Origin of the sequence: Blautia sp. An249 (genome assembly GCF_002159835.1) — a bacterium.
Lineage (GTDB): Bacteria > Bacillota > Clostridia > Lachnospirales > Lachnospiraceae > Blautia_A > Blautia_A avistercoris.
Genome location: NZ_NFJL01000007.1, coordinates 115,344 through 173,014, shown reverse-complemented (window position 1 = coordinate 173,014; position 57,671 = coordinate 115,344). Strand labels below are relative to the sequence as shown.

The window sequence follows — 57,671 nt, the reverse complement described above, 5'->3', positions numbered from 1 at the left end:
TCATAAATCTGATACACTTCCTTTGCCGTACGCATCCGTTATCCCTCTTTTCTTTCGCTTTTTTCTGTTTTCACGCTATCATAAATTTTACCGGGAAGCAAGAGCCTATCTTTTGTGCAGGAACTGTGAACTTTTATGTTGGGGGTTTATTTCGGTTTTTTTATTTGGTATAATGGAAAGGATTAAAAGGAGGAATGTCATGAATTATGGAAAAAAGTCCACTTCAAAAAAGCGGAAAGCTCTGATTTCACGCTCTACCATGATTGGGCAAAGAGCACATGTTTCTGCCATACGAGTTTTATTTATAGCGCTGATTACAATTTTCATCATATTGCTGTGCGGAGGAATAGGCGCATTTAAAGGGATTATAGATAATGCCCCCGATGTGGATGACATTGATATTACCCCACTTGGCTATGCCTCTTACCTCTATGATGATCAGGGGAATCAGATGCGAAAGCTGGCAGCCCCCACGGCCAACCGCCAGCCGGTCTCCCTGGAACAGATTCCGGAAGATTTACAGAATGCAGTTGTGGCCATTGAGGACGAACGTTTCTATGAACATAACGGCATTGACGCGCGGGGAATTCTCCGTGCCTTTGTAACCGGCGTATCTGACGGCCATTTTTCTGAAGGAGCCAGTACCATTACCCAGCAGTTGTTAAAGAATAATGTTTTTACCGACTGGACCAGTGAATCTACCTGGGCGGAGAAATTCGTCCGTAAATTCCAGGAACAGTACCTGGCTATACAGGTGGAGAAAAAGATTAATGATAAAGGGATTATTCTGGAGAACTATCTCAACACCATTAACCTGGGGGCAGGCTCTTACGGCGTACAGGCAGCCGCCAGAAAATACTTCAACAAAGATGTCTGGGATCTGAATTTATCGGAATGTGCCACCATTGCGGGAATCACACAGAATCCTACCAAATACAATCCCATAGAGAATCCCGAGGCCAACGCACAGAGACGGAAAAAAGTCCTGGGAGATATGCTGGATCAGGGATACATCACTCAGACCCAGTACAACGAAGTCATAAACGACGATATTTACAGTGAAATACAGGCGGCTCAGTCTGAAATAGAGACAAAAGAGACCGTTTATTCCTATTTTGAAGACGAGCTGACCGATCAGGTCATTGAAGTTTTAATGAATGTAAAAGGGTATACAGAAACTCAGGCCAGAAACGCTTTATACAGCGGCGGTCTTCAGGTCTATACCACACAGGATCCCACCATTCAGGCCATCCTGGATGAGGAATATCAGAATCCGGAAAACTTCCCTGATTATGTACAGTATGCCCTTGATTACGCTTTAACCGTAGAGAATCCGGAAGGAGAGGAAGTCAATTACAGCAAGGAAATGCTGACCCTGTATTTTAAAAATCAGGATCCCGATTTCGATTTGCTGTTCGATTCTCCTGAAGAAGGACAGACTTATGTGGATCAGTACAAGGCTTCTATTTTATCAGACGGAAGTACGCTGATTGCTGAAAACGTGAATTTCACACCTCAGCCCCAGTCTTCCATGAGTGTTATTGATCAGCGCACCGGATACGTGAAGGCATTAATCGGCGGACGCGGCGAGAAGACAGCCAGCCTGACTTTAAACAGAGCTACTGACACCACCCGTCAGCCAGGTTCTACTTTTAAGATTGTATCTACTTATGCGCCTGCTTTAAATGAAAAGGGCATGTCCCTGGCTACTACTTTTGTGGATGAACCTTACGATTATCCGGACGGTTCTCCCGTGCGAAACGCCAGCAATACCTACGGAGGGGAGACCACCATCCGCAAGGCCATCCAGAATTCTGTCAATGTAGTAGCTGTTAAATGTCTGGAGGAGGTCACTCCTGAGCTCGGCCTGGATTACCTGGATCGGTTCGGTTTTACCACCCTGGCCCACGGAGGAGAGCAGGATACGGATGAAAATGGAAATGTCTATTCCGATGCCAATCTCCCGCTGGCACTCGGAGGTATCACTTACGGTGTTACCAATGTGGAGCTCTGTGCTTCCTATGCAGCCATTGCCAACCAGGGAAATTACATTAAACCCATTTACTTTACAAAGATTTATGACCGGGACGGAAATCTTCTGGTTGACAACACGCCGGAAGAGACCTCTGTGATTAAAGAAAGTACCGCTTATCTGCTTACCAGCGCCATGGAAGACGTGGTAAAATACGGTACAGGTACCATGTGTCGGTTAGATAATATGGCGGTAGCAGGAAAGACCGGTACCACAGATACCTATAACGATTTATGGTTTGTAGGATATACTCCTTATTATACCTGTGCTGTCTGGTCCGGATTTGACAACAATGAGAAGATTCCGGACGACTATATGTCCAGAAATTTCCACAAGCTGCTCTGGCAGAAAGTAATGGAGCGTATCCATGAAAACCTGACCGAGCAGGAGTTTGAAAAACCGGCCAGCGTAGAACGGACCTCTGTCTGCAGTATCAGCGGTTTGCTTCCCCGTTCGGGATGCCCCACAGTTACCGAATATTTCGACATCGGCTCCCTTCCCACAGAACGGTGTGAAAGTCACTATTACGGATATTCAGATTATGATTACAATGATTCCGGCAGTTCCTACGGTTCCTATTCCGGTTCTTCAGACAGTTCGGATTCCGGAAATTCCAATACCGGAGGAGAGGGAAATAACTCAGATGGAAATAATTCCGGTGACAACGATTCCGATTCCGGAAACAACGGTTCCGGCGGCAGCAGTTCCGGCGGCAGCAATTCCGGATCCGGCGATGACGGTACCGGCAGCTCCGGGGACGACGATTCCGGCGGCTCCGGAGATGATGGCTCCGGCGGTTCCGGAGATGATGGTTCCGGCGGTTCCGACGATGATGGTTCCGGCGGCTCCGGGGACGATGGCTCCGGCGGCTCCGGAGACGATGGTTCCGGCGGCTCCGGGGACGATGGCTCCGGGGATGGAGTAGAAGGCGCTTAAAGACCTTCCTAATGCCTATGATGCAAAAAACAGAGCCGCTGCAAACAGATGAATGAACATCTTTTTGCAGCGGCTCTTCTATACTCTTTTTTAAGTATTCTGGATAACTAAGCGGGCGGCTCCGTAAATTCCTGCGTCATTTCCCAGGGATGCCAGAATAATCGGCGTATCCTTGGCACTTGGGAAGGCGTATTGTCTGTAATATTTTTCTACACAGTCAATTAAAACCTGTCCTGCCCTGGAAACTCCTCCTCCGATAAGAATCACGTCTGGATCCAGAACGGATACGAAAGAAGAAAGACCCATAGATAAATATCTGGCAAAGGTATCCACAACTTTTGCCGCCGTCTTATCTCCCTGTTTATAGGCATCAAATACATCCTTGGCCGTCACATCCTCCAGCCCTCTTAATACACTTTCATCCTGGCCGGCCGCCAGCTCCTGTCTGGCCAGACGGGCGATACCGGTGGCAGAAGCCACCTGTTCTAAACATCCTTTATTTCCACAGTTGCAGCTTTCTGTTTCATGAGGATTCACATTGGCATGTCCGATTTCCCCTGCTGCTCCGTGAACGCCTGTGTGAATTCTTCCGTTTAAAATAATTCCGCCGCCAACGCCGGTTCCCAGGGTAACCATCAGCACGTTCTCATGACCCTCTGCCGCACCTTTCCAGACTTCTCCCAGGGCGGCCACATTGGCATCATTTCCGGCTTTAGAAGGAAGTCCTGTCAGTCTTGTCAGCTCTTCTTCCACATTCTTTCTGCCCCAGTAGAGGTTTACAGCACAGAGGATTTCTCCCTGATCCGTTACCGGCCCGGGAAGTCCGATTCCCACGCCTTTGATCTCTTCTTTTTTCAGATTTTTTTCCTGCATTTTTTTCTGAATGGCTTCCGCAATATCCGGTAAAATATGTTCCCCTTTTTCTTCGGTTCTGGTAGGGATTTCCCATTTATCCTCCAAGGCGCCATTTTCCGAAAACAGGCCGCATTTAATGCTTGTTCCTCCTACGTCAATCCCAAAACAATACATACAACTATCTCCTATCTCTAACGATTCTTGGCAATGTTCGCCTGTACACGTTTGTACAATTCTTCTGCAGCGTTATATCCCATCTTTTTCTGTCTGTGGTTTACTGCCGCTGTTTCCACAATAATCGCCAGGTTCCGTCCCGGGCGGATAGGCAGCGAGTGACAAACCACTTTATTTCCCAGATATTCAATATATTCCTGCTGAAGTCCCAGGCGGTCATATTCTTTATCTTTGTCCCATTCTTCCAGTTTAATGACCAGATCAATCTGTTGGGTATCCTTTACGCATTCTACACCGTATAAAGTTTTTACATCTACAATTCCGATTCCCCGAAGTTCGATAAAATGTCTGGTAATATCCGGCGCCGATCCCACCAGTGTAGCGTCGCTGACTTTCCTCAGTTCCACCACATCGTCACTGACCAGACGGTGGCCCCTCTTAATTAATTCCAGAGCGGCTTCGCTCTTTCCGATACCGCTTTCTCCTGTAATCAGAACCCCTTCACCGTATACATCCACCAGTACTCCGTGAATGGAAATACAGGGAGCAAGCTGTACGCCCAGCCAGCGGATCACTTCCGCCATCAGACTGCTGGTTGTTTTATCTGTGCCGAAAGTGGGCACTCCGTATTTCACGGCCAGCTCCAGCATATCCTCTGTGGGCTGAGTCATGGTACTGAAAATTACGCAGGGAATTTTGCTGGAAATGAAACGTTCGTAAGCAACCAGCCGTTCTTCCTTAGATAACTGTTCCAGATACGTAAACTCCACGTAACCGATAATCTGCACTCTCTCATAGGCAAAATGCTTTAAATACCCTACCAGCTGTAAGGCCGGACGGTTAATTTCCGGTACTGTCACAGCCTTATCTGTCAGATCTACTTCCGGTGTCAGATTCCGTAATCCCAGTTCCTGAACCATTTTACTTAAATATACTTTATTATTCCGATTGTTCATTTTTTCGTCTCCTTTGCCTTCCCCAATCTCATCTTTCTTTATTTTATCATAACCATCCTGGGTCTGCAACGGAACTACCTGGGATTCCCGTGAAAAAATTCATAGACCTGGCGGGCGCTTTTCTCATTCATGGAATCGGCTTCTTTCAGTTCTTCCACAGAGGCGTCCCGGATGGCCTCCAGAGATTTAAAATAACGCATCAGGGCTTTTCTTCTGGCCGGGCCAATCCCCGGAATATCATCCAGAATGGAACGAACCTGCTCCCTGCTTCTTAAAGAGCGGTGGAATTCTATAGCGAAACGATGGGCCTCATCCTGAATTCTGGTTATGAGTTTAAATCCTTCTGTGTTTGTATCAATGGGAATCTCTTCGTTTTGATAATACAGCCCCCTTGTCCGGTGTTTGTCGTCTTTTACCATGCCGCAGACAGGAATCTCAAGTCCCAGTTTTTCCAGTACCTTTAACGCAATATTCACCTGTCCTCTTCCGCCGTCCATGAGAATCAAATCCGGCAGTTTGGAAAAACTGTCGTGTTCTCCCTTTGTCTCGTGGCTAAAACGGCGGGTAAGCACCTCTTCCATACTGGCATAATCGTTAGGCCCCTGCACCCATTTGATTTTAAATTTTCTGTAGTCGCTGCGTTTCGGTCTGCCTCTTTCGTAGACCACCATGGAGCCCACAGACTCAAACCCGCTGATATTGGATATGTCGTAGGCTTCCATCCTCTGAATCCCCTTCAGACCTGTCCAGTCTTCAATCTCATGAACAGCCCCTATGGTTCTTCCCTCTTCTCTTTTCAGCCTTTCCTTATCTTTGCTTAAGACCATCCTGGCATTTTCTGCCGCCAGCTCTACCAGCTTCTCTTTGCTTCCTTTTTTGGGCACCCGAATCTGCACCTTCTGGCCTCTCCGGCTGCTTAACCACTCCTCAATAATGGCCCTGTCGTCGATTTCTTCCTGAAGCATGACTTCTTTGGGGATGAAAGGGGTTCCGGAATAGAACTGTTTTAAGAAACTGGATAAAATCTGTCCTCTGGAATCTCCTCTGGCAGTTTTCAGGTAAAAATGATCCCGTCCGATGAGCTTCCCTTCCCGTATGAAAAATACCTGGACAACCGCATCCTGCTCCCGAAGCTGTTCTTCCGGCTTCTCTTCTTTTCCGTTTTCTTCCAGATCCTGCTGCATGGCCATGGCCACCACGTCCTTGTCTTCCCCTCCGTAACTGGTGACTTTCTGCCGTTCGCCCACTTTCTGAATGCTCTGAATCAAATCCCGGTATTCCCCGGCTTCTTCGAAGCGCAGATCCTCAGCCGCATTTTTCATTTTTTCCTCCAGTTCAGAAATGGTATCCTTCACATTTCCATTCAGAAATTCCAGAACCTTCCGAATCCCTTCCCGGTAATCCTCCCGGCTGATATACCCCTGGCAGGGGGCGGCGCACTGTTTCATATGATAATACAGACAGGGACGCTCTTTCCCTGTGTCTCTTGGCAGCACCCGGCTGCAGGAACGGACCCGGTAAAGCTTGCGGACCAGCTCAATAACGTCTTTGACAGCTCCTGCGCTGGTGTAGGGGCCGTAGTATCTGGCCTTATCCTTTTTCATCCTTCTGGCAAACAGCACCCTGGGAAACGGCTCCTGAACGGTAACTTTAATAAAGGGATAACTTTTGTCATCCTTTAGCATCGTATTGTATTTGGGACGATATTCTTTAATCAGATTGCACTCTAATACCAGGGCTTCCAGTTCAGAATCTGTCACAATGTATTCAAATCTGGCAATCTGGGTAACCATCTGTTCAATCTTCACGCCTTTGTTTCTGCTGCTCTGGAAATACTGCCGCACCCGGTTTTTCAGACTGACCGCTTTCCCCACGTAAATAATCTCATCCCGGGCATCGTGCATCAGGTATACGCCCGGACTTCCCGGCAGCTTTTTTAACTCTTCCTGAATATCAAACATTCCCTGATCCTCCATCTCTTTCACCTTGGGTATTAGTGTACCATATTCCGCTCCATTCGTCTAATGGAGAGCCGTCACCACTCTTTTTCCCAGGACTCCTGAGCTGCCCCTATATCTTTCCCATAATACAGGGAGAAGCGTATCCGGATGATTTGTCCCTGTAAAGCCTCTTCCTTTAATTCTTCTCCCTTTCTGTATTCTCCGTTTACAGAAATCCCCCATCCGGATCCCCTGCAGAAATCGTCGCTCCCCAGGGAATTCTCTCTGTGCTCCCGTTTCTCATACTGTTCTTCCTTCAGGTGTTGATACAAATCAGGCGGAATCCGGTACCCCTCTGTGATCCCTTCCTTTTCTATACGTTCCAGCGCTCCCTGCCATTTCTCATTTTCTGCATTTTCTTCCTTTCGGAAAACACTGTGGTAACCCTGTTCTTCCAAAGCCCTTTCGATTACCTGGCTTACGCTCTCTCCTTCCTCCAGGGGGATCAGCCTGATAAAGTATGTGCCAAGTCCCAGAGTCCCCGCCTCCAGGCTGCACAAAACCGTTTCTTTTTGTTTTCCATAATAAAAGATACTCTCCATTGTGGTTTCTCTGCCCTCCGGATCGGTTACAGTAATCGTAACCACATTCTCCCCTTCCGTCAGTTCCATTTCATAGTATACCCGTCCGCCCGAAATTTCTGTCCCCTCCAGTATTTTTCCGTTTCCGTCTACCTTCTGATAGTCTGCTCCCAGAGGGTTTCCCTGATAATCTTTTCCTTCTACATAAAACCGTTTTACTTTTTCTTGGACCAGCTCTTCCGACTGCAAGTCCGTCTCAATTTGGGGATATTTCCCTTCGTTGATGTCGCCCTGTTCTGTCCCTTCAGAATCCGGTTCTTCCTCATTTTGTTCCTGAATTCCGGAAGGAAGGGGTGTGATAACCGGATTGTTCCTTTCCCGCAGGATCGTTGTTTCTGATTCTGGTTCCTTCTCAGGATCTGCCTCTTCTTTGTCCGACTCTGTTTCCTGTTCCCCGGACAGGGCCCACGGGAACCTCTCCGGCCGTTCTTCCTGTTCCCCTATATGGTCGGGAAGGGAATCTTCCGTCTCTTCTTCCTTCCCTTCCTCCTCCGTTTCCCCTTCTGTTTCTTCCTCTTTTTCTGTTTCATAAGGAACTTCTTTTTCTCCCGGAACCGTCCACGGTTCCCGATTCAGACTTCTCCCTGTACATAAAAGTATGCAAAAACACAGGAGAAGGCCGATGATCCATTTCCTGTGTCCTTTCTTTTCCATGGCTATCCTCTCCCTTATGAACCGTCCGCCGTCAGATGTCTGGTTCATTGTATAAAAGGATCAACGATTCTACAATTCTTATTTTCTTTCTCCCACGCTTCCCTTTGTTGCTTCTCGTAAAGCAGTTACAGCCTGAGACACAGTTCCCACGGATCTGGAAAACCCCGGCCCGGCATTTAGCCAGACCAGGGTCTGTAAACTTGACCTGTCATTACACAGGGCTGATAATTATTTTTTTGCGCCTTTTACGCCTGCAGCATTATAAGTTCCCCACAGATTCGTTCCGTCGCTCTGTTTTACATAAGCTCTTACCGTATACACATAAGTGGTTCCCTTTGCTCCTGTGGTGTCTGTGAAGCTTCGCGTATTTGCTCCTACCGTTCCCACAGTCTTCCAGCTTCCGCCTTCCGTCTTTCTGAAGACACGGTAGCCGTCTGCAAACTTGTTATCTCCTGCCTTGGATCCGGTCCAGGTGATGGTTACTCCTTTGCTGCTGCCTGCTGCCTTCAGAGTCGGAGAGGATGGTACCGCCATTCCGGTTACCGTCTTCTGATAATCGCTGTAGATGCTTCCTGCGAAAGCTTTTACCGTATAGTAGTAGTTCACGCCCATCTTCGCGCTTCCATCCCGGTAGCTTAGAGTACCTCCACCTACGGTTCCGATGGATTTGAAAGCGGTTCCCGGTTTTGCTTCTTTTCTGTAAATCACGTACTTGTCGGCCCCTGTGATTTTGTTCCAGGTTACTTCCACAGTACAGTAGTTCACGGAACGGGTCTTAACCGAAGGCGTCGCCAGTTCCTTCACCGGAATCTTCACACTTACATCTGTGGGATATTTAGTGCAGATACCTTTTGCATCTTCCTCCCAGAAGCCTTTTACGGTGTAATAATAGGTTTTTCCCGCTTCTGCCGCCTTATCCACATAAGTGGTTGCTCCGGCATCCACATTGGCAATTCCTCTGAAGCTTCCCCCGGCTTCTTTCCGGTAAATCCGGTAGCTGGCTGCATGTTCAATTTCTTTCCATTCTACCGTGACACTGGAATCGGCGCCGACTTCTGCCGTTACTTCCGGCATTACTTTCTGGAAATCTGCCTGCGCGGTTTTATTTCCTTCCACTGTGATCGTCGCCGTCACTGTCTTGAACCGGGGATCCAGTTCTTCTTCCGGAGTCATGTTAAATACCAGCGTTCCGTCATAGGCTACATTGATACTCTTCACCATGGTATTTCTGCACGGATCGAATAAACCGCCTGCCCCTCCTTTTCCTTCGTGAGGATCCGGATTGGGTCTTGCATGGTAAATCAGAGCCAGGTTGCCGTATTCGTCCACAACCACCGAGTTATGGCCGCCTCCCATGTGAGAGGCTCCTCCGATCTGGCCGTCCTCCGTATCGTATGAGCTTAACAGCGGATAATTGACATTGGTCCAGCTGTCCGGATCCATGATGTCGTTTCCCTTATCTGCCACCATCAGTCCCAGGCAGTAGTATTTATCCACTGTGGCTCCGGAATAAGAAATATACACCTTATCTCCGTAGGAGAATAAGTAAGGTCCTTCCACAACTCCCTGATCCGTACCTTCCGGATTGGAGGCAGAGACAGAGCCTTCATAGATCCCGTATTCCCACGGGAATTCAATGGTTTTTACCATCACTTTTTCCCCATCGAACTGAGGAACGCCCTCACTTTTGGCTTTTACAATGGAAATCTGGGCTCCTCCGGGGGTATTGGGCAGAACGTAGTATCCCTGTCCGTTTTCATCTTCATAGTAAGAAACGTCGAAGGACGGCGCGCCTTCCAGAACGATGGGATCGCCCCACTGATTCTTATCCAGCATGCCCCCTGCCTGAATGTCTTCTTCCAGGGAAGTGCTGTCGTCTCCGTCGCCGATGTATGGGATCAGAACGGAATTACTGCACCACCCGTACTGTCCCGGCGCTTTCTTTCCTCTGCTGGCTCCTACCAGACAGTACCAGGTTCCGTTGATTTTATGGAATTCCGGCGCCCACAGGAAAGTTCCCCACTGTGCGTCTGGATCATTATCCGGGTCAAACATCAGATGTTCTTCTGCGCTCTGCAGTCCTCCCAGTGTCTTTGCCCGGCGGATTCCGATAGCCCGGTAGCAGTCTCCTGCATAAAAGCCCCAGGTCTGCGGATCACTTACCGGATAATAAGAACCGGTGGAATAATAATAGCCGTCGTCTTCATTGTAGAAAACATGGGGATCGGCACGCTCTGCAATAAAGGGATAGCTGAACGCATCCTGCTGCACTTCTCCTTCGATGGTATAAGTGCCGCTTTCGGAAGTATCAATCTCCTTTAATGCTTCTTCGTCCCATTTCACTCCCAGATTCTTCTCTGTTCCGTCACTGTAATGTGCCGTCACAGTATCCGGCAGATTCAGCTCTTCTCCTTCCTCCACAGAGACTTCCACGGAGTCTACGCCTGTGTTATGAAGGGTTCCGTATTTCTTCTGGAAAAGTTCGTATTCCGCTGCGGACATGGAAAATCCGCCGGCTTCTTCTGCTACGGCTTCTTCGGGAAGCTCTCCATCCGGCTTCTCTTCGGTAATATAAGCCGTATAGGTTACTTCTGGTTTGGATCCGTTTTCCAGACTCTCGAAAACAGAGACATAAGCTCCGCCGTTCTGATCCTGCCAGAAAATCTTATAGTTCTGGGTTGCCGCATCATAGACCAGAGAAGGATCCTGTACCTGTGTGCCTGTCTCTGCCAGAGTCAGGTATCTCTGATTTTCAAAGTTTACCGTATCTTTGGAATTCCAGATGTAAACTCCGTTTTCTCCATTGTTTGCAGAGGCGATCACACCCAGGCTTCCGTCCTCAAACCGGAAGAATTCCGGGGAACCCATCTGCCAGTTCTCTTCTACTTTCTGATCTCCCTGCCATTTCACATAGAGGATGGCTTTTCCTTTGTTTAATTCTTCATAATTTCCTTCTGCATTCTTCGCTGCCACAAACAGGGCGTCGGATCTCCGGCTGTCTGCATAAGCCAGCAGGTCGCCGCCTTTAGTCACATAGGTAACCACGTCCCCGCCTTTTTCCAGCACTTCTGCTTCGCCTTTTATCTCTACTGTTCCCACTGTAGCTGTTATGGCAACGGTCTTACTTCCTTCTCCCGCTTCAGGGAAGGTCACGGTTCCGTCTTTTCCAATCACTTTCGGATCATCGGACTCATACGTTACTTCCATTCCGTTGATTTCAGAAGGAAGATTTTCGGAAATATATTTTGGAATTACAAGGCTCTGGGCGATTTCCTCCTCACTGAGAGCTTTCACCGTCAGATGATAAATGACTTCTTTCTTCAGCGTTCCTGTGGTAAAGTTTACCCGAAGATCCACGGACGCATCTTTTTCTCCCAGTTCAGGACGGGTAACCGTACCGTCGTTGGCCAGGACCTCAGGATTACCGGAACTCCAGACTGCATCCACTTTTCCGATTAAAGTTTCCGGCAGTTTCAGGCTGGAATATACAGAATCTCCATCCCGGAAGGAAAGGGTATCCATAGCCACATCAAATACCGCATCTTCGTATAACTGTTCCACATCCTGATCGGTATATACACCATCCCAGACTTTCACATCCCGGACGCCCCCTTTGTAGAACATATCCGGATAAGTGGATTTTCCGATATAGGCCACCAGATCAGAACCGAAATTGGATACCGGATTCTGGATGGCTGCCGTCCCCACTTTTTCTCCATTGTAATAAGCAGTAATGCTGTCTTCTGTCAGTACCGTGGTATAAAGTCCCCATTCACTGTCTGTTTCCGGTCCCTTAATTCCCTGGGCGCTGTTGGTCGGTGAAATTCCATACTCGGTATTGTAAGGATACTTCTCATCTGCGCTGTTGGTAATAACGGATTTTAAAGTTCCGGACGGGTTTTTAGGATTTAACAGCCAGTACTGAGAAGACACATTATTCTGATTTTTCGGCGTTCCGAAGAACATGGCAGAATAGTTGCCGCTTCCCGTCTCATTTTTCAGCCATGCAGAGATGGTAAGTTCCTTCTTTCCCGCAAACAGGCTTCCCGGAAGTTCCACATAGGCTGCATTGCTGCCGTTGGCGCCGCCGGGAAGGGTCAGGTTCTTTCCGTCAACAATATAATTGCTGCCCCTGATTTCTCCGTCGTTGCCCTTTCCGGACTGATCTTTCACTGTAGTTCCTTCTGTCTTACTGAAGTCATAGGAAGCCAGAAGGGGAACTTCCTCCTGGGCCCCTGTAATTTCCTCTTCTGTCAGAGCCCGGTTGTAAATCTGAATGTTGTCAAATCCGCCTTTGAAATAGCCGTCTGCGCTGTAGAAAGATTTACCCAGATAAGCCTTCAGGTCTTCTCCCAGCTCAGATACTTTCACATAGGTTTTCTGATTTTCTCCAACCAGAACATCGTTTACATAGACTCTCATCTGATCCTGATCCAGTACAATCTTCACATTGTTCCAGGTTCCGGATCCATAACTGATATTCTCTGCGGTTACAGAAGCTTCTCCGGAATAGGTATTCTGAGTAATGGCGCTGTACAGCTCGTCTCCTCTCTGGCGCAGGAAGTAGTACTCATTGGTATCCCGGCCAAAGGCAAAGGTAAAGAAATTTCCATTTGTGCTCTCTGTCATCAGATCCATGGAGATGGTCATCTGATTTCTTCCATCCAGGAATCCCTCCGGAAATTCCGCAAAGGTTCCCGAACTGCCGTCCAGATAGAGGTAATGGTTTCCGCCTTCTTCTTTAATTGCTGCCTTTCCGTTTAGAGTCAGATCTCCCTCGCCTTCTTCAAAGGTATACTCTGCAATGGGATCTTCCTGCGCAGGATCGGTATTTTCCGGTGCGTCCTTGCTGTAGGCTTCCAGGATTGCCTCATATTCCTCTGCGGTAACGGGCAGAATCGTTCCGTGACGTTTCTTCAGAGAGCCGAAGTTTACTTCATCCGCCGTTCTCCAGGAATCTGTGGTGGTATCCGCGATATTCGTGGTTCTGAAAGGCAGGTACCCCTTGCTTTCCGAATACTGGTCGCACATCAGACCCCAGGTTTCCACTGGATTTCCTTCTTCATCCACTTCCCAGTCTGCTTCGTTATACAGGAAGAGTTCCGGCCCCTCCAGCTTGGCGCCGCTGTACCGGTCGGTGTTGAAGATGTCTTTTAAGGTACTGATGGTTTTCCACTCCCCGAAGATGGAATCACTTTCGTCAATCGTAATCTGTCCGTCTCCGGAAGCCCGGTAGTATTTCCCGTTGGCCTGAATCATAGTAGTATCAATAATGGAATTCTGCCGGTCAATCCACTTCACCGGCTCCGTAAAGGTACGGAAATCTCTGGTCTTTGCGTAATACACATTCATCCGGTCGCCCAGATCGTTGCTCTCATCGGATCCGGTTGCCCAGTACACCACATATTCTCCCGTATTTTCATCATAAAAGGCTTCCGGCGCCCAGGCGCAGCCCGCTCCCGGAATCCGGGACGCCACGTCCGCCAGCCAGGGTTCAGACCAGTTTACCAGGTCGGTGGATTCCCACACCACTAAATCCGTACTGCCTGTGGTGGTTGCCTGTGCATTTCCCCAGCCGCCCCTGTGGTAAATACTTAAGTCGGTGGCAATCAGATAGAACTTGTCCCCTTCTGCCGAACGAACCAGGAACGGATCCCGGACACCTTTATCTCCGATCTCAGAAGTGAGAACAGGCTGACGATCGTTTAAGTCTTTCCAGTGATTGCCGTCTTCACTGCCTGCAAAGTATATCTGCTCCACAGATGCATTGTTTTCCGTTCCGGTAAAATGGGCGAACAAATAAGCTTCACAGGGATCCAGTTCTTCCGGCGCCGCCTTTACCGTAAAAGTGAAATCCTTCTGTACGCTGGCCTCTCCCATAGTTACTGTCGCAGTCATGGTTACCTCTGTATCTTTATCCGGTCTGGTAACTACGCCGGCCGGAGTGGGAATATCTGCGTAAGCGCCATCATTTTCATGGCTTTCTACATCCACAATCTCCGGATGATCCGTCTCCCAGGTCACACTTCCTTTGCCATTTACTGTCTCGGGCAAAGTGATATTTCCATATACTTCACTGCCTTCTTCTGTGGAATAGGGCAGGGTCAGTTCCTTTGCAAGTTCTTCCACTTCTTCCTGATTCACTGGTTTTACTGTAATCCGGAATGTTTCTGTCACTTCTTCTTCATCTACCTGGAAAGACGCGGTTACTTCCACTGTAGTATCCTGTTGAGGACGGGTAATGGTTCCGTCCGAAGCCACTACATTCTGGCCTTCCTGAACGCTCCAGGTAATTTCTGAACCATCCACCTGAGACGGGAAAGAAAGATTTCCTGTAACTGCATCCGCAGATGCATTTTCTCCCAGCATTGCTGAATAAATGTCGGTTTTTACATAAGCGGATTTGTCCACGCCTTCTGCCATTTCCCCGATTTCTTCATCCGTTAATGCGCCGCTGTACACATCCACTCTTGCCACTTTTCCCTTAAACAGGGGATCTTCATTGTAGAGGGATTTTCCTATGTATCCGGATCTGCTGCTTTCCGGCATCACATTCATCAGTCCGTGGGTCTGCTCTGTCTCTCCTACTTTTACTCCTTCCACATAGAGAGCCAGGCTGTCTTCTTTCCAGACCAGGGTATAGGTCTGATAGGAACCGTCCAGGGCAGCCGCATCCACAGCCACGCTCTGCTCTGTCTGCCAGGCTCCGGTTCCGTTATACGGCGTCTGTTTTGAAATCGTGAATTTGGTATCCTGTGCTCCATTCGAGGGCGTAAAGAAGGTATAACTCCAGTTATCCTCTCCCAGGGTCCACAGCCACTGGGCATTTGCAACCGTCGTGGCCGCCGTAATATCCACGGTCAGCTCCTCTCCGTTTACAATGCCTTCCGGCAGTTCCACATAGCCGCTTCCATCCAGATCCAGAACGGAGACACCGTTATAAGTGTTTACATCCCCCTCGTCCAGATCTACCAGGGTACCGTCCATCAGGTTTCCGGAAGCATCTTTCAGCTTTCCGTCCTCAACCTCCATATCGTATGCAAGGACAGATTCTGCCGTGCCGGCTCTTGACGTCCCGTTCAGTGGCTCTGCCGGGCCCTGCAGAGCATTTTGGCCGTCTCCCCCGTCGTCTGTTGTGAGTTCTGCTTCCAGTTCTTCCGGCTCTTCTTCCTCTGAGAATTGAGAATCCTCTTCCAGAGAAGAATCCAGAGACTCTTCTTCCAGTAGTTCTTCCTGGGACTTCTCTTCTTCCAGATCGCCCGAAAGACTGGCAGCCTGCACCGGCGCTCCATTGGAAACCACTAAAGTTCCCACCAGAAGCCATGCCAATATCCGGCTTCGCTTTTTCATTTTACCTCCTCCTTTTCCTTTTTATACTCAACATGCCATTTGCATGATAAGTCCCCATTTTTTAAACTAATTTTATATATATTTACTAATTTTATTATATAAATTTACACTTCCCCCATTTTATTTCCTATATTATCACGTTATCACGCAAAAATATTTAGATAAAATTACTATATTTGTTTATTTTTTTCAACTGACTTTTCCTATCTTCCAATGAAAGTTGTTTTTTTTAGATACAAGTTTGTTTTTTTACGATCCGGGTAAAAGAAACCGGAAACGACCATGAGCCCACAACAAAACAGCGAAAGAGTGTCTCTCCCGCTGTTTTTCCTCTGTCTCTTTATTTTTTCTCCGCCTGTATCTGCTGCGCGCCTTCTTCCTTTCTCAAATACCAGGCAATTTTTGCGCTTTCCTCCAGCTCTTCCAGAGCGGCAAAAGCCGTCATCATATCCTTTCCTGCCACCACAGGCCCATGGTTTTTCAGAAGATACCCGTCGCTGTCATTTATCTTTTCCCCGAAGGCCTGAAACAGCTCCCGGCTGCCGGGCGGGGCATAGGGAATTAACCCGATGGTTCCCACCTTCATTTTCAGATAAGGCGTGTATTGGGGTATCACATCCTGAGGATTTTCATGTTCCAGGCAGGACCACAGAGCACAATAGAAACTGTGGGTGTGTATTACCGCCCCGGCATTCTTTTCCTGATACAGTTTCAGATGCAGGGGGAATTCTTTGCTGGGTTTCGGCCCTGCCACATGATTTCCCTCCAGATCGATCACTGAAAATTCTTCTTTTTTTAATGTGCTGAAACAAGTGCCGCTGGCGCTGATATAGACAAAATCCCCGTGACGAAAACTGATGTTGGCTGTGGAGCCTGCCGTCTTCCCCCGTCCGAAAAGGCTGTGGGCCGCCCATAAGGCTTCCTCTGTTTTTCTTTCCAGTTCCGGATTCTTTTCTTCTGTCTGTGCCAACGCCCGCAGGAAGAAATCCGGCTGTCCGAAATTCCCGGATTTTAGTACCAGCCTCAGATGGGAATTTCTCTGGGGTACCATTACCGGGACGCCCGGCGCAATGCTTTCCCCTATCAGACAGGCCTCGTATCCCAGCCTCTTCGTTACCGCCCCGGAAGTTTCTCCGCCGGCCACGATGATTCTGGTAAATCCGGCTTCTCTGGCTAGCCATGCCAAATCTGAAAGAACAGTTTCAATGACCTTTGCCACCTTTTCTTTCCCGTAACTTTGCATCTGTTTCACCTTCTGAGGGGTATCGGAACTGTAAATCAGTATGTCCCTTCCCCGGCTTTCTTTCAGAACTCTGTCCCATATCTCTTCTGTGGTATCCTTCTTGTCAAGCAGGCTCAGGGGATCCAGCTTATAGTCATATTTTCCTGACTGCCGGTAGACCTGAATCTGCTCCAAAGTCGCGCTGGAACAGCTTCCTGCCAGGATAATCCCTCTTCCCTTTGTGAAAGAAGGGGGAATGTCCCTTTTTCCCTGGCCGCCCAGGTATTTTTTTCCCAATTCTGTCAGAATCCCGGAACCGCCGCTTAAGACTTTCATATCCCCGAACAGCCGGGCCAGTTTCTCTGCGTCCGAATCCTTCTCATAATCGGGAACCAGATAATATTTCTCATATCCTCTGCTTTTTTCTTCTATATAATCCTGAATCTCTTTTTCTGATTTCTGTAAAATTTCTTTTGGCAGTTCGATACAGGGGTATTTGCTCTGCCCTTCCATCAGCTTACAGATTCTGGCGTCCCACATGGGGGTCAGGGGGTGATTCTTCATGGGACTTTCATCCAGGGGAACTCCGTTTACATAAAGCTTCCCCTTCCTTACCGTCCTGCCGTTTACAGGCAGCGCCGGACATAAAATACTGGCTTTCTCCTGGCATCTGTCTAAAATGGCGTCCAGTATGGGGCCGATATTTCCCTGGGGCGTACAGTCGAACGTGGAGCAGTATTTACTGTAAATGTGTTCCGTATCCTGTTTCAAAAACCACTCCACTGCCTCCAGAGAATCCTGAACCGCCTTTTGTGTCTCGTCGGTTCTGGTCTTTAAGGCAATTACTGCCGCGTCCGCATTCAGATTCTCCATGTCACGGGGCACACCATTAAACAGCATGGTTTTCATTCCTGCTTTCACCAGGAAGGAGGCTGCATCACTGGCTCCGGTGAAATCATCCGCCACACATCCTAAAATTAATTTACCATTCATACGCGTATCCTTTCCTTCTTCATTTCTAGTTCAGCAGATTCGGCAAAAGCAGGGAAATCTGCGGAATATAAGTTACCAGAAGCAGCACCACTATCAGGGATACAATAATCGGGACTACGTCTTTAAAGGTATCCTTAATAGTAAGTTTTGAAATGCTGCAGGCGGTAAATAAATTCACCCCCACCGGCGGCGTTACCAGGCCAATGGCCAGGTTTACGCACATGAGAATACCAAAGGCTACCGTATCGTATCCCATGTCCGTGGCTACCGGCAGTAAAATGGGGATAAAAATATAGAGGGCGGAAGTTGCATCCATCACGCAGCCGGCGATCAGCAGAATAATGTTGGTAATCAAAAGGAAGGCCCACAGATTTCCATGGGTTACATTCATCAGCCAGTCTCCGATGTCCGAGGCAATTCCGTCTACGGAAATCACCCATGCAAACAGGGAGGCTGCAATAATCACATACATAACAACCCCTGTCTGACTTCCGGACGTTACTATCATCTTTCCCAGTTCCCTGATTTTCAGTTTCTTATAAACGAAGATTCCCACTATCAGTCCGTATACAGCGGATACGGCCGCCGCCTCCGTAGGCGTAAAGATTCCGGAGTAAATACCGCCCAGGATAATCACCGGCATTAAAAGACCCCAGATCGCATCTTTAAAGGCCGCCCAGCGTTGAGCTCCACTGGCTTTCTCGGTTTTCTTTAACTCAAATTTTCTTGCACAGAATAAGGTCGCGCCAATCAGGGCCGCTCCCATCATAAGTCCCGGAATAACTCCTGCCATAAAGATCTCTGCAATGGAGGCTCCGGAACTGGATCCGTACACAATAAAGGTAACCGAGGGCGGAATGATGACGCCGATAGCTCCTCCGGCCGCCATCAGAGCCGTAGCAAAACTGACCGGGTACCCCTCTTTCACCATGGAAGGAATCAAAATAACTCCCAGAGCAGCAACAGTCGCCGGACCGGAACCGGAAATCGCCGCAAAGAAACAGGAAACAATCACGCAGACCAGGGCAACCCCGTTCTTTCTGTGTCCCACACAGGCCTTTGCCAGGGTAATCAGTTTTTCCGAGATTCCGGCTTTCTCCATAATATTTCCGGCCAGAATAAAAAACGGAATGGCCAGCAGCGCGAACTTACTGGATGCCGAATATACATTAATCGGAAACATCTCAATGGGCAGTCCCGTCACCAGAATGGTAACTACACTGGCAATCCCCAGAGAAACGGCTATGGGAATGTTGCAGATTAACAGAATCACAAAGATTCCGAATAAAAGCAGAGACGTATTTATCATTTACCCTACCTCCTTCCATCTGGAAATCTGGCTGACCAGACTAATCGCATACCGCAGCACCAGTACGCCTGCTCCAACCGGAACGGTCAGACCGTAAATCCACTCCGGCCACTGCATAGTAGCTGTCACCTGTTCCAGAAACATTTCCTGACGCACCATCTGTACGCCGTAATAAAACATGATCCCACACAGAATCACTGCCAGTATGGTGGCTGCCACCTCCAGTATCTTCTGTACCTTTTTTGGCATAAAACCAATGACAAAGTCCAGTCCCAGATGAGCCTGGCTGCGGACCGCCACCGACGTGCCCGCCAGAGAAGCCAGCACAAACAGCCCCGTCACAATCTCCTCCGTAAAGGACAGAGCCATATGCAGCGCAAATCTGGAGACTACATTGGCAAATGTTAAAAGAAGCATAATAATAAATGTCCCAATACACAGATAGTTTTCAATTTTGATAACAATTTTGTCCAATACCTTCACCCCAAAACCTCCTCTTCTTTTGATAAAAAAGGGATACCTCCGGGCCAAACGTCCTGGTATCCCTTTCCTTTCTGACCTCTTAGCCTAATATTCAACACCAAATGCTTCGCAGGCCTCTTTCCCGTATCGGGCTGTCATCTCTTCATAATAGTCATCCAACTGTTCCTGAAACGCCTGAATTTCTTCTTCCTGCAAACTCACCAGCTCACAGCCATACGCTTCAATTATTTCTTTCTGGGTCTCTTCGTTATTGACCACGTTCTCGCACCCTATCTTACAGACTTTCTCTGCCGTTTCCTGAAAAAGCTTTTGTGTATCCTCATTCAGAGTGTCCCAGGTATCACTGCTGAATACCATGGCAAAGGCGCCGTAACTGTAATTCCAGTTAGTAATATAATCCTGCACCTCATAGAATTTATTGGTGGTAATTAAGTCAAATCCATTTTCCTGGCCGTCCACCGTCCCCTGCTGCAGAGCGGTAAACAATTCGCTGAAACTCATGGAAACAGGATCTGCACCCAGTTCTGAGAAGAACTTCATAAAAACATCCCCGCCCGGAACCCGAAGTTTCAGGTTTTTCATGTCTTCCGGGGAAGTCACAGGATGCTTGCTGTTGGTTAACTGCCGGAATCCATTATGAATAAATCCTAAGGTTTTCAGATCTTTCTTTTCCAGACATTTGCTGATAAATTCTCCGCCCGACCCATTGAGACAGGCTTCCGCCTCTTCATAAGAGTCAAAGATCCACGGAAGGCTCAGGGCATACATCCGGTTATCCAGCACCGCCATTACATCCACCGGTTCAAAGGCACAGTCAATGGCGCCCTGAGTCAGCATTTCCACACCCTTCGACATATTGCCGCCTGATAACTGGTCACTGGAATAAACAGCCACTTCAATATTGCCGTCAGTTGCCTTTTCAATTTCTTCTGCAAACAGTTTTCCCACCACTGTGGCGTTTGACTGTTCACTGACGGTCGTAGACAGCAGTATCTTTCTTTTGGGATATTTTTCTCCGTCTGCTTCCGCTGTTTTGGCTGTACAGCCGTTCAGGGCAACCGCCAGAATCATCAGGCACGCAGCAGCGCTTCTTACTTTTTTTCTCAAAACCCTTCTCCTTTTTCTTCTGCGCCTTATTTTCTCACTTCCACACCGCCCAGTTCTTCATAAAGTTTAATAATTGCACAGTTATCCTTTCTGCCATATCCTTTTACCTGAGCGGTCTTAAACAGCTCTGCCGTCAGATTTGTCGCATACAGAGGAAGATTCATATTCTTGGCCATATCCACTGCCAGCTTCACGTCTTTGGTGTGCAGATCGATGGTAAAGCCCGGTTCAAAGTCTCCCTCCAGTATATGAGGCATTCTGTCTTCCACTGCCCAGCATCTTCCGGAACCGCCTTTTATTACGTTCATCATGATTTCCGGGCTGACTCCTGCTTTCGTTCCAAGAGTAAAGGCTTCTGACAGACTGATCAGATTAATGGCTGACATCAGCTGGTTCACCACTTTGACCACCTGTCCGGCTCCGCACTGGCCGCAGTGTATGATGTTTTTCCCAACCGCTTCAAAGAGCGGCATGGCATCCTGAAGATCCTCTTCTTTTCCCCCGACCATAATGGTAAGGGTTCCGTTCATAGCTCCCGACTGTCCTCCGCTTACAGGGCCGTCCAGGAATTTAATGCCTTTTTCTTCCAGCTTTCTGCCGATTTCTCTGGTCACATCCGGAGAAATACTGCTCATATCAATGAGAAACAGATCCTCCGGGATTTCCCCGGTTAAAAGGCCGTTTTCCCCTTCTAACACTTCTAACACATGAGGAGAATTGGGGAGCATGGTAATCACCGTATTGGTATATTCCAGTACCTGGGCCGGATTCTCTGCGGCAATGACTTTCTCCTGCTGAGGAAGCATTTTAATTCGTTCCTGATTCACGTCACAGGCCACCAGGGTGTATCCTGCTTTTAACAGATTCAGAGCCATTCCGTACCCCATAACCCCAAGTCCGATTAATCCCACTTTTTCATATGTTCTCATACCCGTTTTCCTCCCCTGCATTTTACTTTTCTGCTACGAATACCTGGGTTAAATCCGTTTCTTCATCGTATTTTCGGATCATTTCCACCCCTTTGGCTTCCTGAATCACAACATCCACGGTAGTTAATACGGGGCACTGGCCTTTCACAATATGGCCGCCGAAAACGGTTCCTTCTTTGTCACACATGGTTCCGTGGAAATGCAGTTCCGTAACTCCTTTATCTGTCTGTGTAATAATACCGGTTCCCGACAAAAACTCAATGGGGCCTTCCTGTTTAATTACGTCTCCGTATCCGGCTCCCACTTTCGCGTCCATAGGAACCAGATACATGTATCCTGCCGCCGAAAAGCTGCCGAAGCAGTTGACCGCTCCATATTTTACTCCGTTCTGATCACAAATCTGCTCCAGACCCGTTAATAAATCTGTTCCCGGCAGGATTCTGGCTGCAATCATTTTTCCCGGTGTCCCACATGCATAATTTACTCTTACTTCTGACATAACTGTTCCTCCTTGTTTTCGTCCTTGTTCTGTTTTCTTTCTAGGCTTATTATATGTTTCATTTTTTAACCATTCAACAAATTTACCGTTCTGTTTTCATACGGTTTTTCCTATTTTTTCCGCCGTTTCTTTATGTTATAATATTAAAAATCGCAATATCGTTTGCTTTTTAAACAGTAAGGAGGTTTTTAAATGGAACAGGAGAAATACCGGATTCTGGCTGTGGCGCCTTTTAAAGGTTTTCAGAATTTTTTCCTTCAGGAAATCCAGAAGAGAACGGATATAGAAGCAGATATTTATTCTGCAACCCTATACGAAACAGAAGCGCTGATGAGCACCTTAGATCTTTCCCGATACGAAGTGATTATCTGCCGGGGCCGCTCCGGACGGCTGATTAAGGAATTGTCCCCCATTCCGGTGATTAATGTGGATTTTTCCAGTTTTGACATTCTGCGCGCCCTGCAGCTTGCCATGCTGTCTCCCCAGAAGAAAATCGCTTTTGTCAGCTATTTCGACTTAAACGACGACATTCAGTTTTTATGTAAACTTCTGAATTATGAAACAGAAATTATTGTACCCAATCCTCCAAAAAACCAGGAAGAGATGGAAGAACTGATAAATACTCTTTATTACAATGAACATATTCAGCTTTTCATCGGCGACGGCGCCTGCGTGCACTGCGCCAAAATTTTAGATGTGGATTCTGTTCTTGTGACAACAGGACCGGAAAGTATGCAGAAAGCCATATCCGACGCGGTGGACTTGTGCAAAATGCGTCGGAAGATTATTTCAGAGAATAACTTTTATAAAGAGATCATTGAGCAGTCTTCCCTTCCTCTGGCCATTTTTAACGAAAACAGCAATCTGGTCTATTCCTCTTTGTTTACCTCAGGCCATAAAGACCGGATTCACGAAGATCTGAAAAGCCGGATTCCCAAGCTGCATCTGCACAGTCACATTAAGTTTCTGATCACGGAAGGACAGACCTCCTGGAAAGCTGCCGGTGAAATTCTCTACCACAATGATTCCCCCTATTACCTCTTCCAGGTATCGGATTCCATCCCCTTAGTTCTGGCTCAGTCTCAGTTCTGGAAATCCATTGATTACGAAGACGCTAAATCCTCCCTTCCGCTGATTAAAGGAAACCCCATCCACCGGGAATACTGGGAGAAAAATCAGGGGATTATGATTGGCAAGACTCCTGTGGTCATCTGCGGAAGTCCGGGAAGCGGACGTACCGTATTTTCCTATGCCCTTTACGCGTCCAGCCCCTATAAAGCCAATCCCCTCATCGAAATTGACTGCTCTCACCTGAACGAAAAGCAGTGTGAGAAGCTTTTCAAAGATGAACGTTCCCCTTTGTTCGAGAACAACTATACCATCCTGTTTAAGAACTTAAACGCCCTGTCCCCCACCATCCAGAATGCCTTCTGCTATTATTTTGAGAACCTGGAGATCGTCTCCCGGCATAAGATCATCTGCACCTTTACCGGGAATATGGGAGATCTGATTGCTTCCAGTCAGTTTTCTCAGAATCTGAGCTATATTATTTCCGGTTTTACCATCCAGCTTCCCTCTCTGAATTCCAGACCGGAACTGATTGTCTCTATTGCCCGTTCTTATTTAAACAGTCTGAATCAGGAGCTGCCCATTCAGATCGCAGGCTTTGAGCCGGAGGCCCTCACACTTTTAAAGGAACATCACTGGGAATTCGGCATCGCCCAGTTTCAGGCTGTGCTGAAACAATTGGTCATCCGTTCCAACGGCCAGTTTATCACTGCCGAAAATGTCCGCTCTCTCTTATCCCATCTGGTTCCCTCAGAAACAGCTCCTCCCGGGGATACCGCTATCAATCTGTATCAGCCTCTGGATGATATTATCAGGGACATTATTAATCTTGTTCTCAGGGAAGAAAGTATGAATCAGACAAAGGCTGCCAAACGGCTTGGAATCAGCCGCAGCACCTTATGGAAGAAACTGAAAATATAAGAATTCCCTCAAAAATGGGAAAGGGGCGATGTGACATAAATCACATCGCCCCCTGTCTGACTGGATTATTTCTTAACTCCGGCCACACCTGTGGTATTATAAGTTCCCCACAGATTACTTCCGTCGCTCTGTTTTACATATGCGCGTACGGTGTAGTAATAAGTTGTTCCCTTTGTTCCTGTAGTATCGGTGAAGCTTCTGGTGTTGGCTCCTACGGTTCCAACGGTCTTCCAGCTTCCGCCTGCAGTCTTTCTGAATACGCGGTAGCCGTCTGCGAATGCATTGGCGCCTGCCTTAGAACCTGTCCAGGTAATGGTTACACCCTTGCTGCTGCCGGATGCACTCAGAGTCGGTGCGGACGGCACTGCCATTCCAACCACTTCTCTCTGATAATCGCTGTAAATGCTTCCTGCATAAGCTTTTACGGTATAATAGTATTCCACTCCCATCTTCGCATTGCCGTCACGGAATTTCAGAACGGATGCGCTGACTGTTCCAATGGATTTAAAGGAAGTTCCCGGTTTCGCTTCTTTCCTGTAAATCACGTATTTATCGGCTCCTGTTACTTTCTCCCAGCTAATCTCTACGGTGCAGTAGTTGACCGATCTGGTATTAACTGCCGGAGTACCCAGCTTATCAACCGGTACTTTTACTGTTACGTCTTTCGGATAGTTGGTGAAAGCGCCCTGTGCATCTGCTTCCCAGAATGCTTTCACAGTGTAATAGTAAGTTACTCCTGCTTCGGCAGTTGTATCTGTGTAAGAAGTTTCTCCGGCTGCCACATTGGCAATGCCTTTAAATGCTCCTCCGGCTTCTTTCCGGTAAATCCGGTAGCTTCCGGCTTCCTGGATTTCTTTCCAGCTTACCGTTACACTCTTATCTGCGTTTGCTTTTGCTGTTACTTCAGGAACGAGATTCTGGAATTCTTCCACACTTCTCGGTACGTAAACCTGAACATCGGAAGGATATTTTGTATTTACGCCCTGTGCGTCTGCTTCCCAGAAGCCTTTCACGGTATAATAGTAAGTCTTGCCTGCTTCGGCTGTGGTATCCACATAAGAAGTCACATCTGCGCCCACGTTGGTAATACCTGCGAAAGCGCCGCCTGCTTCTTTCCGGTAGATACGATAGCTTCCTGCATGTTCAATGGCTTCCCATTTTACCAGTACCTGATTGTTATCCTGAACTTCAGCGGTTACTTCCGGCATTACCTGCTGGAAGGCTGCCTGCTGCTCTTCTGTAGTATCCGGAATCGTTACTTTTACAGTAATCGGATACTGGGTGCTGATACCTTCTGCATTTTCTTCCCAGAAGCCTTTGACTGTATAGTAATAAGTCGTTCCAGGCACTACATCTGCATCTACATAAGAAGTTTCTTCTGCGGATGCATTTGCGATTCCCACGAAGGAGTCTCCGTCGGCTGCTCTGCGGTAAATCCGGTAACTCTTGGCGTTGTCCACTGGTTTCCAGCTTACAACCGCCTGGTTGTCTTCATTTACCTCTGCAGTTACTTCGGTTACTACGTTCTGGAATGCCTCTTTTGCAGCTTCGTCAGCCGCTTTCAGTGCATTGATTGCCTCTGTCAGGCTGCTAATCTGTGCTTCTACAGTTTCCTGTGTCAGATCAGCGTCGTCCAGAACTCCTTCTGCCCCGGCAATTGCTTCCTGCAAATCTGCATAAACATCTGCCACATGGCTGTAATCTGCCTCTTTATAACCTTTGGCTTCTTCAATCAGAGCTTTTAATTCGCTGGTATCCACATCCTGGATTTCCCCTGCAATTTCCTCAGCAGAAAGAGCCCGGTTGTAAATTGCCACGTTGTCGTAGCAGCCCTTGAAGTAAGGATCTGCGCTGTAGAAGGATCTTCCCAGATAAGTCAGCAGGTCGCTGCCCAGTTCCGGAATACTTCTTACATGCTCGTTCACATCCACTAATTCTTTGTTTACATACAGAGACATCTTATGGTCTTCCATAACTACGGTTACGTTTACCCATTTATTCAGTCTGCCTGTAGTATTATCCACGACATCCCGCTCTGTATTATTATTTCTTGCTGTAATGGCATTGCGGATGCCATCGTTTCTGACTCTCAGGAACATGTACCTGCTGTTGTCCTGTCCAGTAGCAAAGTCGAAGTGGAAGGTATCTGTGGTCTGTGCCTTAATATCCATGGATACGGTCATGTCTTCCAGGCCATCCAGAAGTCCTTTGGGCAGTTCCACATAGGTTCCGCTGCTTCCGTTCAGATACAGAACATTGCTGTCCAGTTCACTGTCTTTCTGGTACGCTGCTTTGCCGTAAGCAACTGCATCATTTCCGTTTCCGGAGGTGTCTTTTACAACACCGTCTGTAAGAGCTTCTTCAAAGTCATAGCTTGCGATCGGCTCTTCTTTTTCTACTTCGTTGCCTTCCTGTACCGGAGTTCCCCATTTATCCATCAGAGCATCATACTCATCCTGGGTAATTGGAATAACTGCGCCGTGTTTTGCAGCTTCCTGCATAATGTAGGAGCCGTCTTCCATGGCTTTTACACTGTTTGGTTCATCCAGATCGGTGGTGGTAAACGGAATATAGCCTCTGGCCTGATTCAGATATTCATCCACCATGATGCACCATTCATCCCGGTCGTTGAACTTGAACATGGTCGGTCCTTCGTAGCCGTTCTTGTAGCTTTCCAGGCATCCGGACGCGCTGTTGTCAATTCTGGTAAACAGAGATCCTCTGTTTGCCCAGGTCTCATCGCCAATCTGTACTTCCTCTGCTTCATCTCCGTAAGCCAGCAGATGATCTGCGGACTGGAGGATAATGAATAACTGGTTCTCATTCTTAATCAGACGGTAGTACTTGTCGCCTTCTTTCAGGATGGAAGCGTCAATGTTGCTTGCATTTGCCGGGATTCCGCCGTTATCATTGATGTTCTGCGGGTTGGAGTACAGTTCCGGCTCAGTAAAGGTATAGAAATCTCTGGTCTTAGACACATAGATTCTATGGGTTGCATAGTTGTCTGCTGCCACGCCGCTGGACCAGAATACCAGGTATTCTCCTGTCTCTTCGTCATAAACAGCTTCCGGCGCCCAAACCATACCTGCATCCAGTTCGCTTGCCACATCAATTCTTCTGTGGTTGGTCCAGTTTACAAGGTCGGTGGACTCCCAGATAATCAGAGACTGGCTTCCCTGGGTTGCCATTAATCCCCAGTTATCGTTGTACTTATCCGCATAAATATCCAGGTCTGTGGCAATCAGGAAGAACTTATCTCCTTCTGCAGAACGGATAATATACGGGTCACGTACTTTCTTATCTCCCAGAGTGGATTTCAGAACGGCATTGTTATCATTTAATGCGGTCCAGTCCACACCGTTTTTACTTACGCCGAAGAAGATGTCCTGCTTGCCCTGCTCTCCGCTGTATTCATTGAAATGTACATACAGATAAGCGGCGTATGGATCCTGCTCTTCTGTGGCTTTTACAGTTACTTCAATGTCTTTCTCCGCTTTCTTTCCGTTTAATTCGGCCGTTACGGTAAGAACCACTTTGGTATCTTTATCCTGACGGGTTACAACACCTGCCGGAGTATCGAAATAATCCTGGTTCTCAAGAACGGAGGTATTTACTACATCCTCATTGTCAGAAGTCCAGGTCAGCTTCGCATCTCCCATAGAAACAGGGAGTGTGATGTTTCCGCGGATGTCGTCTGCATTGGGAATGGTTACGCTGTTAAGAAGCGCCTGTAAAGCCTCGTCCTCGGTTCCGGTAACTTTTACTTTAACAGAAACCGTTCTGTTTTCCGGAAGGATTTCCCTATCGGTTGTCATATTCAGTACCGGGGTTCCGTCTGTAGACCAGTAAACCCGGCGGATACCTGTATGACGGGTAGAAGAAGAAGCGTTCTTTGCATGATATACAAATAATAACTCTCCGTCTTCATCTGTGATATAGGAGTTATGGCCCGGGCCGTATTCTCCCGGCACGGATTCTGAGGTCAGAATCGGATAGTTGCTCTTTTCCCAGTTGTCACGGTCTAACAGATCCTCTCCTGTCAGTTTCAGGTAGCCTACACAGTAAGTATTATCTACCATTGCTCCGGAGAAGGTCATATAGAGCTGACCGTCTGCATTGCGAAGCACGTACGGGCCTTCGTCTACAGTTGTATTTCTTCTGTCCCAGCCATAATCAGGTTCACAGATGAGAACCGGATCGCTGGTTAATTTTCCTGGATCGGAAGGATCTACTGTCGCAATCATGATGTTGGATCCCAGGGTGGGGTTAATACTTCTCTGAGCCCATGCCACATATGACTGACCATTTTCTTCAAAATAGGTCATATCCAGGGTGATGCCGTCCTCGTACAATGGGCTGCCGTCTTTCTTAACAACTCTTACCGGATCACTCCAGCTTGCTGCTTTTGTAGGATCTGCATCCTTGTCTTCCAGTTTCAGGATTCTGGACTGTACACCATCCCAGGCTCCGTTGGTGGAGATGGCCATAAAGATATACAGATCACCGTTTACTTCATGCAGCTCCGGCGCCCACAGACATCCGGATCCGTCTCCGCTGGCCGTTGCACTTAAGATCAGGTGATCTTCTGCGCTTGCCAGTTCTTCAATGGAATCTGCTTCCCGGATATAAAGTTTGCTCTGTCCGTATTCATCGGTTGCAATGAAATAATATTTTCCATTCCATTCATAGATGTCCGGATCGGCGCGTCCTTCAATGACCGGCCATTCCTGTTCTAACTGATCAATGGTTCCGGTTAATTCATATTCTCCCGGTGTCAGCCAGTCTACACTGCTGTCATCCCAGTTAATATTCTTGGAGAGTTCCTGTCCGTCGCTGTATACAGCCGTTGCTGTAATATCGCTTAAGTCCGCTTTTTCTCCGACTTTTGTTTCAACTTCTGTTTTGTTCAGTTTTACTTCTGTATTGGTTACCGGCAGTAAGCGGTTAGTCAGAGCCTCTGCCTCTGCTTTGGTAACCAGTGTAATATTAGAAGCCACTGCGTTATCAATTCCCGGTTTCACCGTATCATAGGAAACGGCTTTTCCTTCTTTCGCTTCGCCGTCACAGGTCAGGCTGCTCCAGTCGGATACGGTATTACGGTAGGTCTTGCCGTCTTCCCCTTTCCAGCTTACAACCCAGGTATTGGCCTGTGTATCGTATTCTGCAGCCGGGTCGCTGATTACGCCTTCGGTCTTCAGATCCAGCATTCCCACTTCTCTATAGGAAAGCAGGTCTTTGGACGTAAACAGCAGTACTTTTCCTGCATCTGCCGCATCCGTGCCGCTGGTCTGGCTTCTCACTGCCAGAACGCCGAAGGTATTATCCTTCATACGGAATACAAATGGATCGGTCAGCACTTTGGATTCATTTCCTTCGGAAGTCAGATCAATGGTCTTCGGGAAAAGAAGTCCTGTGTTGTCCTTCAGAGCCGTATAGGTCTTTCCGTCACTGGAGAGAGCCAGGTGCATTGCGTATCCCTGTTCCTTGTCGCTTAAGTTTCTTGTATAAGCCAGAACGGAAGCTGCTTTGCTTTCCATTACCTTTACGGTAAATTCTCTGGTGAAGGATTTTCCGTCTTTCTGAATAGCAGCTTTCAGAACGCCGTCTTTGATTCCCTCATCTGCTGCCTTGATGGTTCCGTCAGCGTTGAGAAGATCATCGTCGCTGGTCCATGTAATGGCAAATCCGCCTACATCCTCCTGAAGAACATCATCTTCTGACAGAAGGTAGGGCACCTGAATGCTGTTCAGCAGTTCTTCTGAAACATCATCGGCTTTTACAGTTACTTTTACAGTCACTGTCTGATTTTCCGGCGCTAAATCTTCCTCTTCCGTCATATTCAGTACCAGACGTCCGTCTGCGCTGAAGTGAACCGATTTGGCTCTTGCATGACGTCCCGGATCGTCCAGACCGCCGTCTCCGGCGCCTTCCTTTTCTCCTTCTGTTCTGGAGTGGTATACGATAACCGGATTTCCGTTTCCGTCTACTGTAAAGGAGTTATGGCCGGGGCCTACTTCGTTATTTCCGAATTCCTGGCAGTCGGTACTGGTCAGGATCGGGTATGGATTCTTGGTCCAGTTTGCCGGATCGGTCAGATCATCATTGGCATTGGCAGTAACTACGCCCACGCAGTATCTGGAGTCTACGGTAGAACCGGAGAAGCACAGATATACGGTGTCGCCGTTCTGAATAACGGCAGGACCTTCGTTAATATACTGTCCCTGAGATTTGTTCCACTCCCATGCGTAATCCGGCTGAGAAATAATGCTTCTCTTGCTGGTAATCTGGGTTGGATCAGAGGGATCTACCGTTGCAATATAAATTCTGGCTGAGCTTGGCTTTTCTGACCACGCATAGTAGGACTGTCCGCCTGCTTCGAAATACGTCATGTCGATGGCGAAGGTATATCCGCCGTCTCCGGACTGTAAATCTACCTGCTGGGCTTTGTCATCCCAGTGATCAGGATCCATAATCTCATTGGTTGTAGTTCCGTCGCACAGGATAATGTGCGGAGATAAAGACCAGACGCTGCTTGCGCTGGTGCTGGCTGTAAACAGTACACACCATTTGTCGCCAATCTTGCGGATTTCAGGCGCCCAGATATAACGGTGGGAACCGGAATCCTGGGATTCATCCCAGATGGTGATTTCTTCTGCATCTGCCAGACCTGCAATGGTCTTAGCTGTTCTTAATACAATTCGGTCATATCCCTCCGGATCGTTTGCTCTCCAGGTAGGATATGAGGCTGTAAAGTAATAACAGTCATTTTCTTCATCATAAGTTACACAGGGGTCTGCCCGGTAGCGGATCAGCGGGCTGTCATATCTTTCTCCCACAGTACCAGTCACTGTGTAAGTACCCGGCTGTGACAGATCCAGATCGCTGGTATCCCAGGAAACTCCCTTTTCTACTGTAGTTCCGTCATTGTAAGTAGCTGTGAGTGTCTCCGGAAGATCCAGGTCTTCGCCTGCATTCAGAGTCACATCCTCTACATCATCCAGTCCTGTATTGTAAATAGGACCGTAAACCTGCATTACCTTGTCGTATTCTGCTTTTGTTACCTGGAATACGTTTTCTTCCATGGCGTCAGAAGGCAGGGCCATGGTATTTTCTGCTTCTTTCGGATATTCAGCAGCTTTCTCAGCAGAGAAGTCGCTGAAGTCTTTGGTTGTGGTTACATACCCTTTTCCTTCGGAATCTTTCCAGAAGATCTTGTATGATTCCTGAGACTCGTCATAGATAACCATCGGATCATTGACTTTTTTACCGGAAGTTGTCAGAGTTACTTTCCGCTCATTGGTAAAGCTGGTCAGATCCTGGGAATCATACAGCATGATGCTGGCATTTCCGCCGCTTAAAGCCGTAACCAGACCATAGGTTCCGTCTGCTTTTCTGAACAGACTGGGATACCCCATTAAATCGCCGCCCTTAATATAGCGGATAGCTTTTCCATTATTTAATGTGGTATATGTATCTCCTTCTTTTGCTGCAACAAACAGAGCGTCTGATAAGTCTGTATTTCCCTTTGTTACATAGGTAAGAAGTTCGCTGTACGCTTCTACTACCTGGAAGTGGAACTCTTTTGTAAGGGATTCTTCGCCCAGGGTCGCAGTCACTGTAAGTGCGGCCTCTTTATTTCCTTCTCCGGCTGCCGGGCGGGTTACTTTACCGTCTGCAGTCAGATACTCCGGATTTTTGGCTTCCCACTTCAGGGTGGCTTCTCCGGCTTTTTCAGGCAGAGTTATATCCCCTGTGAGCCAGTAACCATTTAAGTCAATTTCATTTACCCAGCGTTCCAGATCTTTCTTAGGATCTTCTTCCAGAACTGTCACGGTAAATTCCCGTTCCACAGAAGCTTCTCCCATGGTGACAGTTGCTGTCAGAACAACTTCCTGATCGCCTGTTCCGGCTGCCGGACGGGTCACTTTACCGTCGTCTGCAATGTATTCCGGTGCAGAAGAAGACCAGGTAACGGTGGTTCCTCTTGCGCCTTCTGCGGGAAGTTCCATATCTTCAAATACAGTATCTTCCACCTGTAATGCTTCTGCATCCAGTTTGGCACATCCTAAGTTATATTCTGCAGTTACCTCTTCCTGGGACCATTCTCCGGCGTACACTTTTACAGAACGGATGCCGCCTTCATAGAACATATCATGGTAGGAAGATTTACCCAGGTAAGCCACCAGATTTCTTCCGAAATCGCTGACTTTCGCATTAATAGATACGGTTCCTACCTTTTCTCCGTTGTAATACAGGGTAATGCTTCCCGGTTTAATTACCGTGGTATACAGTCCCCAGCTATCGTCTGTTTTCGGACCTGCCATACCCTGAGAGATGGTCGTTGCTGAGAATCCATACTCTGTCAGATACGGAGCTGTTGCATTGGTGGAATTGGTAATAACCGATTTCAGAAGTCCGTTCGGATTGGCCGGATTGAGCAGCCAGTAATTTTTCGGCAGCTCCTCGGTGGTTCCGAAGAACATGGCGGCGTAGTTGCCTGCGCCTGTTTCATTTTTCAGCCAGAGGGAAATACTTAAGGTATCCTGGCCGTCAAACATACCTGTGGGAAGTTCCACATAAGCGGCATTGCTTCCATAGGCGCCTCCCGGCAGATTCAGGGTTTCCCCGTCAATGGTATATCCGCTGCCTTTGATCTGGGCGTCGTTTCCGGTTCCGGACTGATCCGTTACCGTGGTTCCGTCTGTCTGGCTGAAATCATATTCTGCAATCATGCCGGCGGTTTCTTCTTCCTCTCCGCCTGTGATTTCCTGCCTTGTCATGGCGTAATTGTATACTTCTACGTTATCAAAGCTGCCCTTGAAGTTTCCGTCTTCTTCATAGAAGGATTTGCCCAGATAAGCCAGCAGGTTCTGTCCCATATCACTGGTATAAACCTTGGCGTCCAGGTTTTCGTCCACTAATTTGTTATCCACATAGAGCTGCATCTTCGGTCCGTCAATGACAATCTTCACATTCTGCCAGTTGCCGGCTCCTGCGCCCATCGCTGTGGAAACATCATTTTCGTTGGACCAGCTTCCTACCGTTACCGCATTGCGGATGGTAGATCCGGTTATTTTCAGGAAATTGTAAATCTGGTTATCCTGACCATAGGCAAAGGTAAAGAAGTTTCCTGAGGTCATGTCGGATTTTACATCCATAGAGATGGTCATCTGATCCCGGCCGTCAAAGAAGCCCTGGGGGAATTCCATCCATCCTTCTTTTCCATTGAGACGCAGAGTGTGGCTCATGCTGCCGTCCAGGGTGCGTTCATTGGCAATATATGCTGCACCGTACATGGTAGCGTCGTCTGCGCTTTCATCTCCGGTTCCCACATCGGGAATCGTTGCCTCTGTTGCATTTACTTCCAGATCTTCAAAGTCGTATTTTAATACCGGCTCCTCGGAGGGTTCTTCGTCCCGGATCTGGATGCTCTGTCCATATTCTCCCATCAGGGCGTCATATTCTTCCTGGGTGATTGGCAGAATCGTTCCGTGACGTTTCAGCAGCGCGCCGAAACTGTAGGTTCCGTCTTCCATCAGACTCCAGGATTCTCCCGTGGTATCGCCTACGTCTGTGGTCATAATGGGGAGATAACCTTTTCCGGTAGCATCCTGATCCACCAGGAGGCCCCATTTGTCTTCTCCGTTGTATTTAAAGAATTCCGGACCTTCCACATCATTTCCGGTAAGGCCTACCAAATCCTCTAAGGTACAGATTTCTGTCCAGTCTCCCAGAACAGAATCACTGGATTCAATGAAAATATCATCCACACGGGAAGCGCGGTAGAACTTTCCGTTGGATTCAATCATTGTGGTATCATATAAATCTTCTCCGATACCGTCTCTCATAATGTACAGTTTCGGATCCGTAAAGTTGTGGAAGTCTCTGGTCTTACTGTAGAAGATATGTCTTCCATTTGTAGATAACTGGGAATCCGGTACCTCTACACCCTGTTCATCTCTCAGATACTGACCGTTTACCATAGAGGACCAGAATACTACGTATTCTCCTGTCTTCTCATCGTAAATAGCTTCCGGAGCCCAGGCACATCCTGCAGAATCAGGCATTACCTGTGTCATCCATGGCTCTGACCAGTGAATCAGGTCTTCCGATTCCCAGATAATCAAAGAGGTGCTTCCCGGTGTGTCGCCATAGTGACCCCAGCCGCCTCTGTGATAAATGGATAAATCAGTTGCAAGAAGATAGAATTTATCTCCTTCTGCGGAACGGATAATATAAGGATCGCGGACACCGCCGTCACCTTCACTGTGTTCTCCCTTGGTCCACTGAAGAATCGGATTTCGGTTGTTTAAATCCCTCCAGTAGTTTCCATCCTGGCTGACAGCAAAATAAATCTGTTCGTCAGACTCTTTCGCTTCCAGTCCTGTAAAATGCCCGAACAGATAAGCATTATATTCTTTCTGTTCTGCCTGGGCTTTTACGGTAAATGTAAATTCTTTTGTTTTTACTGCTTCATTTAATGTAGCTGTAGCTGTCAGAGTTACCTGTGTATCCTGGTCCTGACGGGTAACAACTCCGCCGGGCATATCGTCGTAATCGGTATTGTCTTTTCCCTGGGGATCGATCACGTCCGGTTTGTCAGACTGCCAGGCAATGGTCACTCCGCCCTCACCTTCTGTGGGGAGCGTAATGTTTCCTCTGACATCATCGGTATCGTAAAAAACGATGGCGTCAAGAGCTGCCTGAGCGGCTTCCTCATCCTGAGGAGAAGCAGCCCGCGCACTTGCTGCTGAAGCTTCCCCGGCGGCCGGTGTTTCCTCTTCCAGAACATTGGCATCTTCTTCCAGATTCTCTTCCTCTAAGGAAGGTTCTTCTTCCTCTTCTGTCAGTTCCTGAGAATCCACTTCGCCCTCTTCTTCAGAAGCTTCTTCCAGCATGTCCTCATAGACTGTTTCATCCTGGAGGTCCAGACCTGAGCCAAACGCTGTAGTCGGAACTGCCGTAACCATCATCACAGCCGTCAGAAGCCATGCCAGAATCCGTGTTCTCTTCTTCATTCACATTTCTCCTTTCTTTTCCATTTTGTGACATTTATAAAAAACGGCGGGCCTGGTTTCCGTTCCGCAGTTTCCAGGCTCGCCGGCGTCACCGTACTATAGTTATATTTTAACAAATTTTAGAGGTTTTTCTTTAGTTTTTTTTACTATTTAGGTGGGTTTTCTTTAGATGTTTTATAATTATTTCATATATTTGTCTGGAAATCAGGTCTCCAAGTTGTTTTTTTAGATACAAGTTATTTTTTATCTCATTCCATGGTATTTGAACACACGAAATGAAAGCAGAGCCGGCTTCCGAAGAAACCAGCCCTGCCATGCTGTTTGTTTTATTTTGCTGCAGAAACGCCTTTTGCGTCATAGGTACCCCACAGATTTGCACCATTCATCTTATAATATGCGCGAACAGTATAAGTATATGTGGTTCCTGCTTTTGCAGTGGTATCGGTAAAGCTTCTCACATTCTTTCCAACAGTTCCTACTGTCTTCCAGGAGCTTCCTGCTGTTTTACGGAATACACGGTATCCGTCTGCAAACTGATTTGCACTCACCAGGGAACCGGACCAGGTTACAGTAATACCTTTAGAAGATGCCTGTGCGCCTTTCAGAGCCGGAGAAGACATCACTGCCATTCCCGTCACGCTTCTCTGATAATCACTGGCAACGCTTCCTGCATAAGCTTTTACTGTATAGTAGTAATTTACGCCTAAGGATGCTTTGCTGTCTCTGAATTTCAAAGTAGCTGCGCTTACCGTTCCGATGGATTTAAAGGCGGTTCCGGCTTTTGCTTCTTTTCTGTAAATCACGTATTTCTGAGCGCCCTCAACAGCATCCCAGCTAACGTCCACATTGCTGTAGTTTACAGATTTCGTTGCTACCACCGGCATATCCAGTGCTGTTACATTTACGCTTACCATCACGTCAGAAGGATACTTGGTTGCTGTGCCTGTTGCATTTTCTCCCCAGAATCCTCTAACTGTGTAATAATAAGTCTTTCCTGCTTCTGCTGTCTCATCTGTATAAGAAGTTACATCGCCTGTCACATTGGCAATACCTGCAAATGCTGCGCCCGGTTTTGCTTCTTTTCTGTAGATGCGGTAGCTTGCTGCGCCCACAGAAGTCCAGTTTACGATTACACTGTTATCTTCTGCTGCTTTGGCTGTTACCTTCATCATTACATCTGCAAAGGTATCTTCGGTATGGGTGGATACCACTACATTTGTCGGGTACTTGGTTGCTGTACCGGTTGCATTTTCTCCCCAGAATCCTTTTACTGTGTAGTAATAGGTCTTTCCTGCTTCTGCTGTCTTATCCACATAGGAAGTTACGTCTGCTCCAACTGTTGCCAGTCCTGCAAAGCTTCCGCCGGCCTCTTTGCGGTAGATACGATAGCTTGCTGCGCCTTCGATGGCATCCCAGTCAACGGTTACCCCTTCTTCTCCCAGGGCTGCTGTTACCTGCGGCATTACCTGACCGAAGGTTTCTTCGTCCATACCGGGCTCTGCATAAGCTTTTTCTTCTACTTTTACATAGGCATGATAACGATAGTTATATGCATCATACATCGGATAGAAATCCAGGTTGTTGGTTACCAGATGCGGAACCTTTCCGCTTCCGTCTGCTGCCTGTACAATCTGTACAGATTCTTCCAGTTCTTCACTTAAGGAGATCTTATACCAGTTCATTGGTGTGTAAGAGCTGCGGGTATCTTTTGCAACCATTACGATTGGTCCGTACATTAAGGATGCAACAGTATCTCCGTCTACTTTGTCAGGAGTTTCATCCAGATGTAAGGTATAAGGCATATCAATTTCAACTACATCGCCGTCTGCCCATGTACGGTTGATTTCCACATAGCTGCTCACTTTTGGATTCGTGCAGATGGTATCCCCGTTTACTTTAACTGTGAATCCCTCTGTTGCCCAGTAAGGAACGCGCAGTTTCATAGTAAAGTCTCCGCTTCCGTTTACGGTCAGCTTAGAGTTTTCAGACGGGAAGGTGGTATCCTGTGTTACAGAGATTCCTTTTTCTGCCCAGTCTACAGTTGTGGGCATATACAGATTTACGTATAATGTATCGCCGCTCTTTGCATAGGCTGCCTGCTGGTATTTCACATGATTTTCCATACCAGTTCCGTTGCAGCAGGTAAATCCGCCGTAGTCATAATCATAATCTCTTCTCTGGCCCGGATCGATGGGAAGCATGTAGGTACAGCCGTTATGCATCCATTCTGTTGTATCATGGCTCTGAGATGCTGCGATCTGGTTCATCACCGTTCTCTCATAGTAATCCATGTATGCCGCATTGTCCGGATCATAGAGATATAAGTCTTTTGTCAGCTTCAGTAAGTTGTATGCTGCACAGGTTTCACAGTTTTCACCGCGGCCTGTGTTGCCCAGGATATAAGCGCCCTGCTGATAAGGATATTTGAAGGTTTCACCGGTTCCTACACCGCCGATGGAGTAAGCGTAACGGCTGATTACCATATCCCAGAAGTTCTTTGCTACATTATAATAATAACTGTCGCCGGTTGCCGCATATTCGTGGATGGCTCCAACGATCTGCGGAATGTGCTGGTTTGCATGACGAGTCTGAATGTCGTCGATATTTACTGCCAGATTATCAAAGAAGATAGCATTGTTGAACATCTTAGCTGTCTCAATGTATTTGTCTTCTTTGGTGATCTCATACAGTCTTGCCATGGATTCTGTGATACCGCCCTGTTCTCCGGCAATATACATATCCCACATTTTCTTACGCTGTTCTTCTGTTGTGCAGTTTGCCAGACGATCATAACACCAGCTGGCGATTCCCTCTGCCACTTCCAGTGCTTCTTCGTTTCCGCCGTATTCGTAGCAGTCGATGAAGCCTGCAATCAGTTTATGGAGTGTATAGTAAGGAGCCCAGATAGTAGCGTATGGTGTATACTGCTCTAACAGTGCGAACTGATCCGGAGAGTAAGCGCTTAAGAAGCCTTCGCCCCATTCGTTGGGATCCTTACTCCAGTTGCCCTGTGCCGCGCTGGTTGGCGTACATTTTGTTACGAAATCAGATGCTTTTCCTTTGGACATCTGCTGCAGCTTATGTAATTCGCTGACCATGTAGTCCATTTTCTCTTTGTATTCTTCATCACCGGAAGAAGCATATGCCAGAGCCAGTGCAGAGAGGAAATGTCCTGTGGAATGCCCTCTTAATAATCCGCTTGGCTCTTCCCATCCTGTTAAAGGCTGTGCACCCTCTGTGCTGGCGCCGAAGGTCATACGGAAGTTGTATAACATTCTGTCTGCGTCCATAATCTTCAGATAGGTTAAGGCACGTTCCATGTTCTGACCATAGATGGTATCTGTTCCGTCCAGGTTAATATCGGATAAATCAAATTCCTCTGCAGAAGCTTCTGCCGGAACGGCTACTTCGCCTACAACCGTAACTTTCGCAGAAACTTTCACATCGTCGTATCCTACAACGGTACCTGTCAGTTCCACAACCGCACCTTTTTCACCGAAATCGGTAGCTTTTAAGTTGGTAGGCCATACAACCTTCACTTCTGCCGTGGAATCATCTTCATAGGTTGCTGTTACTTCGTTGGGAAGAGTCGGAAGGTGGTTCACCTGTGTTTCCACTTCCACGCTTTCCACTTCTTTAATCTGTGTCTTTGTATAAACAGCAGATACAGTTACTTCAAATTCTCTGGTAGCGCTGGCTTCGCCGGAAGTAGCTGTTACAGTCAGAGTCGCTGTTTTATCTTTTCCTGCCGGACGGGTAATGGTACCGTCTGCGGCTACCACAGAAGCGTCAGAAGTTGCCCAGCTAAAGGTACTTCCCAGGTCTCCTGCCTGAGGAAGGGTCAGATTGTCCATAACGGCATCCAGTTCGCCCAGGTCAATGGCTGCCAGGTCGGCGGCAACTTTCTCTTCGTCCGAAAGTTCTCTTTTAACAGTTACTTCAAAGGTCTTGCTGTCTGTAACTTCACCGGCTGTAATGGTGGCTGTTAAAGTTACGACCACATCTTCCTGATCTGCACCAGGACGGGTAACGGTTCCGTCTGTAGCTACTACATCCGGATTGGAAGATTCCCAGGAAATGTCAGAACCGGCGCTTCCTTTTAACGGAAGAGTCAGGTTTTCTGTCACTGCAGATGTATCTCCCAGGCTTAAAGATTCTTTATCTCTTGCCACTTTGTCTTCATCCGGGATGGCAAAGCTGTCTGCAACTTCATCGGCGGTCATTGCATAATTGTAAATCTTAAAGTCTGCAACCATACCATTGAAAATATCATTTCCAAACTGTCCGTATCCGATCCAGTTCTGTGTGCTGTTCTGCAGAACACTCAAATCCACTGAAGAAACGGTCTCACCCATCAGAGCTCCGTCTTTGTACAGAGCGATGGTGTTGGATTCTCCGTCAAAGGTTACCGTGCTGTAAATCCATTTTCCCGCTTCCAGAGTAGCTGATTCCGGTCCTTCTTCATTAGACCATCCGGAATCAGTAAGACCTACCGTATATCCTGTATGGCCTGCATTATATCCGTCTGTAAGCAGATACATATAGGAAGTGCTGTTATGTCCGAAATCCCAGATACGCTGATAGCCCTGGTTTTCTTTCACATATACCCAACAACTTACCGTCATACTGTCCAGATCATTTAATGCACCTGACGGCAGCTCCGCATAGGTATGGGTTTCATCCGGCTGACCGCCGTTCATAACAAAGGCTGTATAAGTTTCCCCAAAAATCTCTACTTCTTCGATCTGTGCCTGAGAACCTGTGGGGCGTACTACGCCGGCCTTTCCTGTCCCGGACTGATCGTTAATAATCGTACCATTTTTCAGAGATTCGAAATCGTAGTACAGAACCAGACCTTCTTCTGCCTGTGCATCCGGCTCAGAAGCGTCTGCTTCTTCTGCCTGAGCTGCCGGTCCGGCTTCTTCCTCCATTCTTTCCATCTCCTGGAGTTCTTCCTCACTGAAGTCATAAACGTTGCTGAAGTCGTCCAAATCCTCCTCCAGTAAATCCTCCAAATCGCTTTCGTCTCCCTGTTCTTCTTCCAGGATATTCTCCTGGACTTCTCCTCCGGTCTCTTCCTGCAATACATCGTCTACAGGTGCCGCGCTTACACTGCCTGCCGGTACTGTTCCTATCATGGTCACAGTCAGCAGCCAGGCCAGTGTGCTGGAGATTAATTTCTTCCTTCTCATGTTCCGTCCTCCTTTACATTGTTTTGTGCATTTTATCTATAATAAATAAAATTACACTCAACTTTGGTTTATCAATTCACAAATTCTGATGTTCATCAGAGTGTATTTTAACAAAATTTACCAAAATATGCTTTAGATTTTCTTATTATTTTGGTTTGTTTTTTTAAGTATTTCACCCCTTTCTCATCAGAAAGTTGTTTTTTTAAGATACAAGTTTGTTTTTTACGATACAGGAAATTATTATTTTTTTATTTATTTCTTCAAAAAACAAAAAGAGAAAAGGACAAGTCCTCTTATCAGAAAACTCATCCTTTTCCCTTTTATATTCTGTATTAATTTCTTATTGTCACCCTATGCGGGAGGCCAGAAATGTCTGTTCTTTCTGCATTTCTTCGTCATCAGGGAACCATTCTGTATACTTGTCTGCTTTCTCCTTCGCAGTGGCAAAATCCGACATTTTTTCATACACAACCACTTCGTTGAACATAAGCAGTTTCATATCTTCTGTCTCCGCATCTTCCAGACCGGCCTCGATATTTTTCAGAGCCTCTTCATAATTTCCCTCTTTTATATCGCACAGGGCAAGCCCGTTATATCCTTTGGCTCTGGTTCCTTCCATATCCAGATACTGCTGAAACATCTCTCTTGCGCCGGCCGTGTCTCCCTTTTCCAGATACACCTGTCCCAGAAGGCAGGCCGCCTCTGTTTCTTTCTGATCCACTGCTTTCTGGAGCTGCTCTTTAGCGTTTTCGTAATCTTCCATATAATAGTAAAGCTGCCCTTTCTGATAGCTGTTCTCCTCTTTTTCCAGAGCCTGTTCCAGATACCTGGATCCATCCGCTTCCATTTCTTTTTCTTTATAGGCTTCGTAAATCTGGATGGCCATCTGAGAACTTCCGTCTTTCTCACAGGCTTTTTCAAAGTTGGCCTGAGCCTCCTCATAGGCATCCACTGCCAGATTCACCCGGCCTGCCAGATAATAAGTGTCCGCGTCGGCGCTGTAGTTCATCAGGGACTGGCAGTCAGACAGAGCCTCTTCATACTGCCCCAGTTTATACTCCGCAGTAATTTTATAGGACAGAACGTCTTTTTGAAAACTGTCGCTGGTTTTCTCCTGGGCGAAAGCCTCTCCCAGATATTCCACTGCATTTTCATACTGTCCCAGCTTAAGAGCAGAAACGCCTGCCCCACGGTAAGCCTCCGCCAGATCTTCTCCCTGAGAAATCGCTTCCTGGTATCCCTCAAGGGCATATTCATAATTTTCCTGTTCCAGATCCTGCTGCGCCTGCTTCAGCGCTTCATTTGTGCATCCGCTCAGAAAGAGCGCTCCGCAGACAGCCAACAGGGCAATTGTTCTGTTTTTTCTCATTCTTCTCTCACTCTACGCTTCGACGGTCAGCCCTTCCTGTACCATCACATCAATTACCTGATCCACATATTTGCTGCAGATTTCATCGGTGGATGCTTCTACCATAACACGGATTACCGGTTCTGTTCCGCTTTCCCGAACCAGAATTCTGCCTTCGCTTCCCAGCTCCTCTGCCACCTTGTTTACCGCTTCCTGAACCTTCTGATTTTCTCTGGCAGTCTTCTTATCCGCCACACGCACATTTTTCAGAAGCTGCGGATAGACGGTCATCTCCTTGGCCAGATCGCACAGATCCGCTTTTTTCTCAATGCAGGCTTCCATTACCATCAGAGAAGTCAGAATTCCGTCTCCCGTTGCCGCATACCGGTTAAAGATAATGTGGCCCGACTGCTCTCCGCCGATGCTGTATCCGTTGGCCATCATATTTTCAGCCACGTACTTATCTCCCACGGCCGTCTGTTCATAATTAATGCCTTCTCTTTCCAGCGCTTTATATAAGCCCAGATTGGACATTACGGTAGTAACTACAGTATTTCCGTTTAAATGTCCCTGCTCTTTTAAGAATTTTCCGCAGACATACATAATCTTATCGCCGTCGATGATATTTCCTTCCCTGTCCACAGCAATACACCGGTCGGCGTCGCCGTCATAGGCAAATCCCACATCCAGGCCTTTCTCCAGCACAAACTGACGCAGAACGTCAATATGGGTGGAGCCGCAGTTGGTGTTAATATTGGTTCCGTCCGGCTGATCGTTGATTACAAAGGTCTTGGCCCGCAATGCTTCAAATACGCTTCTGGCAATAGAAGAAGCGCTTCCGTTGGAACAGTCCAGACCTACCTTCATGTCCTTAAATGCTCTGGAAGGAATGGAAATCAAATATCCGATATAACGGTTTCTTCCCGCGGCAAAGTCTATGGTACGACCCACATTTTCTTTGGTAGCCAGTGGAATATCTTTAATCTTTCCGTCAATATAGTCTTCGATCTGCGCCTCAATCTCCGCTTCAATCTTCTGTCCGTTTCCGTTTAAGATTTTAATTCCATTGTCATAGAAAGGATTGTGGCTGGCTGAAATCATAATCCCACAGTCAAAGTCTTCGGTTCTTACTGCATAGGAAACGCTTGGGGTTGTGGTTACGTGAAGCAGATAGGCGTCTGCGCCGGAGGCTGTCAGTCCGGCCACAAGGGCATATTCAAACATATAGCTGCTGCGCCGGGTGTCTTTTCCGATTACGATCTGCGCTTTATGCTTCTGTCCGTAATACCAGCCCAGAAAGCGTCCCACTTTAAAGGCATGATCCACCGTCAAATCCACATTTGCTTCTCCGCGAAATCCGTCTGTACCAAAATATTTGCCCATTTTTTTACTCCTTATCCTTAAACACTGATTTACTATTTCTTACCACATAGTATCACAATTTTTTTATTTTGTCACATTAACGTGGAAACTCATTCATATAAATTTCTTTTATAAACGCCTTCTTCCACCAGTTTTGCAAAGGCCTCCACAACCGTCTGTCTGTCCTCCTGATAGGTAACGCCAAACCAGGTATCATGGGTTTTCAAAACGACTACCTCCGCTTTCTTCCGTTGGATCAAATCGTCCACCACTTCCGGAAGCAGATATTCTTTTTTCAATTCTCCCGGCTTGAGATTTTCCAGAAATTCTTTAAATCCGGTTTCCAGTTCCTCTAAAAATTCCGGGGTCAGACCCCACATATTCATAGATACCAGACTGTTTACATCCACCGGGATACGGGTTCCGTCTCCGGCTGTCACTGCCGCTCCCTGACAGGTCTTTATAATATCATGAGTTTCTTTGATGCCGATTAACTCCCGGTTTTCTCCCAGGCGGCAGATTCCTCTGGTCACCGAACCATGGTCGCTTAAAGTATTTCCAAGAATAAATCCGGCCATGCAAATCTGCATTTTTTCCGATTCCGGGCGATCCGCCACCAGAAAATCATGGACTTTTACAAAGGCTTCCTTTCCATAATAGTCATCTGCATTAATGACAATAAACGGCTCATCCAGAACTGCCCGGCAGCACAGGACTGCCTGCCCCGTTCCCCAGGGCTTGGTTCTTCCCTCGGGAACCTGGATTCCTTCCGGTATATCCGACAGTTCCTGAAAGACATAGGCAACTTCGGCAACTTTCTCTATCCGGCTGCCGATGACTCTGCGAAACTCTTCTTCCAGATCTTTTCGAATAATAAATACAATTTTATTAAAACCCGCTTCCAGGGCGTCATGGATGGAATAATCCATGATAATCTCTCCTCCGGGTCCCACCGGCGCAAGCTGTTTGATTCCCTTTCCGAAACGGCTTCCGATTCCTGCCGCCATAATGACGAGTGCTGTTTTTTTCATTTTTTACTCCCGCTGTTTGCTCCTTTTCCTTTGCCTTTTGTATTCCTGCCTTATTTTACTACATTTGGCAGAACTCTGACAACCGCTTAAACTTCCTGTAATTTGCTTAATTTTGCCGCCTGATCTGCTGCAGTCAGGCTGTCGATAACCTCTTCCAGATCTCCGTTTAAGATGGCGTCCAGACGGTGGAGTGTCAGCTTGATTCTGTGATCGGTTACTCTTCCCTGGGGGAAATTATAGGTTCTGATTTTCTCCGAACGATCCCCGGTTCCAATCTGGCTTCTTCTGGCTTCCGCCTCTTCGTCATGCTGCTTTGCCAGTTCCATTTCATACAGACGGGAACGCAGTACTTTCAGAGCTTTGTCTTTATTCTTTAACTGGGACTTTTCATCCTGACAGGAAATCACGATTCCTGTGGGGATATGGGTCAGACGTACCGCCGAGTCGGTGGTATTAACGCACTGGCCTCCGTTTCCCGAAGCACGGAACACATCAAACTTGCAGTCGTTTAAATCCAGCTGGAAATCAATCTCTTCTGCTTCCGGCATAATGGCCACCGTGCAGGTGGAGGTATGAATTCTTCCTCCGGATTCTGTCTCCGGGACCCTCTGCACACGGTGAACGCCGCTTTCGTATTTCAGTCTGGAGTAAGCGCCCGCACCCTGAATCATAAAGGTAACTTCCTTAAATCCTCCGATTCCGTTTTCATTCAAACTTAACATCTCTGTCTTCCAGCGGCGTGTTTCCGCATATTTTACATACATCCGGTAAACTTCTGCAGCAAAGAGAGCCGCTTCGTCTCCGCCGGCTCCCGCACGGATTTCCACAATCACGTTTTTGGAATCATTGGGGTCCTTTGGAAGAAGCAGGATTTTCAGTTCCCTCTCCAGTTCTCCAATTCTCTTTTTGGCATCGCTCAGCTCTTCTTTGAGCATTTCGCGCATTTCTTCGTCTTTTTCCTCTTCCAGCATTGTCAGACTGTCCTCTTCCGTCTGACGGCAGTCTTTATATTCTTTATAAGTGTCCACAATGGGCTGCAGCTCGCTTTGTTCCTTCATCAGTTTCTGAAACCGCTGCTGATTATCCGTTACGCCCGGCTCTCCCAGTTCACTTAACACCTCTTCAAATCGAATCAGCAGATCTTCTAATTTATCAAACATGTTCTTCCTCCTGTTTTCTTATGGCCTTTCTCCTGCCAGTTACCACCCGATCCAGACCGGCCAGATCTTTTTTCACCGAAATCTCTGTAAAGCCGTGCTCTGTCAGCAGTTTCATCACCTCTTCTGCCTGACTGCACCCGATTTCCAGCAAAATCCAGCCCTCCGGTTTCAAATATCTATGGGCATCCTTTATAATTTCCCGGTAAAAATACAAACCGTCTTCCCTTCCGTCCAGGGCCAGAATGGGATCGTGATCCCGGACTTCCTCCATCAGTTCTTCTATTTCCCCGGTAGGGATATAAGGGGGATTCGATACCAGCATATCAAAATCCCCCTCCAGTTTCTCATATAAATTACTCTCCACCAGTCTGGCGTCAAGCCGGTATTTCTGTCTGTTTTTCCCCGCCACTTCCAGGGCTTCTGCTGAAATATCCGCCCCGATACCCTGGCAGGAAATCCCCCGCTCTTTTGCCAGATACAGAATACTTAGTAAAATGCAGCCGGAACCGGTACACATATCCAACAGGCGAATGGGCTCCTTTATTTTCTCCAGAGCCGTTTCCACCAGAATTTCCGTATCCTGTCGGGGAATCAAAACCCGTTCATCCACAGAAAACTCCATGCCCATGAAAAAGGCCTGTCCGGTCAGATGCTGTAAAGGGATATGGTCTGACCGCTTCTCAATCCATTCCCAATATTTCTGAATCTGTTCCGGAGGAGCTTCTTCCTCCCCGTGGGCAAAGTACCAGGCTCTGGAAATTCCGAAGGCAGATTCCGCCAGAAGCCAGGCGTCCAGTTTCCATTCCTCTATCCGGCTGTCTCTAAGCTTTTTTTCTCCTTCCAGGCACATCTGTCTGTACGTACTCATACGGCTTCTCCCTGCATTTCTTCTTCGGATTTTGTCTCCTCCTCTTCGGGATATTCTTTCTGAAATTCTTCTTTTAAATAGGCTTTCCAGTCAAAGACGGCTTCCACTGCCGCAATGGCCACTTCCGCCATATGGGCATCCGGCTCTCTTGTGGTCAGCTTCTGAAGCGCCAGCCCCGGTTTACTGAGAAGGCAGACCAGCTTGTTCTCACTGCGTCCTGCAAGCTGAATGAACTCATAGGAAACACCTGCCACCACAGGCACCAGCAGAATTCTTCCAACTACCCGCAGCCACAGAAACGGTACTGCCACAAATACAAAATGAAACAGGATACTCACCACCATCACCAGCAGCAGAAAGCTGGTTCCGCACCGCTTATGCTGCCGGGAACTGGCCATTACATTCTCCACCGTCAGATCCATTCCATGTTCCACACAGTTGATGCACTTATGCTCTGCTCCATGGTACATAAACACCCGCTGAATATCTTTCATCCTGGAAATCAGCACCATATATCCCAGAAAAATCCCGGTCTTTACAAATCCTTCCGCCACAGTTACCAGAACTTCCGTTGCACCTGCCTTCCGCAGAAGGCTGGCCAGCAGATAGGGCAGCACCATAAAAATCCCTACGGACAGAACAATGGAAAAAACCATGGTTCCATACATCATGATTTTCTCTGCCCTGGCCTCTTTGCGCTCCTTTTCTTCCCGCTCTTCCTGCGTCAGTTCCTCCTGGTTTTCCTCCTCTTCCTCTTCATAAAAGGAAGCCGAATACATCAGACATTTCGTTCCCACCACCAGAGAATCCACAAAGCTGACAACTCCCCGGACAATGGGCTTTTTAAGAATTTCACGGTTCCCAAAGAGACTTTTATAATCCTCCACTTTGACTTCTATTTCCTGATTGGGCTTGCGAACCGCTACGGAATATTTGTCTTTATGGCGCATCATGATGCCTTCCATTACTGCCTGTCCGCCAATGTTTGATGACTTCATATTTTATTTCCCTCTATTCAAAGAAAGGTTGAGATTTCCCAACCTCAACCTGTTCTTGCATACCATATACTCTGAATTATTTGTTCATGCCGTATTTTCTGTTAAACTTATCAATACGTCCTCTTGCCTGAGCTGCTTTCTGCTGTCCTGTGTAGAACGGATGGCATTTGGAGCAGATTTCCACGTGAATGTCTTTCTTTGTAGAACCTGTTACAAAAGTATTGCCGCAGTTGCAGGTTACAGTTGCCTGATAGTAATTTGGATGGATTCCTTCTCTCATTTCTTTCACCTCTCTATGTCAGTTTCTCTTTCTATACGTTCATAATTGCTTCAATTTCTAAACAGCTTTCAAATTATAGCATATCCTGTTCAGGAATGCAACCGCTTTATTGAAATTTCTGTTTTTTTACAGTCTGAACAAATTCCCGGTTATTTTCCGTTCTGGCAAACATATTGAGAATCTGTTCCACTGCCTCTTCGGACTTCATTCCATTTAAAGCTCTCCGCATGGAATAAACTGCTTCCATCTCTTCGTCAGATAACAGCAAATCTTCCCTTCTGGTACCGGATTTCTGTATATCAATCGCAGGAAATACCCGTTTCTCCTGCAGTTTTCTGTCTAATACCAGCTCCATATTTCCGGTTCCTTTAAATTCTTCATAGATTACATCATCCATTTTACTTCCTGTATCCACCAGAGTTGTGGCCAGAATCGTGAGGCTTCCGCCTTCTCTCATATTTCTGGCTGCGCCGAAGAACCGCTTCGGCATATGTAAGGCGGCCGGATCCAGACCTCCTGAAAGAGTTCTTCCGCTTGGCGGGATAACCAGGTTATATGCTCTGGCCAGACGGGTCATGGAATCCAGAAGGATAGTCACGTCCTGTCTGTGCTCCACCAGGCGCTTGGCCCGCTCCACCACCATCTCCGACACCCTTTTATGGTGTTCCGGGAGTTCATCAAAGGTGGAATGAATAACTTCCACATTGGCTCCCTGAATGGCTTCCTTAATATCGGTCACCTCTTCCGGACGTTCGTCAATCAGAAGAATGATCAGATGCATCTTTCTGTTATTCCTTAAAATGGATTTGGCCACATCTTTCATTAAGGTGGTCTTACCTGCCTTCGGCGGAGATACAATCATGCCCCTTTGCCCTTTTCCTATGGGGCTTATCAGATCCACAATCCGCATGGCAAGGCTTCCGTGAGGCCGCTCCAGAACGAGCCGTTCATTGGGGAAAATCGGCGTCATTTCTTCAAAATTGTATCGTCTCAGGCTCTCATTGGGGGCAAAGCCATTAATGGATGTCACATATAACAGGGCGCTGAATTTCTCTCCCTGGGTTTTCACCCGGATGTTGCCCTGGAGAATATCCCCTGTCTTTAAATTAAACCGCCGAATCTGGGACGGAGAAACATAAATGTCATTCTCTCCCGGCAGATAATTTTCACTTCGGATAAACCCATAGCCGTCGGGAAGAACTTCCAGGATACCGTTTGCCTTTTCTCCGCTGTCCAACTGGGCCGTCTCCGGAGGCATCCTGGTTTCTCTCTCCTGTTTTTCCTGTTTTTCCTGTCTTTCCACCCGAATTTCTCTGCTGTTTTCCGTCTCTTTCTGCTGTTTTGTCTCTTCTTTCTGATCTTCCTGGAGCATACGTTCAATCAGATCACTTTTTTTCAGGGCGGAAATTCCTTTCATTCCTCTTGCTTTCGCCAGGTCACGGAGTACACTCAGTGACAGCGACTCATACTTCTCTCTCATCTTCTACCTCTCTATCCTTGTTAGCATCTCAAAATGGAATTATTGTCTGAATGGACGGGATGTGTTTTTGTTTCATTTCTATTTGAGTTTATCACACTTGTCACATTCTGTCCACAAAATCTCTTCGACACATTTCTGCAAAAAACGCCCTGAACCAGCTTTTTCACTTCTGATTTTTATTAACGTCTCTTCACCGGGAAACGTTCCGGCAGCTTTATTCCTCCCCGTCTGCAGATTTCCCTGGCATGTTCTTTTCCTTCCCGGATAATCTCCTCTTCGTCAATTGTCAGGAGTTTCCGGTCTTTCATCAGCCATTTTCCGTCGCACATGGTGCTTTCAATATTGGTGCTGTGCATGGAAGTAACCAGATTGGCAATGGGATCATGAATGGGAAGCATGTCCACAGAACAGTCCGGATCTATTATAATCAGATCTGCCTTCTTCCCGGCCTCCAGACTGCCGCATATGCCTTCATCTCCCACAGCCCGGGCCCCGTTTATGGTTGCCATGGCCAGAATTTCTTCTGCCTTTACCGCATCCGGTTCCAGTCTCCAGCCTTTGTGAATCAGAGACGTTACCCACATTTCATCCACCATGTTCATCCGGTTATTGGTTGGGGCTCCGTCGGTGCCCAGAGCCACACAGACTCCCTCTCTTAACATCCGGGGAATTTTGGCAAATCCCAGTACACGCATGGCAGACGCCGGATTATGAGAGACTTTTACCTGATGTTTCCGGAACATTTCCACTTCCTCATTGGTCAGCCATACCGCATGGGCGGCAATCACATTTTTATCCAGGAATCCCAGATTATTCAGGTGGGTTACCGTAGTCACCCCTCTGGTTTCTCTGGCATATTCCACTTCTGCCTTCGCCTCTGCGATATGCATATGTACGCCCACGCCGTATTTATCCGCAAGCTCCTTGCTTCGCAGAATCAATTCATCCGTGGCATTAAAAATGGTACGGATTCCGAACCAGACCTGAATCCTGTCCTCTGCCGTGTGATTAAATTTCTTTATCAGTTCTTCCTGAATATCCAGTTCTTCCTGCGTGCTTTTCTGCCAGACGGCCGGAAGTCCTTCTCCGCAGTCCATGACAGATTTCGCCAGTTTCGCCCGGATTCCCGCTTTTTCCACTGCCCTGACCATTCCTGCCACATGCTGTCCTCCCGGCTCGGCAATGGAAGTACAGCCTGCTTTAATCTGTTCCGCGCAGAACAGCAAAGTGGAAATATAGGAATCCTCTTCTGTCATATTGCTCTCATAAGGCCAGATCCGTTCCCTGAGCCAGGTCAGAAGATCCACATCATCCGCCAGTCCTCTGGCAAGCTGCTGAGAAGTATGGGTATGGGTGTTGACAAAACTTGGCATCACGATTTTCCCCTTACAGTCTACTACCTCCCGGCAGTCATCGGGCTGTTTTACAAAGCCCGCATCCACGATTCTGTCACCGTCAATGAGCACCGAACCGTTCTCATAGACCTCTCTTTTGGGATTCATTGTAATTACATATGCATTTTTTAAAAATGTTTTCACGTTTCTACCTCCTCTTTATAGAAAAGGACTGTCTTAAATTAAGAAGTCCTTTGTCTTTGAAACAATGGGTTCTAAGTTAAGACAGTCCCTTTTAGCTTACAATATTTCCCACCAGAACGTAAGAAAAAAGATACATAATCACCGTCGCCATTAAAATGCCGCCGAAAATTGCCAGAGAGGACTTGCGAATATCAATCTCCAGAAGAGAAGCGATCAGCGCTCCTGTCCAGGCGCCGGTTCCGGGAAGAGGAATGCCCACAAACAACATCAGACCCCAAAACTCATACTTCTTAATCTGATCACTTTTCTTCATGGCGCGATCTTCCAGTTTCTGAATCAGTCTGCGAAACAGCCTCGTCTTTTTCAGCAGTTTAAAGATCTGGCGGATAAAAAGTAAAATAAAGGGAATGGGAATAATATTTCCCACAATGCACAGAGGGATTGCGCTCAGCGCCGGCACTTCCAGAAGGGAAGCAGCCAGAAGCCCTCCTCTTAATTCCAGAATGGGAATCATGGAAATAATAAAAATCACTGCCTGTTCTGAAACATAGGGAGACAAATTAGCGGTAAACCACTCGACCAGTACATCCATAAAAATTTTCAACCTTTCTTCTTTTCTGATAAATAATTACCCAAAAATGCAATCAACGTTTCCATTTCTTCTCTGGTCCCGATTGTTACCCGAAGATAATTGTCAATTCTGGGAGAGGAGAAATATCTGACATAAATATGTGCCTTCCTCAGCGCCTCATAGAGTCCGGAAGCTTCGCAGTCCCTGTGGGTGATAAACAGAAAGTTGGCCTGAGAATCTCCAAAGGTAAATCCCAGCCGGCGAAGCTGCTCCTTCGCCCATTCTCTGGTTTCCACAATTTTAGCCGTAGTTTTCTCAAAATACTCCCGATCACGGATAGCCTCTGCTCCGCTTATCAGCGCCGTGCGATCCATGGTATAGGAGTTAAAGGAATACTTCACCTCATTGAGGCAGCGGATCAGATCCGGATTTCCCATGGCAAATCCAATCCGCATTCCTGCCATGGAACGGGACTTGGAAAAGGTCTGCACTACCAGTAAGTTATCATACTTTTCTGTCAAAGGCAAGGCGGATTTTGCCCCAAAATCCACATAAGCCTCATCCACAATAACCACCACATCCCGGTTATGCTTCAGAATCTCCTCAATCTTCTCCAGGGAGAGTACTTCTCCTGTAGGCGCATTGGGATTGGGGAAAATAATTCCTCCATTTTCTCCGAAATAGTCTTCTGCCTGAATCTGAAAAGCATCATTCAGCAAGGGCCGGCGGTAGGGAATCCGAAACAGTTCTGCCCACACATCATAAAAGGAATAGGTAATATCCGGAAACAGAATCGGTTTTTCCGAATTAAAAAAAGTCAGAAAGCACATAGCCAGTACGTCGTCGGAACCCACGCCCACAAATACCTGTTCTTCTTTCAGTCCATAGTACTCTGCCAGGGCTTCCACCAGAATTTTCGCTTTAGGATCCGGATACAGCCTCATCTGCTCTGCACTTAAACCTCTCAGGGCCTTCTCTACTCCTGGAGCCGGCGGATAGGGGTTCTCGTTTGTATTTAATTTAATCATCTGTCCGTCCTGGGGCTGTTCTCCCGGTGTATAGGGTACTACTTTTCTTACGTTTCTCTCCCACAGTTTCATCTTTTCCTACCTCCTGCTGTTGCTTTTTTGCCTATTGTAAAGGCAAATCCTCTCTTTGTCAAACCAATCCCTGAGGCAGACTGTCTGCCAGACACAAAGCCCCGTATCCCATCTGTGCATTGGGCCATGATTCCAGCCCCCGGATCTGTCTTGCTCCTCTCCTTAAATAGGCCCGCAGTTTTTCCCCATATAAATAAGGATCCCGTCCCTGCAGGATTCCCCACTGCATCATAAGAGCGGCGCTGCCTGTCACAAAGGGCGCGGCAAAGGACGTTCCCGTCACTTCCCGGTAGCCCCCTCCGGGACTGGGCGCGGTAATGCCCACGCCGGGAGCGGCCAAATCCGGTTTCACAAACTGATCCGCTCCCAGATACCCCCGGCCGGAAAATTCCGCATAAGTATCCTGAGCGGAATCATAGGCGCCTACGGCGATGACCTTGCGGGCCGTAGAGGGAATGGTCAGAGTAATATCCGGACTGGAAAAATAAAATCCCGTATTTTCATTTAAAGCGCCGCCTCCCGGAAGCCAGAGATTCACCGTCCCCCGCACTACCCGCCTCCCTATAAGACGGATTCTCCAGATTCCCTGGTCAATGTACGTATCCCGTGGAATAAAATCCATGTAAATTTCCTGGGTGAGCTGAAAGGGGCTGGGCTTCCCATAGTAAACCAGAATATCCGTATTGCCCAGCAAAAACCGCTGAGGACCCAGCCTCTCGTAAAAGGGGCCCGCCGTTTCCCCGGAAGGAGCAATCAGGTAGATTTCCAGTTCATCCACATAGGCCTTCCAGAGCTGGATATTCATCACACTCTCGTATGAACTGATAGATAGCTGCACCTCCTTTACCTCCCCGTTTTTTACCGTCTCTGAGGTATGCACGAAACGGCTTCCTTCATTTCCGGTTCCCACGCAGATACTGTTTCGTCCCATAGTCGCCACACTGTCCAGATAGGTCTCCAGCAGGGAATCCCCCTGATGGGAGCCGTAGTTATTGCCGAAGCTCAGGTTCAATGCCATGGGCTGGTTCCGTTCCAGAGACTGACGGATCAGATAGTCGATTCCCTGTATCAGTTCCGTTGTTCTGGGAAAAGAATTTTCCCGCGGCGCCCCCAGCTTCACCACCATCAAATCACTTTCCCAGGCCACGCCCCGGTTCAGTCCCTGGGAGGCTCTCCCGTTTCCCGCGGCAATTCCAAGCACCTGGGTTCCGTGTCCGCTCAGATCCCGGCTGGGAACCAGCTCATAGCCCTCCCCCTCCGAACTGCTTAAAAGAGCCTGATCAATCTGTTCCCTGGTAAACTCTGCTCCCATCTGATATCCTCTGGGCGGCGTCCCCCGGACGGTCTGATCCCAGAGACTTAAGATCCGGGTGCTTCCGTCCTCCTTCCGGAAATCCGGATGACGATAGTCCACTCCCGAATCCACCATTCCCACCAGAACCCCTTTCCCGCTTAAGCCGGCAGGCGGAAGCTGAAGGGAACGGATACAGGAAGCCTGCAGAGCCTCAAATACGGCAAAAAACAGTCTTTTGGGCTTTTCAATATATTCTACCCTCTCTTTTTGGGCCAGCCTCTGAATCTTTTCCTGGGTCATTGTCATAACCGCATATTGATTCAGCAGCGGAACAGCGCTCATCCCCTCTTCTAAAATTTCCTCCAGTTCCCCGGAATATTTCACAATTACATCCCACAGATTGGTCCGGGGATCGTATCCCACATTTAAATCAAAGGATTTCTCCCTTTCTTCCTGCGAAGAATCAAAGGCCAGGTTTAAAAGATTATCCATCTTCTGGTCATCCATAGAAACCTCCAGATAAACAGCGCGCCCCTTCGTCTCAAAATCTGAAACGAAGAGACGCGCCAATCGCTTATTACTATCTTATTGGGATCGCGTTTCTTTCAGCACCGTTTTTTAACTATCTTTCATTCCTTCCAGGAAAGAAAATGGTTCTTCCTCTCTGCCGTTTATAAAATGCATCAGCATGTACGCACACATAATGGCCACATTTTCTTCCCGCAGAATTCTTCTGGCTTCGTTTTTATCGGCCAGAACAATCTCAATCTCCTCGCTGTCTTCCTGATTTTTCTGACTCACCGTTCCGTCGGCATATCCGTAAACGGTGGCGCAGGACTCATCCGTCATTCCCACCGTGGTAAAAAACGGCTTTTCATAAACCTCATCTGCCAAAAGAGGGGTAAAGGTAAGTCCCGTCTCTTCTCTCATCTCCCGGATGGCCGCCTGGTGGAAATCTTCCTCTTTTTCCACAAGTCCTGCCGGAAATTCATAAATATAATCCCCCAGGGTATAACGGTATTGCCGCACCAGAACAACCCGATCCTTCTTTTCCCCATACAGGCTGTAAATAATCACCCCGTCAGGCCGGTTCTCTCTTGTTTTCAGCTTCAGATCTTCCGTCCGAACTGCCCTGGAAGCCACATAGTAGGATACCGGAGTCTGATGAACGCTGGTTGCCTCTACCTGATACAGATTTACATAAGGATTATCCGTAAGTTTTTGCACTTCATGAATTTTACCCATTTTCTAACCTCAATCTCCCCGCAAAACCACGCGGATTCTCTTATAAATTAATGTAACAATCACAGAAATCACAATTCCCTTAAACAGATTAAAGGGAGCGATAATAAATACGGCAAAAGTAAACAGGTTGTGCACCACGCCCTGCACGGCTGTTCCCATTTCAACAAAAGCCTCAACCGGCATACCAAAAGCTTTCCCATACAACGGCAGCATCACAAAAACGTTTACAAAGCACGCTACGACCGTCATGGAGATCGTACCCGCCGCCATTCCCACAAGGGCGTGGGTTCTGGTCTTCCTGTGATGATACCGGTAAATCATGCCTGCCGGAATCAGAAAGGCACAGCCCATAACAAAGTTGGCAAATTCTCCCACCCCCGCTGTGGTACTGCCATGAAGTACAAAGTGCAGAAGGATTTTAATCAGTTCAATCAGCATCCCCGCCACAGGCCCCATGGCAAAGGCCCCCACCAGAACCGGAATCTCTGAAAAGTCCATCTGATAAAAAGGCGGCGCCAGAACCGGAATCGGAAATTCAAAATTCATTAAAACGCCTGCGGCCGCACCCAGCATGCCCACCTGCACAAGGGTACGCAGTTTACTTCTGTTCATTTCCTGTTGTCTTCGAATCACTTGCTCACTCATGTCATTCTCTCCTTTTTCATTTTTATTATACAGAAATAAAAGGAAATTCTTTGAGTGAATTTATTGGAAAAGCCAGTTATAATTCTGTTACATAATAAAAGATCCCCGAAACAACGGGGATCAGGAAGTTCTGGCTTCTTAATTTCTTCTCTCATCCAGACTGTACTGTCGGTTTTGGAATCTCACCAAATCAGCCGCTTTCGCGGGTCGCGGACTTTACCGCCGGTAGGGAATTGCACCCTGCCCCGAAGAATTTTCTTTTATTTGTTTTTATTATATTCTTTTCCCTTCCGGTTTGCAAGAGCTTTTTGCCAATCCTCCAAGGCTACGGCGTATCCTCAGCCCAAACGGTTTATAAATTCAATTTCCATGGCTGTTCTCTCCCAGTGTCTTTTCGTAATCATGGAAATGGTAAAACTGTCCCGGATTTCCAAATCCTTAATCAGCTCCTGATGATCCCAGACTGATTCTTCCAGAGTAGCCGTTTCCTTAAAAAACCGGTATTCCAGACGCAGAATGTGCGTCCAGAGAGTATTGCAGAAATCAATAATATAATCGTTTCCCGCAATCTCCAGAATATATTCATGAAAGTCTCTGTCTGCCTGGAGAAGTTCCATAGGCTCCCCCCTGCTTTCCACAAGACGGGAAAAGACTTCGCCCTTCTCCTTTAGCTGCAAAATCTGTTCTTCTGTCACCTTTTCCACAGCCATGGAGGCCGCAAGCTGCTGAAGGCTTATCATCGGCAGATACCACTGCCCGATATTTTCCGTCTCCATCTCTGTGACAAAGGTGGCTTTTCCCGGATAGGAACGGATCAGTTTCTGCATTTCCAGCTGCTGAAATGCCTCCCTTACCGGCGTGCGGCTCACATGGAAATGGGACGCAATGTCAAAGTCGGAAATTTTCTCTCCCGGCTTTAATGTTCCCTCAATGATCCATTGCTTCATATTTTCATAAATCTGGTTCCTGGCAGAACCTTTCATCTCACGAATTTCCGGTAAGTTCACAGTTTTATCCCTCCCTTCCAGATTATACCAATTTTTTGCGTTTCTGTACAGACAAGACCTTCCCGCAACTTCATCCCGGGGAATTGCTTATCCTTTTCAAAAATGTTAGAATAGGAAAATACACCAGTGAACAGGAGGTTCTTCATGGATAATTTTTTTCAGAAACTCACAGAGAACTATGATTCTTTCACCCATTCCCAGAAATCCATCGCCAATTATCTGCTCGACAATCAGGATAACATCGCCTTTGATACCCTGGAAGATCTGGCCGAAAAAATCGGCGTAAGCACCACTACGGTCATCCGTTTCTCCCGGGTACTCGGCTATCACGGCTACAGCGATATGCAGAAAGATATTCAGGATAATATACGAACCAAAGTGGCTCTGCCGGATCGTTTCGATAAGACGAATCTGCAGATTCCCAAAAACCAGCTTCTCCAGCAATCCTTTTCCAACGATCTGAACAACATCAATAAGACCCTCTCCCTGCAAAAAGACGAAGATCTGGAACAGGCCATCCAACTGATTTCCCAGGCGAAAAACCTCTTCGTACTGGGGATGCGGGCTTCCTTTTCCATTGCCCATTATCTGGCCTCCCGAATCGGAGAAATCAAACCCAACGTGCACCTGATTTCCTCCACAGGAATGATTTACCCAGAGGAGATTAATTTCGCCCAGCCGGGAGACGTCTGCATCGCTTACCTGTTTCCCCGGTACTCAAAAACTGCCACCACCATGCTCTCCTGGTTCCGAAGCTGCGGAGTGAAAATCATTCTCATCACCAGCCAGAACATCACTTCCGTTACCGGCTACGGAGATGTCCTGCTGCCCTGCACCATCTCCAGCGTCTATTACAAAAACTCTTACGCAGCGCCCCTGTGCCTGACCAACTTTCTCATTGCAGCCATTGCGCAGGCCAATCCGGAAGAATCCCGTAAAATGCTGGAACGCACAGAAACCATTCTCAGTCAGGGATTTTATCTGGGTCTTTAAACCTCTTCCCTAAAAACGGTGATGACTGCTGAAACAGCCATCACCGCCGACCGGTCTTATCTTCTTATTTTACCGCCCCGAATTCTTTTACTTTCTTCATAATAGTCAGCAGCCGGTCAAATTTGGCCGCCGGAGGTGTGGAATCCGCAATGGACAAAATCAGCCGCCGACCGTCTCCTGCCGCTTCCAGAGTTTTATCCAGATATTTCTCAAACTCATAATCAGTCATACTGTCCTCCAGAACACTGATGGCCGCAATTCCTCCCCAGATAGCAATTTTACCGCCAAAAGCTTCCCGGATTTCTCCCAGACTTTGTTTCGTCATGGGCGCCGGACAGATGGAATCTGCCACATCAACCTCTGCTTTCACATATTCCTCCAGCAGCCCTGTATTGTCTCCGTCGGTATGAGTCAGCAGAAGTTTCCCTTTACTATGGAGATACTGAGAACTCCATTTCAGCTCTTCTGTAAT

33 protein-coding genes and 1 riboswitch (2 of these 34 cut by a window edge) are annotated in these 57,671 nt (G+C 47.5%); of the genes, 3 read left to right on the top strand and 30 right to left on the bottom strand.

Annotated features, from left to right (window positions below):
- Window positions 1–35: the beginning of a hypothetical protein gene (locus B5F53_RS08710; RefSeq protein ID WP_087222415.1), read on the bottom strand. The gene continues 1,171 nt to the left of window position 1, outside the view; only the first 35 of its 1,206 coding nucleotides appear in the window; the start codon lies at window positions 33–35; its stop codon lies beyond the left edge, outside the window.
- Between the two features lie 164 nt (window positions 36–199).
- Between B5F53_RS08710 and B5F53_RS08705 the strand changes: the two genes are divergently transcribed.
- Window positions 200–2,968, top strand: a complete 2,769-nt coding sequence (locus tag B5F53_RS08705) for a transglycosylase domain-containing protein (RefSeq protein WP_087222413.1) — start codon at window positions 200–202, stop codon at window positions 2,966–2,968.
- Between the two features lie 90 nt (window positions 2,969–3,058).
- On the opposite strand, the gene B5F53_RS08700 is transcribed toward B5F53_RS08705, so the two are convergent.
- From B5F53_RS08700 to B5F53_RS08650, 11 genes are all read right to left on the bottom strand, one after another.
- Window positions 3,059–3,997, bottom strand: a complete 939-nt coding sequence (locus B5F53_RS08700) for an ROK family glucokinase (RefSeq protein ID WP_087222411.1) — start codon at window positions 3,995–3,997, stop codon at window positions 3,059–3,061.
- Between the two features lie 17 nt (window positions 3,998–4,014).
- The gene (gene hprK / locus B5F53_RS08695) at window positions 4,015–4,953 is read right to left on the bottom strand and encodes an HPr(Ser) kinase/phosphatase (RefSeq protein WP_087222453.1); all 939 of its coding nucleotides are present in this window, start codon (window positions 4,951–4,953) and stop codon (window positions 4,015–4,017) included.
- A gap of 74 nt (window positions 4,954–5,027) precedes the next feature.
- Window positions 5,028–6,914, bottom strand: a complete 1,887-nt coding sequence (uvrC, locus tag B5F53_RS08690; protein WP_242970276.1) for an excinuclease ABC subunit UvrC — start codon at window positions 6,912–6,914, stop codon at window positions 5,028–5,030.
- 74 nt (window positions 6,915–6,988) lie between these two features.
- Entirely contained in the window at window positions 6,989–8,188 is a 1,200-nt protein-coding gene (locus tag B5F53_RS08685; protein WP_087222406.1) for a hypothetical protein, read from the bottom strand.
- A 228-nt stretch (window positions 8,189–8,416) separates the two neighbouring features.
- Complete coding sequence (locus B5F53_RS08680; protein WP_087222403.1) at window positions 8,417–15,538, bottom strand: immunoglobulin-like domain-containing protein; 7,122 nt, start codon at window positions 15,536–15,538, stop codon at window positions 8,417–8,419.
- A gap of 340 nt (window positions 15,539–15,878) precedes the next feature.
- Complete coding sequence (gene otnK, locus B5F53_RS08675) at window positions 15,879–17,753, bottom strand: 3-oxo-tetronate kinase (protein WP_162610564.1); 1,875 nt, start codon at window positions 17,751–17,753, stop codon at window positions 15,879–15,881.
- Between the two features lie 25 nt (window positions 17,754–17,778).
- Window positions 17,779–19,062, bottom strand: a complete 1,284-nt coding sequence (locus B5F53_RS08670; protein WP_087222401.1) for a TRAP transporter large permease — start codon at window positions 19,060–19,062, stop codon at window positions 17,779–17,781.
- The gene (locus B5F53_RS08665; RefSeq protein WP_087222399.1) at window positions 19,063–19,545 is read right to left on the bottom strand and encodes a TRAP transporter small permease; all 483 of its coding nucleotides are present in this window, start codon (window positions 19,543–19,545) and stop codon (window positions 19,063–19,065) included.
- A gap of 84 nt (window positions 19,546–19,629) precedes the next feature.
- Entirely contained in the window at window positions 19,630–20,652 is a 1,023-nt protein-coding gene (locus B5F53_RS08660) for a DctP family TRAP transporter solute-binding subunit (protein ID WP_087222397.1), read from the bottom strand.
- A 26-nt stretch (window positions 20,653–20,678) separates the two neighbouring features.
- Window positions 20,679–21,581: an NAD(P)-dependent oxidoreductase gene (locus B5F53_RS08655; RefSeq protein WP_162610563.1), complete on the bottom strand. Its 903-nt coding sequence runs from the start codon at window positions 21,579–21,581 to the stop codon at window positions 20,679–20,681.
- A 22-nt stretch (window positions 21,582–21,603) separates the two neighbouring features.
- A complete protein-coding gene (locus tag B5F53_RS08650; protein ID WP_087222393.1) occupies window positions 21,604–22,080 on the bottom strand; it encodes a PPC domain-containing DNA-binding protein in 477 nt (158 codons plus the stop codon).
- Window positions 22,081–22,272: 192 nt separating this feature from the next.
- Between B5F53_RS08650 and B5F53_RS08645 the strand changes: the two genes are divergently transcribed.
- Window positions 22,273–24,069 (top strand): PrpR N-terminal domain-containing protein, encoded by a 1,797-nt coding sequence (locus B5F53_RS08645; protein ID WP_087222391.1) that lies wholly within the window; start codon window positions 22,273–22,275, stop codon window positions 24,067–24,069.
- Window positions 24,070–24,134: 65 nt separating this feature from the next.
- Here B5F53_RS08645 and B5F53_RS08640 read toward each other — a convergent pair whose 3' ends face one another.
- The 17 genes from B5F53_RS08640 to B5F53_RS08555 all read right to left on the bottom strand — a co-directional run bounded on the left by B5F53_RS08640 (window position 24,135) and on the right by B5F53_RS08555 (window position 56,206).
- A complete protein-coding gene (locus B5F53_RS08640; RefSeq protein ID WP_087222389.1) occupies window positions 24,135–35,087 on the bottom strand; it encodes a family 43 glycosylhydrolase in 10,953 nt (3,650 codons plus the stop codon).
- A 326-nt stretch (window positions 35,088–35,413) separates the two neighbouring features.
- Entirely contained in the window at window positions 35,414–40,279 is a 4,866-nt protein-coding gene (locus B5F53_RS08630; protein ID WP_087222385.1) for a beta-L-arabinofuranosidase domain-containing protein, read from the bottom strand.
- Between the two features lie 346 nt (window positions 40,280–40,625).
- Window positions 40,626–41,648, bottom strand: coding sequence for a tetratricopeptide repeat protein (locus tag B5F53_RS08625; RefSeq protein ID WP_087222383.1), 1,023 nt, complete (start codon window positions 41,646–41,648; stop codon window positions 40,626–40,628).
- A gap of 12 nt (window positions 41,649–41,660) precedes the next feature.
- Window positions 41,661–43,010 (bottom strand): phosphoglucosamine mutase, encoded by a 1,350-nt coding sequence (gene glmM, locus B5F53_RS08620; RefSeq protein ID WP_087222381.1) that lies wholly within the window; start codon window positions 43,008–43,010, stop codon window positions 41,661–41,663.
- An 89-nt stretch (window positions 43,011–43,099) separates the two neighbouring features.
- The gene (locus B5F53_RS08615) at window positions 43,100–44,020 is read right to left on the bottom strand and encodes a nucleotidyltransferase family protein (protein WP_087222379.1); all 921 of its coding nucleotides are present in this window, start codon (window positions 44,018–44,020) and stop codon (window positions 43,100–43,102) included.
- Between the two features lie 86 nt (window positions 44,021–44,106).
- Window positions 44,107–45,180 carry a peptide chain release factor 1 gene (prfA, locus tag B5F53_RS08610; protein WP_087222377.1) on the bottom strand — a complete coding sequence of 358 codons (1,074 nt, stop codon included), beginning with the start codon at window positions 45,178–45,180 and terminating at the stop codon, window positions 44,107–44,109.
- Window positions 45,173–46,048, bottom strand: coding sequence for a peptide chain release factor N(5)-glutamine methyltransferase (prmC, locus tag B5F53_RS08605; RefSeq protein ID WP_087222375.1), 876 nt, complete (start codon window positions 46,046–46,048; stop codon window positions 45,173–45,175). The genes prfA and prmC overlap by 8 nt, the downstream gene beginning before the upstream one ends.
- Complete coding sequence (locus B5F53_RS08600) at window positions 46,045–47,046, bottom strand: DUF1385 domain-containing protein (RefSeq protein ID WP_087222373.1); 1,002 nt, start codon at window positions 47,044–47,046, stop codon at window positions 46,045–46,047. The genes prmC and B5F53_RS08600 overlap by 4 nt, the downstream gene beginning before the upstream one ends.
- 76 nt (window positions 47,047–47,122) lie before the next feature.
- Entirely contained in the window at window positions 47,123–47,326 is a 204-nt protein-coding gene (gene rpmE, locus B5F53_RS08595; RefSeq protein WP_087222371.1) for a 50S ribosomal protein L31, read from the bottom strand.
- Window positions 47,327–47,432: 106 nt separating this feature from the next.
- Window positions 47,433–48,806 carry a transcription termination factor Rho gene (rho, locus tag B5F53_RS08590; protein ID WP_087222369.1) on the bottom strand — a complete coding sequence of 458 codons (1,374 nt, stop codon included), beginning with the start codon at window positions 48,804–48,806 and terminating at the stop codon, window positions 47,433–47,435.
- A gap of 179 nt (window positions 48,807–48,985) precedes the next feature.
- Window positions 48,986–50,344 carry an amidohydrolase gene (locus tag B5F53_RS08585; RefSeq protein ID WP_330396174.1) on the bottom strand — a complete coding sequence of 453 codons (1,359 nt, stop codon included), beginning with the start codon at window positions 50,342–50,344 and terminating at the stop codon, window positions 48,986–48,988.
- A 91-nt stretch (window positions 50,345–50,435) separates the two neighbouring features.
- On the bottom strand, window positions 50,436–50,936 hold the full coding sequence (locus tag B5F53_RS08580; protein ID WP_087222449.1) for a COG2426 family protein: 501 nt from the start codon (window positions 50,934–50,936) through the stop codon (window positions 50,436–50,438).
- An 8-nt stretch (window positions 50,937–50,944) separates the two neighbouring features.
- Window positions 50,945–52,015, bottom strand: coding sequence for a histidinol-phosphate transaminase (gene hisC, locus B5F53_RS08575; RefSeq protein WP_087222367.1), 1,071 nt, complete (start codon window positions 52,013–52,015; stop codon window positions 50,945–50,947).
- A gap of 58 nt (window positions 52,016–52,073) precedes the next feature.
- A complete protein-coding gene (locus tag B5F53_RS08570; protein WP_087222365.1) occupies window positions 52,074–53,816 on the bottom strand; it encodes a S8 family peptidase in 1,743 nt (580 codons plus the stop codon).
- A 111-nt stretch (window positions 53,817–53,927) separates the two neighbouring features.
- On the bottom strand, window positions 53,928–54,554 hold the full coding sequence (locus B5F53_RS08565; protein ID WP_087222363.1) for an NUDIX hydrolase: 627 nt from the start codon (window positions 54,552–54,554) through the stop codon (window positions 53,928–53,930).
- Window positions 54,555–54,563: 9 nt separating this feature from the next.
- Window positions 54,564–55,199, bottom strand: coding sequence for an ECF transporter S component (locus B5F53_RS08560; RefSeq protein WP_087222361.1), 636 nt, complete (start codon window positions 55,197–55,199; stop codon window positions 54,564–54,566).
- Window positions 55,200–55,338: 139 nt separating this feature from the next.
- A riboswitch (FMN riboswitch) is annotated at window positions 55,339–55,456 on the bottom strand.
- Window positions 55,457–55,537: 81 nt separating this feature from the next.
- On the bottom strand, window positions 55,538–56,206 hold the full coding sequence (locus B5F53_RS08555) for a GntR family transcriptional regulator (protein WP_087222359.1): 669 nt from the start codon (window positions 56,204–56,206) through the stop codon (window positions 55,538–55,540).
- Between the two features lie 144 nt (window positions 56,207–56,350).
- On the opposite strand from B5F53_RS08555, the gene B5F53_RS08550 reads away from it, so the two are divergent.
- Window positions 56,351–57,199 (top strand): MurR/RpiR family transcriptional regulator, encoded by an 849-nt coding sequence (locus B5F53_RS08550; protein ID WP_087222357.1) that lies wholly within the window; start codon window positions 56,351–56,353, stop codon window positions 57,197–57,199.
- Between the two features lie 64 nt (window positions 57,200–57,263).
- On the opposite strand, the gene B5F53_RS08545 is transcribed toward B5F53_RS08550, so the two are convergent.
- Window positions 57,264–57,671, bottom strand: partial view of a uroporphyrinogen decarboxylase family protein gene (locus tag B5F53_RS08545; RefSeq protein WP_087222355.1) — the end only. It continues 780 nt past the right edge of the window; the window shows 408 of its 1,188 coding nt (coding positions 781–1,188); the start codon falls outside the window, past its right edge; the stop codon is at window positions 57,264–57,266.

Coding starts and splice junctions, on each gene's coding strand:
- prfA (WP_087222377.1), bottom strand. CDS start 45,180: ATGTTTGATAAATTAGAAGATCTGCTGATTCGATTTGAAGAGGTGTTA.
- B5F53_RS08685 (WP_087222406.1), bottom strand. CDS start 8,188: ATGGAAAAGAAAGGACACAGGAAATGGATCATCGGCCTTCTCCTGTGT.
- B5F53_RS08625 (WP_087222383.1), bottom strand. CDS start 41,648: ATGAGAAAAAACAGAACAATTGCCCTGTTGGCTGTCTGCGGAGCGCTC.
- B5F53_RS08655 (WP_162610563.1), bottom strand. CDS start 21,581: ATGAGAACATATGAAAAAGTGGGATTAATCGGACTTGGGGTTATGGGG.
- B5F53_RS08560 (WP_087222361.1), bottom strand. CDS start 55,199: ATGAGTGAGCAAGTGATTCGAAGACAACAGGAAATGAACAGAAGTAAA.
- rho (WP_087222369.1), bottom strand. CDS start 48,806: ATGAGAGAGAAGTATGAGTCGCTGTCACTGAGTGTACTCCGTGACCTG.
- B5F53_RS08670 (WP_087222401.1), bottom strand. CDS start 19,062: ATGATAAATACGTCTCTGCTTTTATTCGGAATCTTTGTGATTCTGTTA.
- B5F53_RS08680 (WP_087222403.1), bottom strand. CDS start 15,538: ATGAAAAAGCGAAGCCGGATATTGGCATGGCTTCTGGTGGGAACTTTA.
- rpmE (WP_087222371.1), bottom strand. CDS start 47,326: ATGAGAGAAGGAATCCATCCAAATTACTATCAGGCAACTGTAACCTGC.
- B5F53_RS08570 (WP_087222365.1), bottom strand. CDS start 53,816: ATGGATGACCAGAAGATGGATAATCTTTTAAACCTGGCCTTTGATTCT.
- prmC (WP_087222375.1), bottom strand. CDS start 46,048: ATGAGTACGTACAGACAGATGTGCCTGGAAGGAGAAAAAAAGCTTAGA.
- B5F53_RS08565 (WP_087222363.1), bottom strand. CDS start 54,554: ATGGGTAAAATTCATGAAGTGCAAAAACTTACGGATAATCCTTATGTA.
- B5F53_RS08550 (WP_087222357.1), top strand. CDS start 56,351: ATGGATAATTTTTTTCAGAAACTCACAGAGAACTATGATTCTTTCACC.
- B5F53_RS08580 (WP_087222449.1), bottom strand. CDS start 50,936: ATGGATGTACTGGTCGAGTGGTTTACCGCTAATTTGTCTCCCTATGTT.
- B5F53_RS08600 (WP_087222373.1), bottom strand. CDS start 47,046: ATGAAGTCATCAAACATTGGCGGACAGGCAGTAATGGAAGGCATCATG.
- B5F53_RS08650 (WP_087222393.1), bottom strand. CDS start 22,080: ATGTCAGAAGTAAGAGTAAATTATGCATGTGGGACACCGGGAAAAATG.
- uvrC (WP_242970276.1), bottom strand. CDS start 6,914: ATGTTTGATATTCAGGAAGAGTTAAAAAAGCTGCCGGGAAGTCCGGGC.
- glmM (WP_087222381.1), bottom strand. CDS start 43,010: ATGGGCAAATATTTTGGTACAGACGGATTTCGCGGAGAAGCAAATGTG.
- B5F53_RS08615 (WP_087222379.1), bottom strand. CDS start 44,020: ATGAAAAAAACAGCACTCGTCATTATGGCGGCAGGAATCGGAAGCCGT.
- B5F53_RS08645 (WP_087222391.1), top strand. CDS start 22,273: ATGGAACAGGAGAAATACCGGATTCTGGCTGTGGCGCCTTTTAAAGGT.
- B5F53_RS08700 (WP_087222411.1), bottom strand. CDS start 3,997: ATGTATTGTTTTGGGATTGACGTAGGAGGAACAAGCATTAAATGCGGC.
- otnK (WP_162610564.1), bottom strand. CDS start 17,753: ATGAATGGTAAATTAATTTTAGGATGTGTGGCGGATGATTTCACCGGA.
- hprK (WP_087222453.1), bottom strand. CDS start 4,953: ATGAACAATCGGAATAATAAAGTATATTTAAGTAAAATGGTTCAGGAA.
- B5F53_RS08630 (WP_087222385.1), bottom strand. CDS start 40,279: ATGAGAAGGAAGAAATTAATCTCCAGCACACTGGCCTGGCTGCTGACT.
- B5F53_RS08705 (WP_087222413.1), top strand. CDS start 200: ATGAATTATGGAAAAAAGTCCACTTCAAAAAAGCGGAAAGCTCTGATT.
- hisC (WP_087222367.1), bottom strand. CDS start 52,015: ATGAAACTGTGGGAGAGAAACGTAAGAAAAGTAGTACCCTATACACCG.
- B5F53_RS08640 (WP_087222389.1), bottom strand. CDS start 35,087: ATGAAGAAGAGAACACGGATTCTGGCATGGCTTCTGACGGCTGTGATG.